This is a genomic window from Rathayibacter sp. VKM Ac-2928, from assembly GCF_022815545.1.
Lineage (GTDB): Bacteria > Actinomycetota > Actinomycetes > Actinomycetales > Microbacteriaceae > Rathayibacter > Rathayibacter festucae.
The window spans coordinates 226,890-283,092 of sequence record NZ_JALGRU010000004.1 but is presented as its reverse complement, the minus strand read 5'-3'; the positions used below and the strand labels follow the sequence as shown (position 1 = coordinate 283,092).

Sequence of the window (56,203 nt, the reverse complement as noted above, 5' to 3'; positions counted from 1 at the left end):
GTGGGAACGGTCACGACGACGACCGACCCGATGACGAGCATCAGCCCCGCCGCGACCAGGATCGGCGCCTGAGAATCGACGAGGGGTGCCAGCGTCGCCCCCACGAGCCCGACAGCACCCTGGGAGTAGTACGAAGCAGATGTCGCTCGGGGCGTCGTCCGCTCGAGAAGCCACGATCTCTCGACCAGCGGAATCGCTCGGGGAACGAATGCCAGCAGCGGGACCATGACGAGAAGCGTCACCAGGGGAGAGGAGTGCCGTACCTCGGGGAATACCGCCCCGATGATGAAGAACGACACCAGGCACACCGTGAAGACGATCAAGCCGAGCCTCGATCGAGGTGCACCCCATCGTGTCTCGGGTGTCGTCGACGTCTTTCTCATGGAATCACTCCTTGCAGGGCTCGCTGACGGGGAACGAAGCCACCGCCACATAGTGCAGATGACGGATGCCGACGCACTTGCCCTCGTCCTCGGCACGATTGGCGGCATCGATCGCGACCGCCGCCCCCAGCTCGCACGCCCAGCTGGCGCCACCGCAGATGAGGGCCAACACGACCGTCACGGCACCGGACTCGCTAGCCAGACGGTGAGTGTCGGAACGGCTCAGCAGAAGGGTGCAGAAGGCCGCATCGCATTCCAGACTCGGATCGGCGACGACGGGATAGGTGGCTCCCGCGTGCTGCACGTGCTGGACGACGACGGCGCCGTCGACCTCGTACCAGGTGTCGACAGGAGCACCGTCGGCGTCGACCGCCCACGGTTCCGCGATCGTGTTGACGACGTTCCCGAGCGAGTCGGAGACGGTGATGCTGCCACCGCTCGTGAGCTCGAGGTGCGCATCAGCGCCCGCAGCGGTGACCGCGAAGCGGTACTCCTCCGGCGCCTCCGCTCCCTTGACGACCACGTAGCCGGCGGCGGCCGCGGCCCTCTCAGAGCTGGTGAGCACGTAGTCGGCGTGCTCGCCCTCGTAGAGGAGGACACCGGGCTGCACCTCCTCTCCGGTCGATTCCGTCACCGGTGCCAGCGACAGGGACCCCTGCGGAGTGGACACCGTCAGACCATCGACATCGTCGAGTTCCTCGGAGGCGAGGTCACGCCCTCCTTCCGAGTGGATCCCCTCGTGCGAGGGCACGGACTCGTCCGCGACGAAGTCCGCTTCGGGTCCCGTCGCTCCGGAAGCCAGGAGGTCACGCTCGTCCAGGGCGTCCAGCGCGTCCCTGCCGTTCTCGGCGGTACTCGCCGCCGACGACTCCGACAGCGATCGTGGACTCGCCTCCGCAGGGGCGCTCCCGAGCGCAGCGGCCGCGAAGACGAGAGCGGTGAGAAGAACGGAGGAAGGCCTTGTCAGTGTTTTCATCGTGCGCTCCATTGCGTCGACATCGCACGAGAAAGCTTGCACCTGCGGTCGCTGGGCCTCGTCGAACTCGAACGATGATCTCTCCACCCGGATGCCTCGGCGTCTTCGTCGGAGAAGGCGGGTTACCTCTGCGACACTCGAATACCATTCGGGTATGGCATTGATAGCAATGAGATCCGACCGGGTGCAACCGCTGTCGCCCTGTGCCGGTCGTCACGCGACAGAGCCGGAGCAGTTCGCTGCTCCGGCTGCTCCGGACGAGGAGGCCGCGACGGGTCCGCAAGCCCCCGCCGCCGCGGGACGGGCGACCTAGGCTCGGGGCGTGACCTTCCGCGATCTGCTGCGCTCCCTGCCGTCCATGCCGTCCGAGCTGCCCGACTTCGAGGTGGAGGCGGCGCCCGCCGATCCCGTCGAGCTGTTCGGGCAGTGGCTGGAGGCGGCGAAGGACGCCGGCCAGCTCCTCCCCCACGGCGCGACGCTCTCGACCGCCGACGCCGACGGGACCGTCTCGGCGCGGGTGCTCGTGCTGCGCGACATCGACGACGCCGGCTGGGCGTTCTCGACCCACGCCTCCAGCCCCAAGGGGCGCGCGATGGCGGCGAACCCGCACGCCGCGCTGACCTTCTTCTGGCCGGTGCAGGGCCGGCAGGTCCGGGTGGAGGGCCGCGTCGAGCGCGCGTCCGCCGAGGAGTCGAAGAAGGACTTCCAGCGGCGCTCGGAGGCCGCGCGCACGGCACTGCTGGTCGGCCGGCAGAGCGAGCCGATGAAGCGCGCCGAGGACTTCGACCTGGTGACGCTGCAGACCGGCGTCGCCGTCGCCTGCTCCCCCGCGACGCTCGACCGCGACTGGGCCGTCTATCGCGTCGTGCCCGAGCGGATCGAGTTCTGGCAGGGCTCGACCAGGGCGGAGCAGGACCACACCCGCCTGCTGTACAGCGCGACGGGCGCTGCGGGGGCGACGGACGCGGGAACGACGCAGGCGGGCGGCTCCCCGTGGGAGCGCACCCGCCTCTGGCCGTGACGGCGCGGCCCTCGGACCGCCGCCGCCCTACTTCTTGGGGCTGAGCTGCTCGATGATCGCCTGGGCGACGTCGTGCATGGTGAGGCGGCGGTCCATCGACGCCTTCTGGATCCAGCGGAACGCCTCGGGCTCGGAGAGGCCCATCTTCTCGTTGAGCAGGCCCTTGGCGCGGTCGACGAGCTTGCGGGTCTCGAAGCGCTCGACCATGTCGGCGACCTCGGCCTCGAGGGTGAGGATCTGGGCGTAGCGGGAGAGGGCGATCTCGATCGCCGGCAGCAGGTCGTTCGGCGTGAACGGCTTGACCACGTAGGCCAGCGCGCCGGCCTCGCTCGCGCGCTCGACCAGCTCCTTCTGGCTGAACGCGGTCAGCAGGACGACCGGAGCGATGTGCGCCTTCGAGAGGCGCTCGGCGGCGGAGATGCCGTCGAGCTGGGGCATCTTCACGTCCATGATCACCAGATCTGGACGCAGCTCGGTGGCGAGGGCCACGGCCGTCTCGCCGTCGCCCGCCTCACCGACGACCTCGAAGCCGTTGTCGCGGAGGATCTCCACGATGTCCATGCGGATGAGCGATTCGTCCTCTGCGACGACGACCCGACGGGGTGCGGTCTGCGGAGTTTCCTGGTCTGTCACGCCGAAGAGCCTACGGTATTCTCGACAGGCTCGTGATGAGCCGGTGTGGCGGAATGGCAGACGCGGGGCACTCAAAATGCTCTGTCCGAGAGGGCTTGTGGGTTCGAGTCCCACCACCGGTACCGCAGGCGCCCCGCGCGCGTCGCCGCTTCGCTAGCGTCGTCGGATGGACCATTCCTCGGCGGCCTGGCCGCTCTTCTCCCTCGTGCTGCGCACGCCGCGCCTCGAGCTGCACCCGGTCCGCGACGCCGATCTGCCGGCCCTCGCCGCGGCCGCCGTCGCCGGGATCCACGAGCCCGGCCGCTCGCCGTTCCCCGCGGCCTGGGCCGAAGTGCCTGCCGAGCAGCTGCCCGCCGATCTCGCCCGCTACCAGTGGTCGCTCCGTGCAGCGACGCGGCCGGACTCCTGGCGCGTGGCCTTCGCGATCGTCGAGGACGGCGCGGTGATCGGCTGCCAGGACCTGCTCGCCGACGAGTTCGCGGCGCGGCGCACCGTCTCCTCCGGCTCGTGGCTCACGCGCGCGGCGCAGGGGCGCGGTCTCGGCCGGGAGATGCGGGCGGCGGCCCTCCTGCTCGCCTTCGACCACCTCGGTGCGGAGGTGGCGGAGAGCAGCGCGCTGGCGTGGAACACGGCGTCGATCCGGGTGTCGACCGGGCTCGGCTACGAGCCCAACGGCACCCAGCGCACGGTCGGCGCCGACGGAGTGGCGGTCGAGGAGATCCGGTTCCGCGTCACGCCCGACACCTTCCGCCGCCCGGAGTGGGAGCTCGAGGTGTCCGGTCTCGAGGCGGCCCGTGCGCTCCTGATCGCCGAGCCGGCGGCGGACTCCTAGCGAGACACCGACCGGGCCGAGCCGCTCAGAACTCCGCGAGGCTCCCGCGCAGACCGCCCCCGGGGTACTCCCGCCGCAGGATCCCGCGGCGGCGCAGGATCGGCACCAGCTCGTCGAGCATCCGGTGCAGCGTCACCGGGTGGAAGTCACCGGAGAACGCGAAGCCGTCGTTGTCCGCGTCGTCGCCGAGCTCCTGGACGAAGTCGGCGACCTCCTCCGCGGTGCCCACCACGCCGCTGCGATCGGCGATCAGCCCGAGCCGCGCCTTGGCGGTGAGCAGGGCGCGCAGCGGGGCGTCGGCATCGGCACCGCCGTAGAGGCCGGCGATGCTGCCGCGCGAGACGTGCTCGCCGAAGACCGACGGGTCGACCGGGCGGTCGAGGTCCAGCGCGGTCAGGTCGGTCTCGAGGTCGCTCGACCAGGCGGCCGCCGCGGTGAGCAGCGCCGCGTCGTCGGGGTGCGCGGAGGCGTCGACGAGGCGCTGCGCCTCCTCCCGGCTCGAGACGATGATCGGCTTGAAGACGAACAGGATCGTGAGGTCGTCGGGGTTCCGGCCGTGCGCGGCGGCCGCGGCGCGAGCCCGCTCGCGGTAGGCGCGGACCGTCGCGGTGTCGAGCGAGGCGAGGGCCAGCTGGATCTCGGACTGCGCGCCGGCGAAGTCGATGCCGCGCGGCGAGCCGCCGGGCGAGACGATGACCGGCTCGCCCGGGCCGGCGGCGGCCCCCGCCGAAGACCCGGTGCCGAACGGCAGCGCGTTCAGCGGGCCGTCGAAGGAGTAGTGCGTCCCGCGGTGGTGCAGGGCGTGCAGCCGGTCGCCGTCGGCGAAACGGCCGGTCGCCTCGTCCTGGATCAGCGCGCCGTCGTCCCAGCTGCGCCAGAGCTCGCGCAGCGAGTCGAGCCACTCGTGCGCGCGGTCGTAGGCGCCGTCGTGCGGCAGCGGCTCGAGGCCGAAGTGCCGGCTGCTGCCGACGTCGGTCACCACGTTCAGGCCGAGGCGCCCGCCGCTGAGGTGCTGGAGCGTGGCGAACTGGCGGGCCGCCTGGTACGGGCTGTAGGCCATCGGATTGACGGTCGGCGCGACGCCGAGGTGCTGCGTCGCCTCGAAGAGCGACGGCGCGAGCAGCAGCGGGTCGTGCTTGGGCCCGCCGTAGGCGCGGCGGATGCGGAGGTCGAGGGTGCCGGCGTTCCCGAGCGAGAGCGCGTCCTCGATGATGACCAGGTCGAAGCCGGCCTGCTCGAGCTCGCGAGCGCTGCGCCGGTAGACCTCCGCCGTCGTCCAGGAGTGGTCCCACTCCCAGCCGGGCTGCCCCCAGGCCTGCGGCCCGAAGCCGCGGGAGAGGAACCAGGCGAAGTGCTGCGGCCGGCTCACGACGCCTCCGCCAGCACGAGCGGCCGGACGGCCGCGGCGCGCAGCCCGAGCTCGAGGTCGGCGAGGAGGTCCTCGACGTCCTCGATGCCGATGGAGAGCCGCAGCAGACCGGGGCCGATCCCCGCGGCCTCGAGCTGCTCGGCGGTGCGGCCGACGTGCGTGGTCGAGGCCGGGTGCAGCACGAGCGAGCGGACGTCGCCGAGGTGGGTCATCCGGGTGAAGAGGCCGAGGGCGTCGGAGAAGCGGCGCGCCGCCTCCTCGCCGCCGTGCAGCGTGAAGGAGAAGACCGAGCCCTGCCCGCGCGGCAGCAGGCGGCGGGCGAGCGCGTGCGAGGGGCTGGAGGCGAGTCCGCTGTAGTCGACGCTCGCGACCTCGGGCCGCTCCTCCAGCCAGCGCGCGACGGCGAGGGCGCTGCGCGACTGGTGGCGGACCCGCAGCGACAGCGTCTCGAGGCCCTGCTCGAGCAGGAAAGCGGTGAGCGGCGAGACGGTCGGCCCCATCCGACCGGCGACGACGTGGCGGGCGTAGTCGGCGAAGGCGCGCTCGGGGTCGCCACCGCGCTCGATCGCGGCGGCGAGGTGCGGATAGTGCGGCGTGCGCCAGTCGAAGCGGCCGCCGTCCACGATCACGCCGGCGATGACGGCGCCGTGCCCGGCCAGGAACTTGCTCGCCGAGTGCACGACGATGTCGGCCCCGTGCTCGAGCGGGCGGAGGAGGTACGGGGTCGCGAAGGTGTTGTCGACGACGACGGGGACACCGGCGCGGTGCGCGACCTCGGCGACGAGCCGGACGTCCACCACGTCGTTGCGCGGATTCGGGATCGACTCGATCAGGACGGCGCGGGTGCGCGGGGTGATCGCGGCGGCCCAGGCGAGCGGGTCGTCGGCGTCCTCGACGAACGTGGCGCCGACGCCGAGGCGGGCGAGGTTCTCCAGCAGGAGGTTGCGGGTGCCCTCGTAGAGGCTCGCGGCGGCGACCACGTGGTCTCCGGCCGAGGCGAGCGCGAGCAGGGCGACCGAGACGGCCGCCTGACCGCTGCCGACCAGGAGCGCCTCGACGCCGCCCTCGAGGGCGGCGAGGCGGCGCTCGACGGCGTCGGTGGTCGGGTTGCCGACCCGCGTGTAGGTGTAGCCGTCCGCGCCGGCGAAGCGGTCGCGCGCCTCGTCGAAGGAGTCGAAGCTGAAGCCGGCCGTGAGGTAGATCGGGGTGCGCCGCGCGTGCAGCGCGTCCTCGACCGCTCCGGCGTGCAGCTGCCGGGTCGAGAAGCCCCAGCCGTCCTCGCTCGCGTGCCCGTGCCGTGCCATGATCCGCCTCCCTCGTGCCCGCCCTCCGGCAGTGGGCACCACCGTGGCAGAGGAGGAGGGCGGCGCGTCGGGCGGTTACCCGGCGTTACGACGGAGCCGCCGGAGCGTCACCAGAACATCGTCCCCGGCGCGCCCTTGAACGGTCCGACCACGCGGGAGGTGATCCAGCCGCCGTAGAAGTCCCCCGGCTGCGGCTGCACGGTCTCGCCGTCGACGGTGCAGGAGTCCATCCGCCCCGGGTAGAGCGCGACCGTGTCGACGAGCTGCTCGAAGCCCGGCATCGGCTCGGGGTAGATCCAGCCGGCCGCCTCGGCGACGGCCTCGCCGCCGCGCACCGTCAGGTAGGAGGCCGCGCCCTTGAACTCGCAGATGCTGCGACCGGGGGCGGGCTCGAGCGCGCCGTCGGCGAACGCGCTGCGCGGCAGGTAGTAGACGGGCGGGTGGCTGGTCTCGAGGACGCGGAACGCCTCCCGGGTGTCGGCGACGACGACGCCGCCGAGCCGGACCACGACGTGCTCGGCGGTCGGCTCGACCCTGGGCGGTCGCGGGTAGTCCCAGACGGATTCCTGTCCCTCGGCGGGGGGTGTGCGCTTCATCCGGCCCACGCTACGCGGGCCCGCCCCAGCGCCTCGCCCGCTCCCAGGCGATGCGCGGCCGGGCACGTCGGAGGTCCGCGGATCACCGCCGGGACGGCACGGGGTCGCCGCGGTCGCGTAACGTCGACCTTGCGCCGGAATCCCGAGACCGCGCGCAGAAGGATTACACGCGTGCCCGAAGAATGCATCCACGGTCTGGACATCGCTCTCTGCGACGTCTGCTCCCCCGCCAAGCTCCCCGAGCCGCAGGGCCGCACCCGGGCTCCGGTGCGCGTGCCCGGCACGTCCCGCGCGGCCACCGCTCGCGCCGCCGCCCGCGGCACCGCCCGCGAGAAGCCGCTCCCGCAGGTGGACATCACCGCGCAGCGCATCTACCACGTGACCCACCTCGACAACCTCGAGGCGATCGTCGCCGCCGGCGCCGTCCTGGCCGACCAGAACCTCGAAGGCCGCCCCGCGGTCGACGTCAGCGCCGAGACGACCCGCGAGCACCGCCGCGCCGTCCAGGTCAAGGACGGCGTCAGCGTCGCCGGCTACGTCCCGTTCTTCCTCTCCCCCGACGCCGCGCTCTGGGCCGACCTCCGCGGCGACCGCGTGCTCCCGCACTGGTCGCCCCGCGCGCACACCACCACCGCGTCGCAGTTCGTCGTCCTGGTGGGCTCGCTGTCCTCCGCGCCCGTGCTGAGCGACGGCGACGCGTCGCACGTGCTCACCCGCTTCACCGAGGGCGACGCGCTCGTGCGCACCTTCGCGCGGCTCCTCGTCGACGAGCCCGCCCTGCGCAGCGCCGAGGCGCTCGTGCCGGACCGCTTCCCGATCGAGGAGATCGCCGTCGTCGGCGTGCCGTCGGTCACCATGAAGAACAAGGTCAAGGCGATGTTCGAGAACAGCGGGGCCTCTCCCCGCGTCGCGGTCTACCCGCCCTGGTTCCACCCGGTCGCCGAAGAGGAGTGACGCTGCGGAGTGACGCGGCGGAGTGACGCGGCGGAGCCGGCCGGAGCGGTCGGCTCCTACGCCCCCTCGAGCAGGTCGAGCCGGTCGGCGAGGTAGCGCTCGAGCGGCATGAGTCCCTGCTCGCCGAGGCCGGGTGCCCAGCGGACCACCACCCGTGCGCCGCGGAGCGACAGCGGCTCCTGACCGGCGGTGAGGCTCTCGGCGTCGGTCGCCAGGCGGCGCCAGCCGTGGTTGACGATCTCGCCCTCCTGGAAGGGTCCGTCGAAGGCGGCCTTCCGGATCTCCCGGCGCGCCTCCTGCGACTCCGACTGGTTGTTGGCGTGCAGCGGGGCCACGGAGCGGGTCACTGAGCCGGTCGCGAAGACGTCGCCGTCGTGCCCGAGCAGCAGGACGCCGAGTCGCCAGGCCCGGGTGACCGGGGCCATCACGGGCGCGCGGCGGAAGCCGAGGATCGCGCGCGGCCGGCGGAGCTCGGCGAGGGCCTGATCGGGCACACCGCGGAGCTCGAGCTCGACGACGGTCTGCGCGAGCAGCTCCTGCAGCGCGGCGGCGGCGCTCGTCGCCTCGTCCGATGCCGTCATCGACCGCGCTCCCGTCCGCTCCCCTGCGCGCGACCGCGTCCGGCCGGCTCCACCAGCCTAGGACGGCTGACGGCGGCGGCGAGCCGGGGTGCGGAGACGCCGACGGCGCGCCCGCCCCGGAGGGTGGACGCGCCGTCGGGGCGGATCAGATCGCCGAGGCGAGGACCTCGTCGAGCTTCGCGGAGGCCTCCTCGTCGGTGGCCTTCAGCGCGAGCGAGAGCTCCGAGACCAGGATCTGGCGGGCCTTCAGCAGCATGCGCTTCTCGCCGGCCGAGACTCCGCCGGCCTGCTCGCGGCGCCACAGGTCGCGGACGACCTCGCTGACCCGGTAGACGCTGCCGCTCGCCATCTTCTCCTGGTTCGCCTTGAACCGGCGCGACCAGTTGCTGGCCTCCTCGGCCACGTCGCTGCGGAGCACGTCGTAGACGGCCTGCACGCCGGCGTCGTCGATGATCTCGCGGACCCCCACGAGCTCGGCGTTCTCGACGGGCAGGGTGATCGTGAGCTCGCTGGTGTGCACGTTCATCGTCATGAACGTCTTCTCGACGCCCTTGACCGAGCGCTTCTCGAGCCCAGTGATCGTCACCGCTCCGTGGTGCGGGTAGACCAGGGTCTCGCCGACCTCGAATGTCATCATGTCGTGCCTTTCATCGTGGGGCGTGGTGGGAGGGAGGAGGAGTCCGGGGCCCGCAGCGGCGCGTCGGCCAGCCAGGGCGGGAGGAGCGCGACGAGCTGCTCGACGAGCTCCTCGTCGGTGCCGTCGAGTCCGCCTGCGAGCCAGGCGCCGACCACGGCGAGCACGCCGCCGGCCGCGAAGGTCGCCGTCAGCTCGGGGTCGACGCCGGCCGGGGCGTCGACGCGGGCGAGCACCTCGCGGTGGAGGGCGAGCACGGTGTCGAGGACGGCGTCGTCCGAGGCGACCCGGGCCGAGGCGCGGGCGCGGAGCCGGGCGTGGAAGGCGTGCCGGTCGACCAGCCGGTCGACGAGGCGGACGTAGCCGCGGCGGAGCGCGCGGGCGCCGGTGCGGTCCGCGGGGTCGGGAGCGGCGACGTCCGCGACGACGAGGTCCTCGCGCAGGAGGGCGGAGGCGACAGCGGCCGCGTCCTCGAAGTGCGAGTAGAACGAGCTGCGGCTGATGCCGGCCTCGCGGACGATGTCGCTGACCGCGATGCCCTCGGCACGGCCGCCGTCGGTCTGCATGACGAGCCGCTCGACCGCGTCGAAGACCCGGCGGCGGGTGCGGCGCGTGCGCGGATCGGCCGACGCGGGCCCCGGGGTGACGGGTGCCTCCACTCCGTGCGGAGAGGCGGCTCGAGCGGAAGACATCCCCGGCAGTCTACCACTTCCCGGACAGGTGTTCGGAAAACCCGGCGAACTGGTGTGCCGGTCGACTCCGGCTCGCGAGAAGCGGTTCGGCACGCGGGATCCGGTGGATCCGTCGTGCCCGACGCGTTTCAGCGAGCCGGAGGCGTGCGCGGCTGCTCGCGCCATCACCTGTGGCACGCGGAACCGGCCTCGGCACGCGGAGACCAGCAGGTACGGCGAGCCGAGCGTCATTCCGCGAGCCGAACCTGCCCGCGGCTACTCCCCCACCACCTCCGGCTCGCGAGACCGCCTTCGGCACGCGGGAACGAGCCGATCCGACGTGCCGGACGTGAATCCGCGAGCCGAACGGGTACGCGGCCACTCCCCGCACCACCTCCGGCTCGCGAAACCGGCTTCGGCGCGCGGGAACGCGCCGATCCGACGTGCCGGACGTGATTCTGCGAGCCGACCGGGCAGTCGGCTGCTCCACGCGCCACCTCCGGCTCGTGGAAGCGGGTTCGGCACGCGGGGACGAGCGGATCCGGCGTGCCGGGAGCGATTCCGTGAGCCGGAAGTGCGTGGAATGGGCCGCGGCAGAACGGCGGAGTCCGAGCCCGGGTCAGCTCGCGGCGGTGCGGGTCGCGGCGAGGCGGCCGAGGCGGGTGCGGGCGGCGCGCTCGCTGGGTGAGACGCGGCCGAGGTACAGCTCGAGGGAGCGCATCAGCAGGCGGGTCGCGGTGATCGCAGGCCACCACGGGCGGCGGAGGCCGAGGAGGCGGCGCACCTCGGGCGACAGCGATGCGGTGGCCCCGGCGAAGAGCAGCGGGTAGATCAGCCCGGCCTCCCCGGGGAGCTTCACCGTCCGGAGGAACTCGACCGCCTCGTGCACCCGCTCGTCGGGACGCAGCTCGCCCGCGAACCCGGCCAGCTGCTCGCGCAGCTCGGCGACGCTCTCGGGCGGGTTCTCCACCCCGAGCAGGCGGCCCGACGCGGCCCACTCGCGGACGTAGGCGTCGGCACCGCCCGGGATCGGGCCGCCCCAAAGCTCGTGCGCGCCGAGGAACGCGTCGGTGAAGGCGTCGTGCACCCAGAGCAGCAGCCGCGGATCCTGCGCCGAGTAGTGCCGCTCGACGTCGGTCGCGTCCTGGTAGGTGCCGACGATCCGCTCGTGCACGCCGGTCACCCAGCGGGCGGCTCCGGAGGCGGTGGCGGTGTCGCCGAAGCTGGTGGTGAGCACCCAGCGCACGGTGTTGTCGAGGCGGCCCATCGGGTCCTCGCGGTAGCGGGAGTGGTCGTGCACGCCGGCCATCGCGCCCGCGTGCAGCGTCTGCATCAGCAGGGCGCGGACGCCGGCGACCATCGTCGGCATCGCGCCGTTGACGGCCCAGACGGCGCTGCCGGGGCCGAAGAGGCCCGCGTCGTCGCCCGTCTCGAGGGCGGCGACCCAGTCGGGGCGGGGGCGGGGACGGCGTCGACTCATCCATCGAGTCTGCGCTCGGATCCTGGGTGCGACCGTCTCTTCCCTCACTCCGCCAGGGGTGCTACAGGGCAGGAGGTTCCCGGGCCGCCGGGCTCGTCCGAGGTCCTCGGATCACGCCGGGGGTGCCGGGCCCGCCTCACTCCCCCAGCAGCTCGCGCAGGTCGTCGGCGGTGAGCGCCTGGGCGAACAGCTCGCCCTCGTCGAGGACGGCCGTGCTCAGGCGCGCCTTGCGCTCCTTCAGCCGGACGATCTTCTCCTCGATCGTGTCCTTCGCCACCAGCCGGTAGACGTTGACCCGGCGCTCCTGGCCGATCCGGTGCGCGCGGTCCACCGCCTGGGCCTCGGCGGCGGGGTTCCACCAGGGGTCGAGGATGAAGACGTGGTCGGCCTCGGTCAGCGTGAGCCCGGTCCCGCCCGCCTTCAGGCTGATCAGGAACACCGGCGCGGCTCCGGAGCGGAACTCGTCGATCACCGCACCCCGGTCGCGGGTGGAGCCGTCGAGCTGCACGAACGGGATCCCCCGCCGCCGCAGCCGCTCGGCCGCGCGCTCCAGGTACGAGGTGAAGGTGCTGAAGACGAGCGCCCGGCGCCCCTCCGCCAGCACGTCGTCGAGCTGCTCGATCAGCGCGTCGAGCTTGGCCGAGGGCACGTGCCGGTACGCGGGATCGACCAGCGAGGCGTCCAGGGCGAGCAGGCGGAGCAGCGTGAGCGAGCGGAACACGGTGAAGCGCTGGCGGTCGAGGTCGTCGACCAGCCCGAGGAGCTTCCGCCGCTCGCGCTGCAGATAGCCGTCGTAGAGCACCCGGTGGCTCGGAGCGAGGGTGACCTCGAGGGTCTGCTCCTGCTTCTCGGGCAGCTCGGGCGCCACCGCCTCCTTCGTCCGGCGCAGCAGGAACGGGCGGATCCGGCGCCGCAGCCGGTCGAGACGCCGCCGCGCTCCCTCGGAGTGCGAGACCGTGCGCCCCGCCGACAGGTCCGGCGAGACGATGCCGACCGGCTCGTCCGCGTGCACGATCGGGCGGGAGAACTCCTCCCGGAAGCGCCGGAGCGACGGCAGGAGACCGGGCGCGGTCAGCGCGAGGACCGCCCACAGCTCGTCGAGCGAGTTCTCGAGCGGCGTGCCGGTGAGGGCGAGGGTGATCGGCGCGCCGACGCCGCGGGCGGCCCGGTGCGCCTGCGAGGACGGGTTCTTCACGAACTGCGCCTCGTCGAGGACGAGGGCCGACCACTGCCGCTCGGCCCACTGCTCACCGGCCAGGCGGAGCACCGCGTAGCTGGTGACCACGACGTCGAGATCGGCCGGCAGGGCGGCGAGGCTGTCGCCGCGCCCCTCGCGGGTGCTGGTCACCGCCGCGATCCGGAGGGAGGGGGCGAAGCGCGCCGCCTCCGAGAGCCAGCCGGGCAGCACCGAGGTCGGCGCGACCACGAGGAACGGCGCGGCGCGGACTCCGGCGGCGCGCGCCTCCTCCACCGCCTGCAGCATCATCGCGAGGGTCTGCAGCGTCTTGCCCAGCCCCATGTCGTCGGCGAGGATCCCGCCGAGCCCATGGCGGCGGCGGTGCACGAGCCAGGAATAGCCCTCGCGCTGGTACGAGCGCAGCTCGCCGGTGAGGCCGGCCGGCGGCTCGACGTCGACCGGCGCACCCGCGGCCAGAGCGTTGTCGAGCAGGACCTTCCAGGCATCGGAGGCGGTGCTCGCGTCGGCGAGCTCGTCCAGCTCCTCCCAGAGCGCGGTCTGGTGCCGGCCGATCCGCGGGCCGGTCTCCCACTCCTCCAGCTCGTCGGCGCGCTGCAGCAGCTCGCGGAGCCGGTCGAGGCCGGGATGCGCGAGCGAGAGGTAGGAGTGGTCCACGAGCCGGATCCGGTCGCCGCCGTTCGCGAGCGCGCGGAACAGCGGGCCGAAGGGGACGCTCGCGTCGCCGATCGTGACGACGACGCCGAGGTCGAACCAGTCGGCGCTCTCGGTGTCGGCCGCGGTGAGCGTGAGGGTGAGCGGTCCGTTGAGCAGCCGGTAGTCGGGCTGCTTCCCCTCGCGCTCGATCCGCACGCCGCCGACGTTCTCGAGGAGCGGCAGCTGCTCGACGACGAAGACCGCCGCCGCCGCGCCGCGCAGGACCGCCGGCCGGTCGACGTCGGGGACGACGTCCGACTGCGCGGCGGCCAGGACGGTCCGGGCGCGGCGGAGGATCGAGTCCTCGAGCGCGTCGTCGTCGGCATCGTCGAGCTCGCGCGCCCGGTCGGGGCTGCGCCGCCAGTGGAAGCCGACGCGGACGACGCGGCGCGGCTCGAACGAGACGGTGCAGACCAGCCGGGGCGGCTCGGGCTCGTCCAGCTCCACGCCGGCGTCCGCGCCCCGCACAGCGACTCGGCCGCGCAGGGTCGGCAGGTGCTCCGCCAGGAACTCGGCGACGTCCTCCGCCGGGATACCCGTCGGCTCGGGATGGCGGAGCAGCCGCAGCTCCTCGTCGTCGAGCGGCTGCGGGGTCGGCGCGAGCAGCAGCGCGGTCGGGTCGCCGGACTCCACCAGGTAGACGCCGTGCCGGGAGATGGGCCTCGCGGCCTCGAGCGGGCGCTCGCCGGCGTCGAGCCGGAGGACGGGGGTGAGCTCCAGGGCGCCCGCCAGCTCGGAGGCGACCAGGGCGACATGCGCCGAGGCGGAGCGCGCGAGAGCACCCGCGCCGGTGGTGAGCAGCGGGATGCGCAGGCCCTCCGCCTGCTCGAGCAGGCGCCAGAGCAGCGGGCTCTCGTAGTCGTCGAGGTGGATCCAGTCCGGGTCCTGGCCGAGGTGCACGGTGCGGGTGGCCCGGTGCAGCGCGGCGAACTCGGCGAACCAGCGCTGATGCGCCGGATCCAGCGAGAGCCGGTGGGTCTGGAAGTTGAGCGACTTCCAGGTGAGGGTCGTCCGGTTCCAGGCGCCGCCGCGGCCCGGCACGACCGGGCGGGTGGCGAGGCGGTGGTCGTCACGCTCGGCGGGGTCGTAGGTCGCCGCGGTGACGCGCTCGCTCGTCGGCGCGCGCCACGGGTCGTCCACGCGCCGGACGAGGCGGCGCAACTCGAACTGCAGGCCGATCGGCGTGAGCGTCGGAGTCGGCTCTCCGGGCTCGCCGCCGCTGAGCTCGCCCACACGGGCGCGCCAGGAGGCGGCGGACTTCTCGGGAGGCATCGCCCCATGCTGTCACGCCGGTCCGACACCGATCCGCGGTCGGTGCGGCGCCGGTCCCCGCGCCGGCCCGGGTCAGCGGCAGAATCGGAGGATGAGCAGCAACGACTCCCCCGCCCCCACCGTCCTCGCGATCGGCAGCGACGAGCTGCGCGTGGCGCTGACGACCGCGGGCGCCGAGATGACCTCCCTCCGCGACACCGAGAACCGCGAGTACCTCTGGCAGGCCGGACCCGAGTGGCGCCGGCACGCGCCCGTGCTCTTCCCGATCATCGGGCGGCTGCCGGGCGACACCCTGCACCACGACGGCCGCGACCACCCGATGGGCCAGCACGGCTTCGCGCGCGACCGCGTCTTCGAGCTGGCCGGCGTCGGCGGCGACGAGGCCGTCTTCCGGCTGCGCAGCGACGACGCGACCCGCGCGGTGTTCCCCTTCGACTGGTCGCTGCTGATCGCCTACGCGGTGACCGGATCGACGCTGCGGATCACGCAGACCGTCGAGAACCGCGGCACGGAGCCGCTCGGCGCCTCGGTCGGCAACCACCCGGCGTTCGCCCTGCCGCTGCCCGGCGCGACCGGTGATCACCGGATCCGCTTCGCGCAGCCCGAGCCGGAGGGCTTCCGCCGGGCTCCCGAGAACCTGCTCGTCGCCGAGCGCCACCCGGCGCCGCTGGAGGACGGCGTGCTCACGGTGGACGACGCGCACTTCGAGGAGGGCGTGCTGATCTTCGACGAGCCCCGCCGCCGCACGCTGACGCTCGAGGCCGACGGCGCGCGCTCGATCGCGGTCGACAGCGGCGACTTCGACGTCGTCGGCGTCTGGAAGCCGGTCGGCGCGCCGTTCGTCTGCATCGAGCCGTGGCGGAGCGTGCCGACGCCGGAGGGCTGGGACGGCGACATCGTCGACAAGCCGCGGCAGTTCGTGCTCGCCCCGGGCGAGCAGCGCGCCTTCTCCTACAGCATCACGCTCAGCTGAGGCTCCTCGCGCTGCAGCTGCGCGTCGAGGAGCTCGAAGCGGCGGATGATCAGGCCTTCGCGGGTCGCCCACGGGCAGATCACGAGCGTCTCGACGTGCAGCGCCTCCATGGCCGCCTCGGCGACGAGCGCGCCGGCCAGCAGCTGCGGGGCGCGGAGCGTGGAGACACCGGGCAGCGCCGAGCGGTCGGCCGCGCTGATCGCGGCGAGGCGGGAGGACCAGAGCCGCAGGTCGACGAGGTGCAGCTCGCGGCGGGCGAGCGGGCCCGCGGCGCTGGGAGCGGCGCCGGCGATCCGGGCCAGGGAGCGGAAGGTCTTCGAGGTGCCGGCCACGAGGTCGGGGGTGCCGAGGGCGAGGAAGGCGCGGACGGGTTCGGCGAGCACCTCGCGGGCGTGCCGGCGGGCGGCCTTGACGCTCGTGGCGGAGGCGGGGTCGCCGTCGAGGAGGTCGCGGGTGACGCGGCCGGCTCCGAGCGGCACCGAGACGGCGAGCTCGGGCACCTCGTCGACGCCCATCGACAGCTCGAAGGAGCCGCCGCCGATGTCGAGGTCGAGGATCGAGCCGGCGCCCCAGCCGAACCAGCGGCGCACGGCGAGGAAGGTCGCGGACGCCTCGGCCTCGCCGCCGAGCTCCTGGAGGTGCACGCCGGTCTCGGTGCGGACGCGCTCGAGCACCGCGGCGCCGTTGCCGGCCTCGCGGATCGCGGAGGTGGCGAAGGCGAGCAGGTCCTCCGCGCGGTGGCGGCGGGCGACCTCGTGCGCCTCGGCGACGAAGGAGATCAGCTCGCGCTGCCCCTCCTCCGTGATGTCGCCGGCGGCGTCCAGGAAGGCGACCAGCGCGAGGCTGCGCTTGTGCGACCGGTACGGCACGGGACGCGCCCCCGGGTGCGCATCGACGAGCAGCAGATGGACCGTGTTGGAGCCGATGTCGAGCACGCCGAGTCGCATGCCCCCACGCTAGCGCGGCCCGCAGCCGCCCCCGGACCGGCGGCGACGCCCGCGAGGATCGCACCGCATCGTCGGGCACGAGCATGCCGATCGAGCAGCCCGCGGAACGGGCGCATCGAGATCCACCCGCGCCCGAACGAGTCAGCAGACCCGCCCTGCCGAAGACGCCGGGTCTCGATACGCCGCCACGCGGCTACTCGACCAGCATGGAAGGCACGCCCCTCTGAAGGAGCCGCTGTGCACGCTCGGCCGGGGTCGGCAGCTGCTCATGCGGCGAGGAGCGGCTCGCGCCCCGAAGGGGCCGCGGCCCTTGCACCCGACGCGCTGGCGGGCGTGGGTCTCGATACGCCGCTGCGCGGCTACTCGACCAGCATGGACGCGCGGCTGCTCGATCAGCAGGAGCGGGAGCACCCACCCCCGCTCGGGAGCGTGGCGCCCCGAAGGGGTCGCCACCCCTGCAGACCGGCCGCCGCTCCGCAGGGCCACCGGCGATCCGCGTGCCAGCGGATCGTCGTACCCGGAACGCGACCGGCTCCCACCAGCGCACCCCGTCGCGAAGCCGACCGCCGACGGACGACGAGGAACGAGGAGTCCGTCGCAGAAGGGCCCGGTCGCGCTGGCGACCGGGCCCTTCTGCAGAGACTCAGTGGTCCCAGTTCTCCACCGGCTCGGAGGAGCTGGAGGAGCCGACGACGTGCACGCGCATGTCGTTGGTGGTGCCGGCGCGTCCGGGGGGCGATCCGGAGACGACGACGACGGTGTCGCCGGCCTTCGCGAGGTTCTCGCGGAGGAGGACGGCGTCGACCTGGGCGAACATGGCGTCCGTGTGGTTCACGCGGGGCGTGACGTAGGACTGGACGCCCCAGTTGAGCGCCATGCGGCGGCGGACCGAGGGCTCGGGGGTGAAGCCGATGATCGGGATGCCGTGGCGCAGGCGGGTCATGCGGCGGACGGAGTCGCCGGACTCGGTGAAGACGCAGAGGAACTTGGCCTCGACGAACTCGGCGACCTCGGCGGCGGCGAGGGTGACGGAGCCGCCCTGGGTGCGCGGCTTGCTGCCGAGCGGGGGGATCCGCTCGAGGCCGTGCTCCTCGGTGGACTCGACGATGCGGGCCATCGTCTGAACGGTGACGACCGGCCAGGCGCCGACGCTGGTCTCGCCGGAGAGCATGACCGCGTCGGCTCCGTCGAGGATGGCGTTGGCGACGTCGGAGGCCTCGGCGCGGGTGGGGCGCGGGCTCTCGATCATCGACTCGAGCATCTGGGTGGCGACGATGACGGGCTTGGCCCAGCGGCGGGCGAGCTCGACGGCGTGCTTCTGCACGATCGGCACGGCCTCGAGGGGCAGCTCGACGCCGAGGTCGCCGCGGGCGACCATGATGCCGTCGAAGACGTCGATGATCTCCTGCAGGTTGTCGACCGCCTGCGGCTTCTCGATCTTGGCGATGACGGGAGCCTTGCGGCCCTCCTCCGCCATGATCTCGTGCACGCGGACGATGTCGCTGGCGTTGCGCACGAAGGAGAGCGCGATGATGTCCGCGCCCAGGCGGATGGCCCAGCGGAGGTCGTCCTCGTCCTTCTGCGACAGCGCGGGCACGTTGACCGCGACGCCGGGCAGGTTGATGCCCTTGTTGTTCGAGATGTTGCCGGGGACGACGCACTCGGTGATGACGCGGGGGCCCTCGACGGCGGTGACGCGGACCGCGACCTTGCCGTCGTCGATCAGGAGCATGTCGCCGGGGTTCACGTCGTCGGGCAGGCCCTTGAACGTGGTGCCCGAGAGCTCCTTGGTGCCGAGGACGTCCTCGGTGGTGATGGTGAAGACGTCGCCCTCGACGAGGGGGTACGGACCGCCCTCGAACTTGCCGAGGCGGATCTTGGGACCCTGCAGGTCGACCATGATCGCGACGGCGCGACCGGAGTCCTCGGCGGCCTTCCGCACGAGGCGGTAGATGCCCTCGTGCACGTCGTAGCTGCCGTGGCTGAGGTTCATGCGGGCCACGTCCACGCCGGCGTCGATGATCGCACGAATGGTCTCGTACGACGACGTTGCCGGGCCGAGGGTGGCGACGATTTTCGCTCGTCTCATTGAGGGGGTGCTCCGTTGTTCTGCGCCCGAGGGCGCGTCGATAGCGGGGAGGGTGAGCTGTGAAGCTGGCGCGCGAAGACTATCGCGTCCGTGGGACTAGAGCGTGAAGCCCCGGTCGTTGGGCCCGACGGGCGCGGGCAGCTGGGTGGTGCCTTCGAGGTAGCGGTCGATCTCGGCCGCGACGGAGCGGCCCTCGGCGATGGCCCAGACGATCAGCGACTGGCCGCGGCCGGCGTCCCCGGCGACGAAGACGCCCGGGACGCTGGTCTCGAATCGGTCGCCGCGGACCACGTTGCCGCGGTCCGTGAACGGCACCTCGAGCTGGCCGGCGAGGTGCTCCGACTCGGGGCCGGTGAAGCCCAGGGCCAGGAGGACCAGGTCGGCCGGGATCTCGCGCTCGGTGCCCGCCTTGGGCACGCGGCGTCCGTCGAGGTACTCGGTCTCGGCCACGCGCACGGCGCGGACCTCGCCGACCTCGTTCGCGAGGAACTCGACGGTGGAGGCGAGGTAGACGCGCTCCCCGCCCTCCTCGTGGGCGCTGGCGACCTCGAAGACGGTCGGGTCCATCGGCCAGGGCTGGCTGTCCGGACGCTGCGACGGGGGCTGCGTGCCGATCGCGAGGTTGGTGACCGAGGCCGCCTTCTGGCGGTGCGCGGTGCCGATGCAGTCCGCTCCGGTGTCGCCGCCGCCGAGGACGACCACGTGCTTGCCCTCGGCCGAGATCTGCTCGAACACGCGGTCGCCCGCGATGGCGTGGTTCGACTGCACCAGGTACTCCATCGCGAAGTGCACGCCGGCCAGGTCGCGGCCGGGGATCGGCAGATCGCGCGGGACCATCGCGCCGGTGGCGACCACGACGGCGTCGTAGCGCGCGCGCAGGTCGTCCCAGGTGATGTCCGTGCCGATGTCGACGCCGGCGCGGAAGCGGGTGCCCTCGGCCTTCATCTGGTTCAGGCGCAGCTCGAGGTGCTTCTTCTCCATCTTGAAGTCGGGGATGCCGTAGCGCAGGAGGCCGCCGATGCGGTCGTCGCGCTCGTAGACCGCGACGGTGTGCCCGGCGCGGGTGAGCTGCTGCGCCGCGGCGAGGCCGGCGGGGCCGGAGCCGACGACGGCGACCGTCTTGCCGGTCAGGCGCTCCGGCGGGTGCGGCTGCACCCAGTCGTTGCCGAAGGCCTGATCGATGATCGAGACCTCGATCTGCTTGATCGTGACCGCGGGCTGGTTGATGCCGAGCACGCAGGACGACTCGCAGGGCGCCGGGCACAGGCGGCCGGTGAACTCCGGGAAGTTGTTGGTCGCGTGCAGGCGCTCGATCGCCTGGCGGCCCTCGCCGCGCCACATCAGGTCGTTCCACTCGGGGATCAGGTTCCCGAGCGGGCAGCCCTTGTGGCAGAACGGGATGCCGCAGTCCATGCAGCGGCCGGCCTGCCGGCGCAGCACGGCGGTGTCGCCCTGCTCGTACACCTCTTTCCAGTCCATCAGCCGCACGGACACCGGGCGCCGCTTAGGCAGCTCCCGGTCCTGCACCTTCAGGAATCCCTTGGGATCAGCCACCGGTCACCTCCAGAATCCGTCCCCAGACGACGTCGCCGTCGGGGTCGAGCCCCTCTTCGACGGCGGATGCTCGCGTCGCGAGCACCGCGGCGAAGTCGCGGGGCAGTACCTTGACGAAACGCGAGACGGTTCCGTCGAAATCGTCGAGCATCCCCTGGGCCAGGGTCGACTCGGTCTCGGCCACGTGCCGCTCGAGCAGGTCGCGCAGGATCTCCACGTCGGCGCTGCCGAGCTCGGAGAGCGTCAGCTCCCCGGAGGCGATCGCGTCGCGGTTGACGAGCTCGCGGCTCAGGTCGTGGATGTAGGCGGTGCCGCCGGACATGCCCGCGCCGAGGTTGCGGCCGGTCGCGCCGAGGATGACGGCGAGCCCGCCGGTCATGTACTCGAGCGCGTGGTCGCCCACGCCCTCGACGACCGCCGTGGCACCGGAGTTGCGGACCAGGAAGCGCTCGCCGACCATCCCGCGGATGAACATCGTGCCCTGGGTCGCGCCGTAGCCGATCACGTTGCCGGCGATGACGTTCGCCGACGCGTCGAAGGTGCTGCGGCGGTCGGGCCGCACCACGATCTGACCGCCGGAGAGGCCCTTGCCGACGTAGTCGTTCGAGTCGCCCTCGAGGCGCAGCGTGATGCCCGCGGGCAGGAACGCGCCGAGCGACTGCCCGGCCGAGCCGCGCAGGTTCACCGTGATGGAGTCGGCCGGCAGCCCGTTCTCGCCGTAGCGGACGGTCACCTCGTGGCCGAGCATGGTGCCGACCGCGCGCTCGGTGTTCTTGATCTCGCGGTCGATCACCACGGTGCCGCGGTGGTCGAGCACGTTCGCGGCGAGGCGGATCAGCTCGTTGTCGAAGTGCTTCTCCAGCTCGTGCTCCTGCGCGCGGCCGTGGCGGCGCGGCTCCTCGGCGCGGAAGACCGGGCCGACCAGGATCGGCGTCAGGTCGAGCCCGCTCGCCTTCCAGTGCTCGATGGCGCGGTTGACGTCGAGAAGCTCGCGGTGGCCGACGATCTCGTCGATCGAGCGGAAGCCGAGCTGGGCGAGGTACTCGCGCACCTCCTGGGCGATGAACTCGAAGAAGTTGACGACGAACTCGGGCTTGCCGTTGAAGCGCTTGCGCAGCTCGGGGTTCTGCGTCGCGACGCCCACCGGGCAGGTGTCGAGGTGGCAGACGCGCATCATGATGCAGCCCTCGACGATCAGCGGGGCGGTGGCGAAGCCGAACTCCTCGGCGCCGAGCAGGGCCCCGATGACGACGTCGCGGCCGGTCTTCATCTGGCCGTCGACCTGCACCACGACGCGGTCGCGCATGCCGTTGAGCATCAGCGTCTGCTGGGTCTCGGCGAGGCCGAGCTCCCACGGCGTGCCCGCGTGCTTGAGCGAGTTGACGGGGCTCGCGCCGGTGCCGCCGTCGTGGCCCGAGACGAGGATCACGTCGGCGAGGGCCTTCGCCGTGCCGGCCGCGACCGCGCCGATGCCCGACTGGCTGACGAGCTTCGCGTGGATGCGCGCCTTCGGGTTCGCCCGCTTGAGGTCGAAGATCAGCTGCTTGAGGTCCTCGATCGAGTAGATGTCGTGGTGCGGCGGCGGCGAGATCAGGCCGACGCCCGCGGTCGCGTGCCGGGTGCGCGCGATCCACGGGTAGACCTTGGTCGGCGGCAGCTGGCCGCCCTCGCCGGGCTTGGCGCCCTGGGCGAGCTTGATCTGGATGTCGTCGGCGTGGGTCAGGTACATGCTCGTGACGCCGAAGCGGCCCGAGGCGACCTGCTTGATCGCGGAGCGGCGCTCGGGGTCGAGCAGTCGCTCGGTGTCCTCGCCGCCCTCGCCGGTGTTCGACTTGGCGCCGAGGCGGTTCATCGCGATGGCGAGCGTCTCGTGCGCCTCCGGCGAGATGGAGCCGTAGCTCATCGCCCCGGTGGAGAAGCGCTTGACGATGGACTCGACCGACTCGACCTCGTCGATCGGGACGGACGTGCGGCCCTCCGTGTCGAGGGTGAACATGCCGCGGAGGGTCATCAGCGAGAGCGCCTGATCGTCGACCATCTTCGTGTACTCGCGGAAGACGTCGTAGCGGCGGTTGCGCGTGGAGTGCTGCAGCCGGAAGACGGTGTCCGGGTTGAAGAGGTGCGGCGCGCCGTCGCGGCGCCACTGGTACTCGCCGCCGACCGCGAGGCGCTCGTGCGCGACGACCGCGCCGTCCTCCGGGTACGCGGCGCGGTGGCGCGCGGCGTTCTCCTCGGCGACGACCTCGATCCCGATGCCGCCGAGCTTGGAGGCGGTGCCGGTGAAGTACTGGTCGACGAAGACCTGGCTGAGGCCCACGGCCTCGAAGGTCTGCGCGCCGGCGTAGCTGGACACGGTCGAGATGCCCATCTTGGACATGATCTTGAGGACGCCCTTGCCGAGCGCCTTGATCACGTTCTTGACGGCCTTCTCGGGCGAGAGGTCCGAGATCATGCCGCTGCGGACCAGCTGCTCGCAGGTCTCCATCGCGAGGTACGGGTTCACCGCGGAGGCGCCGTAGCCGATCAGCGTCGCGACGTGGTGCACCTCGCGGACGTCACCGGCCTCGACGACCAGCCCGACGCGCATCCGGTTCTCGGTGCGGATCAGGTGGTGGTGCACGGCGGCGAGCATCAGCAGCGAGGGGATCGGCGCGAGGTCCTTGGTGGAGTCGCGGTCCGAGAGCACCAGGAACTGCGCTCCGGCGGCGATCGCCTCGTCGGCCTCGGCGCACATCGCGTCGAGGCGGTCCTGCATGGCGCGGGGACCGGCGTCGACGCGGTAGAGGCCGCGGATCGTCGTGGTGATGTGGCTGAGCGGGCGCGGCGCGATGTGCTGGATCTTGGCGAGCTCGTCGTTGTCGATCACCGGGAAGTCGAGGACGACCTGGCGGGCGTGCTCGGCGCCGGCCGAGAGCAGGTTGCGCTCCGGGCCGAGGCCGAGGCGCAGCGAGGTGACGACCTCCTCGCGGATGGAGTCGAGCGGCGGGTTGGTCACCTGCGCGAACGCCTGGGTGAAGTAGTCGAAGAGCAGCCGCGGGCGCTTCGAGAGCACCGCGACGGGCGTGTCGGAGCCCATGGCGCCGAGCGGCTCGGCGCCGGCCTTCGCCATCGGCAGCAGCAGCAGCCGCACCTCCTCCTCGGTGTAGCCGAAGGTGCGCTGGCGGCGGTTGACCGACGCGGGCGTGTGCACGATGTGCTCGCGCTCGGGCAGGTCCTTGAGGTTGATGCGGCCCTTGTCGAGCCACTCGTCGAAGGGACCGGAGTCCGCGAGCTGCGCCTTGATCTCCTCGTCCTCGACGATGCGGCCCTGCTCGGTGTCGACCAGGAACATCCGGCCCGGCTGCAGCCGGCCCTTGCGGACGATCTTCGCGGGGTCGATGTCGAGGACGCCGATCTCGCTGGCGAGCACGACGAGGCCGTCGTCCGTGACGACGTAGCGGCCGGGGCGCAGGCCGTTGCGGTCCAGCGTGGCGCCGACGAGGTCGCCGTCGGTGAAGACGATCGCGGCCGGGCCGTCCCACGGCTCCATGAGCATCGAGTGGTACTCGTAGAAGGCGCGGCGCTTCTGGTCGATCGCGGCGGCCTGGTTCTCCCACGCCTCCGGCACCATCATCATGATCGCGTGCGGCAGCGAGCGGCCGGCCAGCGTGAGCAGCTCCACCGTCTCGTCGAACGAGGCGGAGTCGCTCCGGCCGGTCGAGACGATCGGGAACAGCGGCGAGAGGTCGCCGAGCTCGGCGCTCTTCAGCTGCGACTGGCGCGCGCGCATCCAGTTGCGGTTGCCCTGCACCGTGTTGATCTCGCCGTTGTGCGCGATCATCCGGAACGGCTGCGCGAGCGGCCAGGACGGGAAGGTGTTGGTCGAGTAGCGCGAGTGCACCAGCGCGAGCTTCGAGGTGAAGCGCTCGTCCGAGAGGTCGGGGTAGAACGGCTCGAGCTGGAGCGTGGTGACCATGCCCTTGTAGACGAGCGTGCGGCTCGAGAGCGACATGAAGTACACCTCGAGCTCGCGCTCGACGCGCTTGCGCAGGCGGAAGGTGAGGCGGTCGAGGCGGAGCCCGGCCAGCGGCACGCCGGCCGCGTCGGTGAGCTCGCTCGAGACGTAGAGCTGCTCGATCGCCGGCATGGCGGCGCGGGCGAGCGTGCCGATCTCGTCCGGCTGCACCGGGATCGAGCGCCAGCCGAGGACGGTGAGGTTCTCCTCGCGGGCCATCTCGGCGATGGTCGACTTGACCCGCTCGCGCTCGAAGACGTCGACCGGGAGGAAGGCGTTGCCGACCGCGTACTGCCCGGCGGGGGGCAGCTCGACGGCCGCGACGGCCCGCAGGAAGTCGTCGGGGATCTGGGTGATGATCCCCGCGCCGTCGCCGGTGCCGGCGTCGGAGCCGACCGCGCCGCGGTGCTCGAGGTTGCGCAGCGCGTTCAGCGCGGCGTCGATGATGTCGTGCCCGGCCGTCCCGCGCATGGTGGCGACCATGGCGAGACCGCAGGCGTCCTTCTCGGCCGCCGGGTCGTACATCCCCTGCGCGGGCGGGGTGCCGAGGAACGGCACGGCGGGGACGCGGGGCGAGGGCTGAACGGGAGCCATGGGGACCGTCCTCACGAGAGTCGTAGCGGATCGGGACGTCGCTGGCCCGCGGTGTGGTGGTGGAGGAGCGGCTCCCCGATCGGGAGGGCCGTGCATTCGGTGGTCGCGGAGCGGAGGTCTGGCGCCGTCGTCGGGGTCGTGCGCTCGCTCCCCCGCGGCAGCGCTTGTGGCTGAGCCGCGGTGGGGCGGACGGACGGAGAGGTGAGCTGGATGCGGGGCCGCGGGGGTGCCGCGGACCGCGTCAGCTGCGGGAGACCGTCGACTTCTCGGCGTCGGTGCCGGAAGAAGGAGTGGTGGCGTCGGAGTCGGACTCGACGTCCTCGAATTCTACCGCAGCCGGGGCGGGCGTCCACTCGCGGCCGGGCCGATAGGCCGAGGTCTCGCGACCCGGGTGCTCGCGCCGCTGGATCACGACGAGGACCAGGCCGACGACGACGGCGGCCAGCGCCGCCCAGACGTTGGTGCGGATGCCCCAGAAGAACTCGCTCGGGTCGATCCGGATGGACTCGAACCAGACGCGGCCGATGCCGTACCAGATCAGGTAGGCGGCGAAGACGGTGCCCCACTGCAGCTTGAGGCGGCGCTCGAGCAGCAGGATGACCGCGATGCCGACGACGTTCCAGAGGATCTCGTAGAGGAAGGTCGGGTGGAAGAGCGTGCCGGCGGGCAGGCCGACGGGGAAGGCCGGGTTGCTGCTCTCGATCTCGAGGCCCCAGGGCAGGGTCGTCGGGAGGCCGAACAGCTCGTGGTTGAACCAGTTGCCGAGGCGGCCGATGGCCTGCGCGGCGAGCATGCCGGGCGCGAGGGCGTCGGCGAAGGTCCAGAAGCGGACGCCGGTCCAGCGGCAGCCGATCCAGGCGCCGACGGCGCCGCCGATCAGGCCGCCGAAGATCGCGTTGCCGCCGTTCCAGATCCGGATGATCTCCCACGGGTCCGCGCCGGCGTAGAAGTAGTCGCCGGGGTGCGTGAGCACGTGGTAGAGCCGCGCGCCGATGATGCCGAGCGGCACGGCCCAGATGATGATGTCGAGGACGACCCACGGCTCGGCCCCGCGGCGCTTGAGGCGGGCGTTCGTCATGATCGTGGCGACCACGATGCCGACCAGGATGCAGACGGCATAGGTGTGGATCGAGAACGCGCGATCGAAGAGCGTGAAGTCGTACTGACTCCACGCCTCGGGCGGACTCGGGATGCTCAGCGGTACGGACACCGGTACGTCGACCTTTCGAAGGAGGGATCCCGCGGTCGCGGCGGCGCCGCGCCCCGACGGGCATCCCGAGTGTACTGGGAGGCGTCAGGCGCGCGGACGCGTGCCCTCTGCCAGACCGCGAGCCGTCTCCGCCACCGCGACGACTCCCCCGGAGGCGAGCGCGCGCACGAGGGCCGAGCCGACGATCGCGCCGTCGGCGTAGGCGAGGATCTCGGCGACCTGGTCGCCGGTCGAGACGCCCACGCCGACGCAGGCGCTGTCCGAGCCGGCGGTGCGCAGGCGCTCGACGAGCGTGCGGGCGGCACGGTCGACGTCCGCGCGCGCTCCGGTGATGCCCATCGTCGAGACCGCGTAGACGAAGCCGCGGCTCGCCTCGACGGTCGCTCGCAGGCGCTCGTCGCTCGAGGAGGGGGCGGCGAGGAAGACCCGGTCGAGGCCGAGGCGCTCGGACACGGCCATCCACTCCGCGCCCTCGTCGGGGATGAGGTCGGGCGTGATCAGGCCGGAGCCGCCGGCCTCGGCGAGGTCGGTGGCGAAGCGCTCGACGCCGTACTGCAGCACGGGGTTGTAGTACGTCATCACCAGCACCGGCACGTCCACGCGGGCGCGGATCTCGCGGACCGCGTCGAAGCCGTGGCGCAGGCGGAAGCCGCCGGCGAGGGCGGCCTGGGTCGCCTCCTGGATGACGGGGCCGTCCATGACCGGGTCGGAGTAGGGCAGGCCGAGCTCGATCGCGTCCACGCCGTTCTCGGCGAGGGCCACTGCGGCGTCGATGCTCGTCGCGAGGTCCGGGAAGCCGGCGGGCAGGTAGCCGATCAGGGCGCCCGCGGCCTCCTGGTTGCGGCGGCGGACGGTCTCGGCGACGCTCGGGCCGACGCCGCTCACGACTGCACCGCGCCCTGGTCGACGAGTCCGAAGTAGCGCGCGGCGGTGGTCATGTCCTTGTCGCCGCGGCCGGAGAGGTTGACCAGGATGGTCGCGTCGGGGCCGAGCTCGCGGCCGAGCTCGAGCGTGCCCGCGAGGGCGTGCGCCGACTCGATCGCGGGGATGATGCCCTCGGTGCGGCTGAGCAGCATCAGGGCGTCCATCGCGGCGGAGTCGGTGACCGCGCGGTAGTCGGCGCGGCCGATGCTGGAGAGCCAGGCGTGCTCGGGGCCGACGCCCGGGTAGTCGAGACCGGCCGAGATCGAGTGCGACTCGACGGTCTGGCCGTCCTCGTCCTGGAGCAGGAAGCTGCGGGCGCCGTGCAGGACGCCGGGGCGGCCCTTGCTGATGGTCGCCGCATGGCGCGGGGTCTCGATCCCGTCGCCGCCGGCCTCGAAGCCGACCAGCCTGACCTCGGGGTCGTCGAGGAACGCGTGGAAGATGCCCATCGCGTTGGAGCCGCCGCCGACGCAGGCGGTGACCGCGGTGGGCAGGGCGCCGGTGAGGGCGAGGACCTGCTCGCGCGCCTCCTCGCCGATGATCTTCTGGAAGTCGCGCACCATCGCCGGGAAGGGGTGCGGGCCGGCCACGGTGCCGAAGACGTAGTTCGTCGTCTCGACGTTGGTGACCCAGTCGCGCATCGCGTCGTTGATCGCGTCCTTGAGGGTGCGCGAGCCGGTGGTCACCGAGACGACCTCGGCGCCGAGCAGGCGCATCCGGGCGACGTTGAGCGCCTGGCGCTCGGTGTCGACCTCGCCCATGTAGACGACGCAGTCGAGGCCGAAGAGCGCGGCGGCGGTGGCGGTGGCCACGCCGTGCTGGCCGGCGCCGGTCTCGGCGATCACGCGGGTCTTGCCGATGCGCTTGGTCAGCAGCGCCTGGCCGAGCACGTTGTTGATCTTGTGCGAGCCGGTGTGGTTGAGGTCCTCGCGCTTGAGGATGATCCGCGCACCGCCCGCGTGCTCGGCGAAGCGCGGCACCTCGGTGATGATCGAGGGCCGACCGGTGTAGCTGCGGTGCAGCTCGGTCAGCTCGGCGCGGAACGCCGGGTCGACCTTGGTGCGCTCGTACTCGGCGCTCAGCTCGTCGAGCGCCTTCACGAGCGACTCGGGGACGTAGCGTCCGCCGAAGTCGCCGAAGTAGGGACCGAGTTCGTCTCGGAGTGCCATGGCAGTGCCGCCTATCGGTGGATCGTGATCAGTGCGCCAGGAAGCCGGCGAGGGTGGAGACGGGGTCGCCGCCGGTGACGAGGGCCTCGCCGACGAGGACGACGTCCGCGCCGGAGCGGCGGTAGTGCGCGACGTCGTCGGCCGAGAGGACCGCCGACTCCGCGACCTTGACGGCGTCGGCCGGGAAGCGCTCGGAGAGCCGTCCGAAGAGGTCGCGGTCGAGCTCGAAGGTGGAGAGGTCACGGGCGTTGACGCCGATCAGGCGCGCGCCGAGGTCGGCGGCCCGCTCGAGCTCGTCGCCCGAGTGGGTCTCGACCAGCGGGGTCATCCCGAGCTCGAGGACGAGGGCGTGCAGCTCGGCCAGCACGCGCTGCTCGAGCGCGGCGACGATGAGCAGGACGAGGTCCGCTCCGGAGGCGCGCGCCTCGAGCACCTGGTAGGGCTCCGCGATGAAGTCCTTGCGCAGGACCGGGATCGACACCTTCGCGCGGACGGCCTCGAGGTCGGCGAGGGAGCCCTTGAAGCGGCGCTCCTCGGTGAGGACGCTGATCGCGCTCGCTCCCCCGAGCTCGTACTGCCCGGCGAGCAGCGCGGGGTCGGGGATCTCGGCGAGGGCGCCGCGGGACGGGCTGGACCGCTTGACCTCGGCGATGATCCTGACGCGCTCGGCCGGAGCCAGCGCGGCGAGTGCGTCGAGGGCGGGCGGGCGCTCGGCGGCACGCCGCTCGAGGGCGGCGAGCGGGACGGTCTCGCGACGCCGGGCCGCGTCGGCCAGGGCGCCGGCGGTCAGATCGCCGAGCACTCTACGCGCGCGCCTTCGGGTTGGCCTTCGCGCCGTCGACGCCGTAGCCCAGGCGGGCCAGGATCACGCCGACGAGGAGGCCGACCACGACGAGTCCGGCGGACAGCCAGACGACGAGGGGCAGGTCGAACCAGAAGGCGATCGTGCCGACCGTGAAGCCGACCAGCATGATGACGACGGCCGTCCACGCTGCGGGCGAGTGGCCGTGGTTGTCGTCGTCGTGCTCGGTGCTCATGGCTCTCCTCCTGGACGTGCATCGGGACCAGAGCAGTCTAGCGGCTCGCACCCGAGCGGCTCCGCCGCCCCGGCGGGGGTGTCAGCGGGCGGAGGTGGGGTCGTCGCCGCGGGACAGCTCGTCCCAGGAGACGACGGGATCGATGTCGCCGTCGTCCGTCTGCACGGTCGTCGCGCCATGGCCGTAGCCGTCGGCGGGCTCGAACCGGGAGGCGCGCTTCTTCTTCGCTCCCGGCCAGCGCCGCACCGTCACGAGCACGAAGACGCCGATCACGGCGGTCAGCACTCCGGCGACCAGGGCGACGACCGGCCAGGCGGTCGAGGAGGACGACTCGACGAGCGCCGCGACCGACTCCCGGCCCGCGATCGCGGTCGCGTCGGTGACCAGCGACGAGCCCGCGCGGACGGGATCGGCGAGCGCGGTCGAGGCGGCCAGGACTACGGAGCCGCCGAGGACGATCTGCAGCAGCCCGAGCACGATGCGGAACGCGGGTCCGGCGATCGCGAGAGCGGCCGCGAGTGCGAGCCCGGCCAGCGCGAGCGCCGACAGCGCCGGTGCCGCGACGGTGCCCGCCACCGAGAGGGCGCGGCCGTCGCCGACGCCCGGCGTGAGCACGAGGGTCGCCCAGGGCTGCGTGGACGAGGTGAGCTCGAGCGCGGCGAGCAGCACGATCCCGAGGATCGCGGAGTACTTCAGCCGCCGGCCGCTCACGCCGTGGGCCCGAGGTCCGTCACCGGCTGGAGCGGGTCGACGTCGAAGCAGGAGTGCTCGCCGGTGTGGCAGGCGGCACCGATCTGCTCGACATGCACGAGCAGGGTGTCGGCGTCGCAGTCGAGCGCGGCCCCGCGGACGTACTGGGCGTGCCCGGAGGTGTCGCCCTTCCGCCAGTACTCCTGGCGCGAGCGCGACCAGAAGGTCACCCGGCCCTCGGTCAGCGTGCGGCGCAGCGCCTCCCGGTCCATCCAGCCGAGCATCAGCACCTCGCCGGTGTCGTGCTGCTGGATGACGGCGGGCAGGAGTCCGCTCGCGTCGAAGGTCGCGCGGTCGAGGACCGCGGTGAGGTCGTCGGTGCTCGTCGCGCCGTCGGTCGTCGTCTCGGTGCTCATCGGCGGATCTCGATCCCGGAGTCGTCGAGGGCGCGCTTCACGTCGCCGATCGTCAGCTCGCGATTGTGGAAGACGGAGGCGGCGAGCACCGCGTCGGCGCCCGCCTCGATGGCGGGGGCGAAGTGCTCGACGGCGCCGGCGCCGCCCGAGGCGATCACCGGCACGGTGCTCAGCTCGCGCATCGCCGTGATCAGCGGCAGGTCGAAGCCCTGCTTGGTGCCGTCGGCGTCGATGGAGTTGACCAGCAGCTCGCCGGCCCCGCGCTCGACGGCGTCGGCCGCCCAGGCGAGGGCGTCGAGCGTCGTCTCGCGGCGACCGCCGTGGGTGGTGACGACGAAGCCGGAGGGCGTGGCGTCGCTCCGCTTGACGTCGAGCGAGAGCACGAGCACCTGCGCGCCGAAGACGTCGGCGATCTCGCCGATCAGCTCGGGGCGGGCGATCGCAGCGGAGTTGACGCCGACCTTGTCCGCGCCGTGCGCGAGCAGGCGCGAGACGTCCTCGACGGAGCGCACTCCCCCGCCGACGGTGAGCGGGATGAAGACCTGCTCGGCGGTCGCGCGGACGACCTCGTAGGTGGTGGAGCGGTCGTCGACGGTGGCCGTGACGTCGAGGAAGGTCAGCTCGTCGGCGCCCTGCTCGAAGTAGAGGCGGGCGAGCTCGACCGGGTCGCCGGCGTCGCGGAGGTTCTGGAAGTTGACGCCCTTGACGACGCGGCCGGCGGCCACGTCGAGGCACGGGATGACGCGGACGGCGAGACTCATCGCTCCCCCTCCTAGAGGCGTGCGGCGTGGATCGAGGTGACCAGGATCGCGCGGGCGCCGAGGTCGTACAGGCGGTCCATCACCTGGTTCATGTCGGCGCGCGGCACCATGACCCGTACGGCGACCCACTCGGGGTCGTGCAGCGGCGAGACGGTGGGCGACTCGAAGCCGGGCGCGAGCGCGGTGGCGGTCTCGAGCAGCGCGACGGGGCAGTCGTAGTCGAGCAGCACGTACTCGCGCGCCACGAGGACGCCCTGCAGGCGGCGCAGCAGGACCGGGATGCCCTCGGGCTCGCCCGCGCCGGAGACGAGGACGGCCGTGGACTTCAGGATGACCGGGCCGAAGATCTCCAGGCCCGCCTTCCGCAGCGTGGTGCCGGTCTCGACGACGTCGGCGATCACGTCGGCGACGCCGAGCTGGATGGCCGACTCGACCGCGCCGTCCAAGCGGATGAGGGTGACCTCGACGCCGTGCTCGCGCAGGAAGCGGCCGACGAGACCGGGGTAGCTGGTCGCGACGCGGAGGCCGTCGATCTGCTGCAGCTCGGTGTAGCGGCCGGCCGGACCGGCGAAGCGGAAGGTCGAGTCGGCGAAGCCGAGGCTGGCGATCTCGCGCGCCTCGGAGCCGGAGTCGATCAGCAGGTCGCGGCCGGTGACGCCGACGTCCAGCGCGCCGGAGCCGACGTAGGTGGCGATGTCGCGCGGGCGGAGATAGAAGAACTCGACGCCGTTGCGCTCGTCGACGACGTGCAGCTCCTTGGGATCGCGGCGGCCGGTGTAGCCGGCCTCGGCCAGCATCTGGCCGGCGGTCTCGGAGAGCGAGCCCTTGTTCGGGACGGCGACGCGCAGGAGCGCGGGCGGGGCGGCGGTGCCGGTGGTGTCAGGAGTGGTGGGGGTGGTCGTGGTCACGACGGGACGTCCTCTGGAGGTCGAGGGTGATTCGGTGAGCGGAGGCGCGACGGCGCCTCGGAGAGCGTGGGAGCGCGCGGCCACGTGGCGGCGGCGCACTCCGGCGATCGGGAGGACGCTCACAGATGTCGGTAGACGTCGGCCGTCGTCAGGCCCTTCGCGAGCATCAGCACCTGCAGGTGGTAGAGCAGCTGCGAGATCTCCTCGGCCGTGCGCTCGTCGCCCTCGTACTCGGCGGCCATCCACACCTCGGCGGCCTCCTCGACGATCTTCTTGCCGATGAAGTGCACACCGGCGTCGAGCTCGCGGACCGTGCCCGAACCCTCGGGACGCGCGGCGGCCTTCTCGCCCAGCTCAGCGAAGAGGTCGTCGAAAGTTTTCACCGGGGAAGTCTATACGCGGCGGCGGACCGGCGAGGGCGGCCGGGTCAGTGGCGGTGCAGGAGGGAGGACGCGGTGTCGCGGAGCGCCGCGATGGCCGCCTCCGGGTCGTCGGCGCCGAACACGGCGGAGCCGGCGACGAAGGTGTCGGCACCCGCCTCGGCGGCGATCTCGATCGTGCCGGGGGCGATGCCGCCGTCGACCTGGAGCCAGACGTCGAGGCCGATGCGGTCGACGACCTCGCGCAGCGCGTGCAGCTTCGGCATCGTCTCCGCCATGAAGGACTGGCCGCCGAAGCCGGGCTCGACCGTCATCACGAGCACCTGGTCGAACTCGGGCAGCAGGTCGAGGTAGTCGTCGACCGGCGTGCCGGGCTTGAGCGCGATGCCGGCGCGCGCGCCGATCTCACGGAGGCGGCGCGCCAGCGCGACGGCGTCGCGCGCGGCCTCGGCGTGGAAGGTGACGGAGTAGGCGCCCGTCTCGGCGTAGCCCGGCGCCCAGCGGTCGGGGTCGTCGATCATCAGGTGCACGTCGAGGGGGCGCGGCGACACCTCCTGGAGGCGCTGCACCATCGGCAGGCCGAAGGTGAGGTTCGGCACGAAGTGGTTGTCCATCACGTCGACGTGCACGAGATCGGCCCCGGCGATCCGCTGCAGCTCGGCCTCGAAGTTGACGAAGTCGGCGGACAGGATGCTGGGGTTGATCCGTGCGGGCATGCTCCCCAGCCTAGGCCGGGCGGCCGGGCCGTCAGGCCTGGCTGCGGCGCAGCAGCTGGATGAACATCGCGTCCGTCCCGTGCCGGTGCGGCCAGAGCTGCGCGTGCAGCGCGCCCTCGGCCAGCGGCAGCGGCTCGCGGGTGATGCCGCGGAGGACCGCCGGGGTGTCGACGAGCTCGAAGCCGCCGGGGTGGCGCTCCGCGGCGAGGGCGAGCACGCGCTTCGTCTCGCCGAGGTGCGGCGAGCAGGTCACGTAGGCGAGCAGTCCGCCGGGCGCGAGCGCGGCGAGGGCGGAGTCGAGCAGCTCGCCCTGCAGGGCGGCGAGCGGGGCGACGTCGTCGGCGGTCTTCCGCCAGCGCGCCTCCGGGCGGCGGCGGAGGGCGCCGAGTCCGGTGCACGGCGCGTCGAGGAGGACACGGTCGAAGGCCGCCGGTTGCTCCTCACCGAGGGTGCGGCCGTCACCGGTGCGGACCTCGACGGTCGGGTCGACCGCGGCGAGGGCCTGGCGGACCAGCCCCGCCCGCGCCGGGACGACCTCGTTGGCCAGCAGCGTCGCGCCGCCCGCGCGTGCCTCGGCGGCCAGCAGTGCCGCCTTGCCGCCGGGGCCGGCGCAGAGGTCGAGCCAGCGCTCGCCCGCGCGGACGGGCTCGGCGCGGGAGAGCGCGAGCGCGGCCAGCTGCGAGCCCTCGTCCTGGACGCGCACCCGGCCCTCGTGCACGGGCGCGATCGCCTCGGGGTCGCCTCCGGTGCTGACAAGGCCGACCGGCGAGTAGCGGTCGGGCGCGGCGTCGGGCAGCTCGGCGGGCTCCGCGAGGCCGGGCAGGGCGACGAGGTTCACCCGTGGCGCCGCGTTGTCGGCGGCGAGCAGGGCCTCGAGCTCGTCGGCGGCGCCCTCCGCGGTGAGGGCGCGGCGCAGGGCCTTGACGATCCAGACCGGGTGCGAGGTCGCCGCGGCGATCCGGTCGTCACCCGAGGTCGCCGCGTCCGCGACGCGCTGCTGCCACTCCTCGGCGCTCGAGCGGGTCACCGAGCGCAGCACCGCGTTCGCGAAGGCGACGGCGCCGCGGGAGGAGCCGCCCGCGACCAGCGCGACGCTCTCGTTGACGGCGGCGTGCGCGGCGACGCGGGTGCCGAGCAGCTGGTGCACGCCGAGCCGGAGCGCGTCGAGCACCGGGGCGTCGAGGGTCTCGACGGCGCGGCCGGCGGCGAGGGCGATCACCCGGTCGTAGTAGCCGGAGAGGCGGAGGGTGCCGTAGCAGAGCTCGGTGGCCAGGCCCGCGTCGGCCGGCGAGAGCTCGGCGGCGCGGATCCGGGCGGGCAGCACGAGGTTGGCGTAGGCGTCGCCGCCGCTGACCGCGAGCAGGACGTCGTAGGCGACCTGGCGGGCCGGCGCGACGCGGGTGCGGACGCTCATGCGAGCACCGTGCTCTCGCGCAGGCCCCGGGCCCAGGCGGCGCCGGGCATCGCGGTCTTGCCGGCGGGCTGCACCGAGACCAGCTCGACCGCGCCGTCGCCCGTGCCGACCAGGGCGCGACCGGCGTCGAGGAGCACGGCGCCGGGCGCGAGGGGAGCGTCCGTGCGCGCCTCGTGGACGGCGAGCACCTTCAGCCGCGCGTCGCCGACCGTCGTGGACGCTCCGGGCTCGGGCGTGACCCCGCGGACGAGCGCGAGGATCCGCGCGGTCGGCAGGGACCAATCGATCCGGCCGTCGGTCACGTCGAGCTTGGGGGCGAGCGTGACCTCGCCGGACTGCGGCACGGCGACCGCGGTGCCTGCGGCGAGCCCGTCGACGACCTCGCCGGTCAGGGCGGCCCCGCGCTCGGCGAGCACCTCGAGCAGCTCGCCGGCCGAGCGCCCGGCGACCTCCTCCTCGATCTCGGCGAAGACGTCGCCCGCGTCGAGCTCGGCCACTAGCTGGAAGACGGCCGCGCCGATCCGCTGCTCCCCCGCCATCAGCGCGCGCTGGACCGGTGCCGCGCCGCGCCAGCGCGGCAGCAGCGAGAAGTGCAGGTTGATCCAGCCGAGGCGCGGCACCGCCAGCAGCCGCGCGCGGACCAGGCCGCCGTAGGCCACGATCACGCCGAGGTCGGGCTCGAGGGCCGCGATCCGGTCGGTGACCTCCTCGTCGAGGCGGTTCGCCTTGAGCACCGGCAGGCCGAGCTCCTCGGCGACCGCGGCGACCGGCGACGCCGTGAGCACGCGCTTCCGGCCGACGGGCGCGTCGGCCCGGGTGACCACCGCGACGATCTCGTGCTCGGAGGCGGCGAGGGCGCGCAGGGTGGGGACGGCGGCGGCCGGCGTGCCGGCGAAGACGAGGCGCACGAGGAGCTCCTGAGCGTGGGGTCGAGCGGAGAACTGGTCCGGGACGGACGGGTCTAGAGGATGTCGGGGTCGTCCAGCCGGACGCGCAGCTTCGGCGCCGGCCGGAAGCGGCCCGGCGTGGTGGGCGGCCGGCGGCGGCGGGTCGCGTTGCGGATCACGGCGGACCGGAGGCGGGCGGCGACCTCCGCCCCGCGAGCGTAGTCGAAGCGCACGATCGCCCGGACGGAGCCGTCCTCGAGCCCGACCGGGCCGAGCACCTCGTGCCGGTCGGCCTCGTCGAGCGCGTCGAGCGCCTCCGTTACCGCGTGCGCGTCGCCGCTGACGGTCGCGAGCCGGACGGCGGGCGGGAAGCGCAGCTCGCGCCGCTCGATCAGCTCGGCGCGGAGGTACTCCTCCTGGCGCCAGGTCGCGAGGGCCGTCGCGAGGCGCCCGGCGACGCCGACCAGCAGCACGGGAGCGCCGGGGCGGGCCAGCGCGGCCGCGTTCGACCAGGTGCGCAGGGCGTCGTCGGCGACGCGCAGGCTCTCCCGCGCGAGCATCCGCTCGCCGTCGAGCAGCAGCACGGCGTGGTAGCCGCCGTCGGCCCGGGGCTCGCCGCCGCGGGTGGCGACGACGAGCGCGGGCGTCCCGGGCACGGTGAGGATCGGGTGGGCGCCGTCCGCGACGACGACCTTGACGCCCGGGAACGCGCGGCCGAGCTCCTCCGCCGTCCGTCCCGCGCCGAGGCTCACCAGGCGCAGCGCCGTCGCCTCGCAGACCGAGCAGTGCCAGTCGGCGGCGATCAGGCCGCACCAGCCGCAGCTCGGCCGCGCGCCGGCGGAGTGCACGGCGAGCGGACCCTGGCAGCGGTTGCAGCGCGCCACGGTGCGGCAGCGCGCGCAGGCGACGACCGGTGCGTAGCCGGGACGGGCGACCTGGACGAGCACGGGACCCGAGTCGAGGGCGATCCGCGCCTGCCGCCAGGCGGTCGACGGGATGCGCGCGGCCTGGTCGTGCTCGTCGGCGGCCGTCTGCTGCGCGGTCGGCACGACGTGCGGGCGGCGGGAGGGCCGCGGCTGCACCGGGGCGGCGAAGCCCAGGCCGACCAGCCGCTCCACCTCGACCGTGCGGGTGTTGCCGAGCAGGACCAGCCCGGCGCCGCTCTGCTCCTGCCGCACCAGCGCCACGTCGCGGGCGTGCGCGTAGGGCGCGAGCGGCTCAGCGAAGAGCGGATCGCCGTCGTCCCAGAGCGCGATCAGGCCGAGCGCCGACGAGGGCGCGTAGAGCACGGAGCGGTTGCCGACGATGACCCGCGGTCCGGGAGTGAGGCAGCGCAGGAACGCGGCGTAGCGGCCGGCGCCCTTCTGCCGGGCGTCGAGGCGGACGACCGCGTCCTCGGGGACGTGCTCGGCGAGGGCCTGCTCGAGCTGCTCCTGATCGCGGTAGTCCGGCACCGCCAGGATCGCGTCGCGCCCGGCCGCCAGCGCGGTGCGGGCGAGCTCGGCGAGCGTCACCGCCCAGCCGCCGACCCACGCTCCCGACGCGAGCTGAACCGGCGCGGGCACGGCGTTCACCGCGAGGCGCCCGCCGTCGAGGAGGCCGTCGAAGGTCTCCGCGGGATAGCCGGTCACCGCGCCGGGCCCGGTGCCGTCCGCGACCGGCTCAGCCGGGGTGGGGTCCGCGACCGGCTCGGCCGGGCCGGCGTCCGCGTCCGCCTCGGCGAGGGCCGCGAGGTGCGCCCGCTCGACACGCACGTGGCGCCGCGGCACGGCGAGGCGCAGCACGTCGCTCGCTCCTCCGGCGGCGCGGTCGGCGACCCGCCGGGCGAGGGTCCAGACCTCCGGGGTCAGCACGACGAGCGGCGAGACGAGCTCCTCGAGCTCGCTCAGCGCGCCCGCGTGCTCGGAGCCTTCGCCGACCTCGACGACGAACGCGTCCGCGATCCGCCCGCCGGTGCGCAGCGGGACGCGGACCCGGACACCCGGCCGCACGCCGTCGCGGAGCGCCTCGGGGACGGCGTAGTCGAGCAGCCGGTCGAGCTGCGGGAGCGGCGAGTCGAGGAGCACGCGCGCGACGCGCCCCTCGGGACCGGTCACCGCCTCCCCCGCCGCGTCGGCGCCTACGAGAGACCCGCGGCGGAGCGGAGGTCGTCGACGCGGTCGAGGCGCTCCCAGGTGAAGTCGGGCAGCTCGCGGCCGAAGTGCCCGTAGACCGAGGTCTGCGAGTAGATCGGGCGGAGAAGGTCGAGCGCGTGGATGATCGCGGCGGGACGGAGGTCGAAGACCGAGCGGATCGCCTCGGTGATCTGCTCGTCGGGCAGCGTGCCGGTGCCGAACGTCTCGACGTAGAGGCCGACCGGGGCGGCCTTGCCGATCGCGTAGGCGACCTGCACCTCCATCCGGCGGGCGAGACCCGCGGCGACCGCGTTCTTCGCGACCCAGCGCATGGCGTAGGCGGCCGAGCGGTCGACCTTCGACGGGTCCTTGCCCGAGAAGGCGCCGCCGCCGTGGCGCGCGGCTCCGCCGTAGGTGTCGACGATGATCTTGCGGCCGGTGAGCCCGGCGTCGCCCTGCGGGCCGCCGATCTCGAAGCGGCCGGAGGGGTTGATCAGCAGGCGCACACCGGAGGAGTCGAGGTCGACGCGCTCGAGCACGGGGCGGATCACGTGCTCCTCGATGTCCGCGTGGATCGTGGCGGTGCTCACGTGCTCGGCGTGCTGGGTGGAGAGCACGACCGTGTCGATCGTCGCCGGCGTCGTGCCGTCGTAGCCGATGGTGACCTGCGTCTTGCCGTCGGGCCGGAGGTAGTCCAGCTCGCCGGTCTTGCGGACCTCGGCGAGGCGCTCCGCGAGGCGGTGCGAGAGCCAGCTCGGCAGCGGCATGTACTCGGGGGTCTCGTCGGTGGCGAAGCCGAACATCAGGCCCTGGTCGCCCGCGCCCTGGCGGTCGAACGCGTCCTCGTCGGAGGCGTCGCCGCGCACCTCGAGGGCGGTGTCGACGCCCGCGGCGATCTCGGGCGACTGCTGCCCGATCGAGACGGAGACGCCGCAGGAGCGGCCGTCGAAGCCCTTGAGCGAGGAGTCGTAGCCGATCTCGACGATGGTGTCGCGGACGATCGCGGGGATCTCGACGTAGCCGGAGGTGGAGACCTCGCCGGCGACGTGCACGAGCCCCGTGGTGACGAGCGTCTCGACGGCGACCCGGCTGCGCGGGTCCTCGCGGAGGAGCGCATCGAGGATGCGGTCCGAGATCTGATCGCAGATCTTGTCCGGGTGACCCTCGGTCACGGACTCGGAGGTGAACAGGCGGAGGGGGCCGGAGGTCATGTCGAGCGTCTCATTCCGTAGGGCGCGGCAGCCGGAGCTGTCTCGATCCGGTGCAGTCCCGCACCGGGCTCGCCCTCTCACCGGGGGCGGACCGGGCCAGGGTGACGCCCTAGCGCGCGACCACGTCGAGGACGCGATCGGCGACCGACGCCTTGCTGCCGGAAGCCTCGATCACTATATCTCCGGCCGGATCGAGGACCACCGCGGTGTTGCTGTCGCTCTGGAAGCCCTCGGCCCAGCCGACCCTGTTGAGGACGAGCAGGTCGCAGCCCTTGCGGACGATCTTGGCGCGGCCGAGCGCGAGCATCGCGTCCCGGTCGGGCTCGGTCTCGGCGGCGAAGCCGACGATCAGCTGCCCGTCGGTCTTCGCGGCGGAGATCTCGGCGAGGATGTCGGGGTTCTTCACGAGCTCGAGGACGAGGCGGTCGCCCTGCTGCTCCTTCTTGATCTTGGCCTCGGAGACGTCGGCCGGACGGTAGTCGGCGACGGCCGCGGCCATGATCACGATGTCGGCGTCGCGGGCGGCGGCGAGCGCGGCCTCGCGCAGCTCCAGGGCGGTCCCGACGGGGACCACCGTGACGCCCTGCGGCGCCTCGATGTCGAGGTTCGCGGCGAGGAGGGTGACCCTCGCTCCGCGCGCGGCCGCGGCGACCGCGAGCGCGACGCCCTGCCGGCCGCTGGAGCGGTTGCCGACGAAGCGGACCGGGTCGAGCGGCTCGCGGGTGCCGCCGGCGGTGACGAGGACGCGCAGGCCCTCGAGGTCGCGCCGGGCGGCGGTGGCCCGCGCGTGGACGGCGAGGGCCTCGGCGACGATCGTCGCGGGCTCCTCCATCCGGCCCGGGCCAGAGTCGGCGCCGGTGAGCTGGCCGACGGCCGGGCCGACGAGGTGGACGCCGCGGGAGCGGAGCGTCGCGACGTTCGCGACCGTGGCCGCGTTCGCCCACATCTCGGTGTGCATCGCCGGAGCGACCACGACCGGAGCGGTGCTGGCGAGCACGGTGTTGCCGAGCAGGTCGTCGGCGAGGCCGGTCGCCAGCTTGGCCAGGGTGTGCGCCGTCGCCGGGGCGATCACGATCAGGTCGGCCGCCTGGCCGATCGCCACGTGCCGCACCTCGGCGACGCCCTCGTAGAGCTCGGTGTGCACCGCGTTCCGCGAGATGGCCTCGAGCGTCGGCTTGCCGACGAAGCGCAGCGCCGCCTCGGTGGCCACGACGTGGACGTCGTGGCCCTCGAGGACCAGCGCGCGGACGACTCCGACCGCCTTGTAGGCGGCGATGCCGCCGGTGATCCCGACGACGACGTTCAGCCGTGCGGCCCGTCTCGATGACCGCATGTCGCGGAGCGCCCCCGGTCGGGACTACTCGTCGAGGGGCTCGGCGACCGGACGGGCGACGAGCTTGTCCTCGTTGATCTCGTGCAGCGCGACGGAGAGCGGCTTGTCGTCGATGGTGGAGTCGACCAGCGGGCCGACGTTGTCGAACAGGCTGCCCTCGTGCAGGTCGGCGTAGTAGTCGTTGATCTGGCGCGCGCGCTTGGAGGCGAAGATGACGAGCGCGTACTTCGAGTCGACCTTCGAGAGCAGCTCGTCGATGGGCGGGTCGATGATGCCGAGGTTGTTGGCCATGGTGTCTCCTAGCGTGGCGCGAAGCGCCGATCTGCGGCTCCGGAGCGGCACGGCGCGCGATCGCCGGGGAGGGCGATCGGGGCAAGGCCCGGAGGTGGTCGGTGGTCTCGGTCTCAGCGGCCCGGATCGGCGGGCGTGCTGTCGGAGCGAGGCGACATCAATTCTACGACCTCGCGGGCCGCTTCGGGCACGGTGCTGTTCACGACGCAGAAATCGAACTCGTCCTGCGCGGCCAGCTCGACCTTCGCGGTGGCCAGTCGGCGCTCCTGCTCCTCCGCGCTCTCGGTGCCGCGGCCGACCAGGCGGCGCACCAGCTCCTCCCAGCTCGGAGGCAGCAGGAAGACGAGCCGAGCGTCGCCCATCCGCTCGCGGACCTGCCGCGCGCCCTGGATGTCGATCTCGAGCATGACCTGGCGACCGGCGGCGAGGGCCGCGTCGATCGGGCCGCGGGGCGTGCCGTAGCGGTAGGCGTTGTGCACCGTCGCGTACTCGAGGAACTCCCCCGCCTCGACCATGCGGTCGAACTCGGCGTCGTCGACGAAGTAGTAGCTGACGCCCTCGATCTCGCCGGGGCGCGGTGCGCGGGTGGTCGCCGAGACGGACAGCAGGACGTCGGGGTAGTTCTCGCGGATGTAGCCGGAGACGGTGCCCTTGCCGACCGCGGTCGGACCGGCCAGCACGACGAGCCGGTTGCGCTCGCCGCGGCGCTGGCGCGACTCGCGCTCCTCCAGGAACGCGCCGAGGCCCTCGACCTGGCGGCGGCCCAGGCCGCCCAGGCGCTTGGACGGCGCGATGCCGAGCTGCTCCATCACCCGCGGGGTCTTCACCACGCCGAGGGCGGGGACGGCGCGCAGCAGCTCGCTGACGCGCATCCGCCCCTCGACGCCGGTCGGGTCCTCCTGCGCGGCGGCGAGCACGGCCGTCGCGGGCCGGTCGCCGGCGGCGACGCCCTTCTTCACCTGGGCGCGGGCGCGGCGCGCGGCGATCGCGGCCTCCGAGGCGGCGCGGCGGTCGACGGCGGGCGGTGCAGGGCGGCGCGCGCCGGACGGCGCCTCGGCGGCGGGGTCGATCGGGCTGACGGCTTCAGCGGACAAGGGTCTCCTGGAGGTGTGCGGCTCGGCGGTCGATCTCGGCGGCGATCCCGTCGGGTCCGGCGCCGAGGACACTGCGCGATTCGCTCACGATCGTCGAGGCGGCCAGCGCTCCGAACAGCCGCGACGCGTCCGCGGTGTCGGCGCCCTGGTGGCCGAAGCCGGGCGCCAGCACCGGCAGTGCGGGGCGGAGCGGAGTGCCCGTGCCGATGCCGTAGTCGCCGAGCGCGACCGTGGCCCCGAGCACGACGCCGACCGAGCCGATCGACGAGCGCGCGTGTCCCGCGTTCCAGGATGCCACGTCGGCCAGCACCGCGTGCGCCACGGTCGAGCCGGCGACGGGCCCGTCCTGCAGCAGCGCGCGCTGCACCGGCCGCGCCTCGGCGTTGGAGGTCGCGGCGAGGACGAAGACGCCCTTGCCCGCCTCCTCGGCCAGCGCGAGCATGCCCTCGAGCGAGCCGACGCCCTGGTAGGCGGCGGCGGTCATCGCGTCGGCCTCGAGCGGCGAGCCCGGCCGGAGCCACGCCTCGGCGTAGGCCGTGACGCTCGTGCCGATGTCGCCGCGCTTCGCGTCCGCGATGACCAGCAGGCCCGCGGCGCGCGCGTCGGCGAGGACGCGCTCGAGCGCCGCGTAGCCCGCGGAGCCGTGCCGCTCGAAGAACGCGACCTGCGGCTTGACCAGGCCGACCCGGCCGGCCGAGGCCTCGACGACCCGCCGGCCGAAGGACTCCAGGCCCGCCGCAGTGTCGTCCAGGCCCCAGGCGTCGAGCAGGAACGCGTGCGGATCGATCCCGACGCAGAGCTGCCCGAACGCGTCGAACGCGGCCTCGAGCCGGGCGCCGAAGGACTCGGCGCCCGGCTGCGCGACGGCGTCCGTCACGCGGTGCGCTCCGCCCGGCGGATCGCGTAGTCCTGCAGGCTCGTCACCTCGAACGGCTCGGCGGCGGCGTCGAGCGAGGCGACAGCCGCGGCGAGCTGGGCGATGGTGGTGAACAGCGGCTTGTCCGCGGCGACCGCGGCGGCGCGGATCTCGTAGCCGTCGGCACGCGAAGCCCCGCCGCTCGGCGTGTTGATCACCACGTCGACCTGGTCGCGGTTGACCAGCTCCACGATGGAGGGCGCGTCGTCGACGGCCTCCTCGCTGTACTTGCGGACGACCCGGGCCTGGATGCCGTTGCGGTTGAGCACCTCGGCGGTGCCCTCGGTCGCGAGGATCTCGAAGCCGAGCTGGCGCAGGCGCAACGCAGGCAGCACGATCGAGCGCTTGTCGCGATCGGCGACCGAGATGAACACGGTGCCGCTGGCGGGCATCCCGCCGTAGGCCGCCTCCTGGCTCTTCGCGAACGCCCGGGGGAAGTCGCGGTCGATGCCCATGACCTCGCCGGTCGAGCGCATCTCGGGGCCGAGCAGCGAGTCGACGATCTTGCCCTCCTTGGTGCGGAAGCGCTTGAACGGCAGGACCGCCTCCTTCACCGCGATCGGCGAGTCCATCGGCACGTCGGAGCCGTCGCGCTCGGGCAGCAGGCCCTCGGCCTTGAGCTCGGCGATGGTCTCGCCGACCATCAGGCGCGAGGCGGCCTTCGCGAGCGGGATGCCGAGCGCCTTCGAGACGAACGGCACGGTGCGCGAGGCGCGCGGGTTCGCCTCGAGGACGTAGAGCACGCCCTGGCCGATCGCGAACTGCACGTTCAGCAGGCCGCGGACGCCGACGCCCTCGGCGATGGCGAGGGTCGCCTCGCGGACCTTGTCGATCTGCTGGCGGCCCAGGGTGACCGGCGGCAGCGTGCAGGCCGAGTCGCCGGAGTGGATGCCGGCCTCCTCGATGTGCTCCATCACGCCGCCGATGTAGAGCTGCTCGCCGTCGTAGAGCGCGTCGACGTCGATCTCGATCGCGTCGTCGAGGAAGCGGTCGACGAGCAGCGGGTGCGTCGCGTCGATGATCCCCTCGTCGGCCATCCGAGCGAAGTAGTCCTCGAGTTGCGGGGAGCCGTAGACGATCTCCATGCCGCGGCCGCCGAGGACGAACGACGGGCGGACGAGGACGGGGTAGCCGATCTCGACCGCGACCTCGAGGGCGCCCCCGAGGTCGGTCGCCGTGCCGTTGCGCGGGGCGAGCAGGCCGGCCTCGTCGAGGATCCGGGAGAACGCGCCGCGCTCCTCCGCGAGGTCGATGTTGGCGGGGGTGGTGCCGAGGATCGGCACGCCCTCGGCCTCGAGGCCGGCGGCGAGGCCGAGCGCGGTCTGGCCGCCCAGCTGCACGACGACACCGACGAGCTCGCCGGACTGCGACTCCGCGTGGATGACCTCGAGCACGTCCTCGAGCGTCAGCGGCTCGAAGTACAGGCGGTCGGAGGTGTCGTAGTCGGTCGAGACCGTCTCCGGGTTGCAGTTGATCATGATCGTCTCGAACCCGGCGGCCGAGAGCGCGAACGACGCGTGCACGCAGGAGTAGTCGAACTCGACGCCCTGACCGATGCGGTTCGGGCCGGAGCCGAGGATGACGACCTTGCGGCGGTCGGCCGCGACGACCTCGGTCTCCTCGTCGTAAGAGGAGTAGTGGTACGGCGTCAGCGCGGGGAACTCGCCGGCGCAGGTGTCGACCGTCTTGTAGACCGGGCGGACGGCGAGGTCGTAGCGGATGCGGCGCACCTCGGCCTCGTCGAGACCGCGCAGCTGGGCGATCTGCACGTCGGAGAAGCCGTGGTCCTTCGCCAGGCGCAGGACGCCGGCGTCGAGGCCGTCGTGCTCGCGCACCAGCTCGGCGATCTCGTTGATCAGCACGATCTGGTCGAGGAACCACGGGTCGATCTTGGTGGCGTCGAAGGCCTGCTCGACGCTCGCGCCCAGGCGCAGTGCCTGCTGCACCGTGACGATGCGGCCGTCGGTCGGGGTCTTCGCGATCTCGAGCAGCTCCTCGACCGAGCGCGACTGCTCGCCCCAGTGGAAGGAGGAGCCGCGCTTCTCCAGCGAGCGGAGCGCCTTCTGCAGCGCCTGCGCGTAGTTGCGGCCGATCGCCATCGCCTCGCCGACCGACTTCATGGTCGTGGTCAGCGTCTTGTCGGCGGCCGGGAACTTCTCGAAGGCGAAGCGCGGCACCTTGACCACGACGTAGTCGAGGGTCGGCTCGAAGCTCGCCGGGGTCACCTTGGTGATGTCGTTCGGGATCTCGTCGAGGCGGTAGCCGATCGCGAGCTTCGCGGCGATCTTGGCGATCGGGAAGCCGGTCGCCTTCGAGGCCAGCGCCGACGAGCGCGAGACGCGCGGGTTCATCTCGATCACGATGATCCGGCCGTCGGCGGGGTCGATCGCGAACTGGATGTTGCAGCCGCCGGTGTCCACGCCCACGTCGCGGATGATCCGGATGCCGATGTCGCGCAGCTTCTGGTACTCGCGGTCGGTCAGGGTCAGCGCCGGAGCGACCGTGATCGAGTCGCCGGTGTGCACGCCGACCGGGTCGACGTTCTCGATCGAGCAGACGACGACCGTGTTGTCGGCCGTGTCGCGCATCAGCTCGAGCTCGTACTCCTTCCAGCCGAGGATCGACTCCTCGAGGAGCACCTCGGTGGTCGGGCTCTGGTGCAGGCCGTCGCCGACCATCCGCACGAGCTCGTCGACCGAGTGCGCGAAGCCGGAGCCGAGGCCGCCCATGGTGAAGGAGGGGCGGATGACCAGCGGGTAGCCGAGGTCCTCGGCGAAGCCGATCGCCTCCTCGACGGTGTGCGCGATGTACGACTTGGCGACGTCGGCACCCGCGTCCAGCACGAGCTGCTTGAAGATCTGGCGGTCCTCGCCGCGGTTGATCGCCTCGAAGCTCGCGCCGATCAGCTCGACGTCGTACTTCTCCAGGATCCCGAGGTCGTGCAGCTGGATCGCGGCGTTGAGCGCGGTCTGGCCGCCGAGGGTCGGCAGGATCGCGTCGGGGCGCTCCTTGGCGATGATCGCCTCGATCGCCTTCGGGGTGATCGGCTCGACGTACGTCGCGTCGGCGAAGTCCGGGTCGGTCATGATCGTCGCCGGGTTGGAGTTGACGAGGATGACGCGGACGCCCTCCTCGCGCAGCACGCGGCAGGCCTGAGTGCCCGAGTAGTCGAACTCGACCGCCTGGCCGATCACGATCGGGCCGGAGCCGATGACGAGGACGCTTCTGATGTCTTCCCTGCGGGGCATTGCTTCTGCTCTCCGGTGGTGGTCGAGGTGGTGGAGTCTGCGGTGGCGGGCTCGGCGCCGCCCTGCTCGGCCGTGCGCTGCACGACCATGGCGCGGAAGCGGTCGAAGAGGTGGTTCGAGTCGTGCGGGCCGGCCGCCGCCTCCGGGTGGTACTGGACCGAGAACGCGGGGATGTCGAGGCAGCGCAGGCCCTCGACGACCGAGTCGTTGAGGCTGTAGTGGCTGACCTCGACCCGGCCGAAGCCCTCGGGCGAGTCGAGCTCGCCGTCGATCGGCGCGTCGACCGCGAAGCCGTGGTTCTGCGAGGTGATCTCCACCCGGCCGGTCAGCTTGTCGAGGACCGGCTGGTTGATCCCGCGGTGGCCGAACGGCAGCTTGTAGGTGCCGAAGCCGAGCGCGCGGCCGAGCAGCTGGTTGCCGAAGCAGATGCCGAAGAACGGCAGGTCGGCGCGGAGCGTGGTGCGCAGCAGGTCGACGTGGCGGTCGGAGGCCTCCGGGTCGCCGGGCCCGTTCGAGAAGAACAGCGCGGAGGGGTCGAGCGCGAGCACCTGCTCGGCGGTCGTCGACTCGGGCAGGACGTGCACGTCGAAGCCGCGCTCGGAGAGGTAGTTGACCGTCGAGGTCTTCACGCCCAGGTCGATCACGGCGACCGAGCCGACGCGCTCGCCCTGCGCGGGCACGGTGTAGCGCTCCTCGGTGGAGACGGAGGACGACAGGTTCAGGCCCGCCATCTGCGCGCCGCCGAGCACCAGGGCGAGCTGCTCCTCCTCGGGGAGGGCGAGGTCCTCGCCGGAGAAGACGCCGGAGCGCATCGAGCCGAGCGAGCGGATGTGCCGGGTGATCGCGCGGGTGTCGACCCCGGAGATGCCGACGATGCCGTCCTTCTCCAGGTCGTCGTCGAGCGAGCGCTGCGAGCGGAAGTTCGAGACCACACGGGAGGGGTCGCGGACGACGTAGCCGGCGACCCAGATGCGGCGCGACTCCTCGTCCTCGTCGTTCATCCCGGTGTTGCCGATGTGCGGGGCGGTCTGCACGACGATCTGACCCGCGTAGGACGGGTCGGTCAGCGTCTCCTGGTAGCCGGTCATGCCGGTCGCGAAGACGATCTCACCGAGCGTGCGGCCGCGTGCGCCGTAGGCCTGACCCGAGAATCGTCGCCCGTCCTCGAGGACGAGGACGGCGGTGGGTTCGGTGCTGAGGCGTGTGGTTGGCACGGACTAGGAGCCCTTCTGGATCGAGTCGGAGCCGCCGTCGGCGGTCCCGGGGTGGGAGGGGGAGGAATCGGGGCCGGCGAGCCGCTGGAGCTCGTCGACCAGTCGTCGTCGGAGCGCCGGATCGGCCACGCGGAGGTAGCTGTCCACGATCTCCTCGCCGCGCGGCGACCAGGAGAGCACGAGCAGCCCGCCCTCCTCGACCGCGCGGTCGATGGCGTAGGAGCCCTCTCCGGCACCGCGGAGGAGCGCCGCGGGGATCACGGTCTCGCGCTCGCCGACCGGGGCGATCACCACGCCGCGCGCGTGCAGGCGGAGCGTCGCCCGGCCGCGGAAGCCGAGGCCCGGCAGCACCACGCGCTCGAGCGGCTGCTCGAAGCGGGTGGTCGCGACGTAGGGCAGCTCGACCGCCTCGCGCTCGGCGCCGAGCGACGCGGCGGGCACGGCCTCGGGGGCGAGCGCGGCGGAGCGGCGCCGGCGCGCGCGCCAGGACAGCGCCATGCCGATGAAGACGAGGGTGACGGCCGCGGCGATGACGATCGCGATGGCGGTCCTATCCACGGGCGCCCCTCGCTGCCGCGGCGACGGTCGCCGCGTCGACGAGCTCGCCGTCGAGGACGGTCGGGACGCCGCGGTGCAGCGTCGCGACGACGCGGCCCGGCAGCTCCCGGCCGAGGTACGGCGAGTTGGTGCTGCGCCCGCGCAGGTCGCCGGTGGAGAAGCGGCGGCGGACCTCGGGGTCGTAGAGGACGACGTTGGCCGCGGCGCCGACGGCGAGGCCGTGCTGGTAGCCGTCGAGCCGGCCGATCCGCGCGGGGGCGGAGGAGAGCACGCGGGCGACGTCCGACCAGCTCAGCCGGCCGTCCTCGACGACCGCGGCGTGCACGACGCTCAGAGCGCTCTCGAGGCCGACCATGCCGAAGGCGGCGGCGTCCCACTCGCAGTCCTTCGCCTCGACCGGGTGCGGGGCGTGGTCGGTGGCGACGATGTCGATGGTGCCGTCGGCGAGGGCCTCGCGGAGGGCGAGCACGTCCTCGTCGCGGCGCAGCGGCGGGTTGACCTTGTAGCGGGCGTCGTAGCCCGGGGCGCCGTCGACCCCCGCGATCAGCTGCTCGGAGAGCAGCAGGTGGTGCGGGGTGACCTCGGCCGTCACGTCGATGCCGCGGGCCTTGGCCCAGCGGATCACGTCGACGGAGCCGGCGGTCGAGACGTGGCAGACGTGCAGCCGCGAGCCGACGTGCTCGGCCAGCAGGACGTCACGCGCGATGATCGCCTCCTCCGCCACGGCCGGCCAGCCCTGCAGCCCGAGGGCGCTGGAGACGGCGCCCTCGTTCATCTGCGCGCCGACGGTGAGCCGCGGCTCCTGCGCGTGCTGGGCGACGACCCCGTCGAAGGCCTTCACGTACTCGAGCGCGCGGCGCATCAGCAGCGCGTCCGAGACGCACTTGCCGTCGTCCGAGAAGACGCGCACCGCGGCACGGCTGCGGGCCATCGCACCGAGCTCGGCGAGCGACTCCCCCGCGAGGCCGACGGTGACGGCGCCGATCGGGCGGACGGTGGCGTAGCCCGCGTCCTCGCCGAGGCTCTGCACCTGCTCGACGACGCCGGCCGTGTCCTGCACCGGCGACGTGTTCGCCATCGCGAAGACCGCGGTGAAGCCGCCCGCCGCCGCGGCGCGCGTGCCGGTCAGCACGGTCTCGCTCTGCTCGAAGCCGGGCTCGCGGAGGTGGGTGTGCAGGTCGACGAGACCCGGCAGCGCCAGGAGCCCGTCGGCGTCGATCACGCGCGCGCCGCTCGAGTCGACGTCGGTGCCGATCTCGACGATCGTCCCGCCGTCGATCAGGACGTCGGCCGTCGTCTCGTCGGCGAGCGTCGCTCCCGAGAGGAGGATCCTCGTACCGGTCATCACAGGACCTCCCTTTCACCGGACAGCAGCAGGTACAGCGCCGCCATCCGCACGGACACCCCGTTCGCGACCTGCTCGAGCACCGTGGAGCGGCTCGAATCGGCGGCGGCCGAGGAGATCTCGACGCCCCTGTTCATGGGTCCGGGGTGCATCACGATGGTATCCGGGCCGAGGCGGGCGAGCCGCTCGTCGTCCAGGCCCCAGATCCGCGCGTACTCGCGGCCGTTGGGGAAGAACCCGCTCGACATCCGCTCGAGCTGGATGCGCAGCAGCATCACCACGTCGGGCAGTCCGGAGTCGATCGCGTCGTCGAGGTCGAAGCGGATCGTCGCCGGCCAGTCGAGCGTGTCGACGGGGACGAGCGTGGGCGGGGCGACGAGGGTGACCTCCGCGCCGAGCGCGGTCAGCAGCCAGACGTTCGAGCGGGCGACCCGCGAGTGCAGGATGTCGCCGACGATCGTGACGGCGACGCCGTCGAGGCTCTTGCCGCGGGAGGCGGCGGCGCCGTGCAGCCGGCGGCGGATGGTGAAGGCGTCGAGCAGCGCCTGGGTGGGGTGCTCGTGCGTGCCGTCGCCGGCGTTGAGGATGGCGGCGTCGATCCAGCCGCTGGCCGCGAGCACGGCCGGGGCGCCGGACGCGTGGTGGCGGATGACGACGCCGTCCGCGCCCATCGCCGCGAGGGTCTGCGCGGTGTCCTTGAGGCTCTCGCCCTTCGAGACGCTGGAGCCCTTGGCGCTGAAGTTGATGACATCGGCCGAGAGCCGCTTCGCCGCGGCCTCGAACGAGATGCGGGTGCGGGTGGAGTCCTCGAAGAAGAGGTTGACCACGGTCTTCCCGCGCAGGGTCGGCAGCTTCTTGACCTCGCGGTTCTGCACGTCCGACATGTCCTCGGCGATGTCGAGGAGGCCGATCGCGGTGGCGCGGTCGAGGTCGCGGGTGGAGAGCAGGTGCCTCATCGGGTGCCTCCGTCCGGTGCGGACTCGATCGCGACGAGGTCCTCGCCGTCGGTCTCGACCAGGCGGACGTTGATCCGCTCGCTGAGGCTGCTGGGGAGGTTCTTGCCGACGAAGTCCGCGCGGATCGGCAGCTCGCGGTGTCCGCGGTCGACCAGGGCGGCGAGACGGACGGCCCGGGGGCGGCCGATGTCGCTCAGCGCGTCGAGGGCCGCGCGGATGGTGCGGCCGGAGAAGAGCACGTCGTCGACCAGGACGACGGTGCGGCCGTCGATGCTCGCCGGGACCGCGGTGCGCGCGGGCATCCGCGTCGGGTGGTGGGCGAGGTCGTCGCGGTACATCGTCACGTCGAGCGAGCCGGAGAACACCGGGTCGGCCCCGGGCTCGATCCTGGCGATCGTCTCGGCGATCCGCCGCGCGAGCGCGACTCCGCGGGTCGGGATCCCGAGGATCACCAGCGACTCCGCGCCGCGATTCGACTCGAGGATCTCGTGAGCGATGCGCGTCAGAGCGCGCGTGATGTCAGCGCTGCTGAGCACGATTCGTGCCGTCACACCGACCTCCTTCCCCGTCTCTCTGGACGGCCTTAAAGGAAATGCCTCCCCGAGTATAGGGGTCCGCCTGCCGCGGACGTGGAGCGGCGCAGGCGCCGCGCCCTTCCCCGATCATGCTGATCGAGCGGTGAGGCGAAGAACGCGGCGGCGGCCCTTCATGCTGGTCGAGTAGCCCCGCAAGGGCGTATCGAGACCCACCGTCCTCAGGGGGGGCCGATCCGCAGACTCACGTCCTGACGGTGGTGGATCTCGATACGCCCGCTCCGCGGGCTACTCGATCAGCATGCAAAGGGGCCGCCGTGGCGGCGACCTCCATGCTGGTCGAGTAGCGCCGCAGGCGCGTATCGAGACCCGCGGGCGTCAGGCCGTCGCGTGCGACTCGGCGACGGAGGCGAGCAGGCCGTTGATGAAGCCGGCCGAGTCGTCGGTCGAGAGCAGGGTCGCCGCCTCGACGGCCTCGGAGATCGCGACGCCGTCCGGGACCGCGTCGTTGTGCAGGATCTCCCACACGCCGATGCGGAGGATCGCGCGGTCGACGAGCGGCATGCGCGAGAGCGTCCAGCCCTTGGCGAGCTGCGCGATCAGCGCGTCGATCTCGTCGGCGTTGTCGATGACGCCGTCGACGATCTCGCGGGCGTAGAGCCAGGAGGCCTCACGCGCCGGCTCGTTGGCCGCGCGCTCCGCCTCGGAGCGCAGCGATTCCGAGAAGGAGATCTGCCGCACGTCGGCGTTGTAGATGATGTCGAGGGCGCGCTTGCGCGCCTTCGTCCGAGCGCTCACAGAAGGCCCGGCTCAGCTGACGCGGCCGAGGTAGTCGCCCGTGCGGGTGTCGACCTTGACCTTGGTGCCCTGCTCGAGGAAGAGCGGGACCTGGATCTGGTAGCCGGTCTCGACGGTCGCGGGCTTGGTGCCGCCGGTCGAGCGGTCGCCCTGCAGGCCCGGCTCGGTGTAGGTGATCTCCAGCACGACGGAGGCGGGGAGCTCGACGTAGAGCGGGTCGCCGTCGTGCAGGGCGAGGGTGAGGTTCTGGTTCTCGAGCATGAAGTTCGCGGCCTCGCCGACGACGGCCTCGGGGACGGTGATCTGGTCGTAGTCCGAGGTGTCCATGAAGACGAAGTCCGCGCCGTCGCGGTAGAGGTACTGGAAGTCGCGACGGTCGACGTTGGCCGTGTCGATCTTGGCGCCGGCGTTGAAGGTCTTGTCGACGACCTTGCCCGTCAGCACGTTCTTCATCTTGGTGCGCACGAACGCGCCGCCCTTGCCCGGCTTCACGTGCTGGAAGTCGATGACGTTCCAGAGCTGACCGTCGATGCTGAGGACGGTGCCGTTCTTGATGTCGGTGGTAGAGGCCATGCGAAGGGGGATCCGTTTCGTGGAAGTCTGCTGATCGGCCGATCCGGCCAACCCATCGAGTGTAGTCGGTCCGGCCCGCGAGCGGCCGGGCCGCCTCCCCCGGCCGGGCGATGCGTCGTCGGAGCACCCGGAGCAGACTGGAGGGACGCCCACGACCGAGGAGGTCGCATGACCCTCAGCACCGCTCACTCCGGGATCGTCTCCGCGGCGGCCCGCTCGGACTTCTTCGCACCGACGCTCCCGGGCCAGAACATCGTTCCGCCGTGGTTCGCGGTCGTCTTCGCGATCGTGCCGATCGTCATCGTCGCGGTGATCGTCCTGATCATCGTGCTGATCGTCCGCAATGTGCGTCGCGGCCGCCGGCTCGGCGTCGACCCGACCACGATGCAGACGGACATGGCCGCCCGCTACCTCCGCCACGGCATCGGCCCGGCGGGCTCCTCGCTCACCGATCGCCTGGCCGAGCTCGACCGGCTGCGCGCCGCCGGAACGATCAGCGCGGAGGAGCACGCCCGTGCCCGCGAGGCCGCGCTCACCGGCGACCGCGGGCCGGACGACCGGCAGGGCTGACCCCGCCAGTTGCCGCTACGCGCCGATCTCCTGGTACGCCGCGAACAGCAGCGACGTCTCCGGTCCCTGCAGGATGCTCGGGCGAGCGAGGTCGTCGAGCACCACGAAGCGGAGCATGCCCGCGCGCGACTTCTTGTCGCGCTGCATCGCGGCGAGCAGCGTCTCCCAGCGGCCGAGCGGGTAGCTCGTCGGCAGCGTCAGCGACTCGAGGACGCTGCGCTGGCGATCGACGACGGCGTCGCTGAGCGAGCCGGTGAGCCGGGACAGCTCCGCCGCGAACATCATGCCGACCGAGACCGCCGCGCCGTGCCGCCACTGGTAGCGCTCGGCGTGCTCGACCGCGTGGCCGAGGGTGTGCCCGTAGTTGAGGATCTCGCGCAGACCTTTCTCGGTGAAGTCCTCGCTCACCACACGCGCCTTGATGCCGATCGACAGCTCGACCAGGCTGCGGAACTCCTCCGACGTCGGGTCGGTCGCGAGGTCCACGTCCGACTCGATGATGTCGAGGATCCGCGGCTCGGCGATCATGCCGTACTTCACGATCTCGCCGAAGCCGGCCAGGATCTCGTTGCGCGGCAGGCTCGTCAGCACGTCGAGGTCGGCGACGACGGCGCGGGGCGCGTGGAAGGCGCCGACGAGGTTCTTGCCCTCGGCCGTGTTGATGCCGGTCTTGCCGCCGACGGCCGCGTCGACCATGCCGAGCACCGTGGTCGGCACCTGCACGAGGTCGACCCCGCGGAGCCAGGTCGCGGCGACGAAGCCGGCCAGGTCGGTGATCGCGCCGCCGCCGAAGCCGACGACCGCGTCGGTCCGGGTGAAGTCGGACTGACCCATCACCTGCCAGCAGAAGGCGGCGACCTCGACGCGCTTGGCGGCCTCGGCGTCGGGCACCTCGGCGAGCAGCACCTCGTAGCGGTCGAGGAGGCTCTCCCGGATCTCGGCGGCGAGGACCGCGAGGGTCGGCGGGTGCACGATCAGCACCTTGGCCGCTCGCGGGCCGATCGCGTCGGCGAGGCCGTCGAGGAGGCCGCGGCCGACCGTGATGTCGTAGCCGTTCTCTCCGGTGACGGTGAGGGCGGTGGCGCCGTCGTTCATGCTCTTCTTCCGGTCGGGCGGCCGGTGGGGGCCGCCGGTTCTGTGGTGCTGGTGGCTTCGGTGGTGCCGGTGGACTCGGTGGTGCCGGCAGCGGGCTCGCCGATGGCGGCCTCGCGCTCGCGCACCCAGGCGGTCACCTCGGCTGCCAGGGTCGTGATCGGGCGGCGCGAGGAGTCGACGACGGTGTCGGCGAGCGACTCGTAGACCGCGCGTCGCGACTCGAAGATGCGCGTCCAGTCCGCGACGCCGCCGCGCACCAGCGGGCGGCCGGAGCCGAGCCGGTCGCGCACGGCCTCGGCGGTCGTGGTCAGCAGCACGACGGGGACGCCGGCCAGGTCGGCGCGCGTGCCCTCGTCGAGCACCGCTCCCCCGCCCAGACTCAGCACGACACCGCGGCGGACGGCCTGCTCGACGACGCGGCGCTCCTCCACGCGGAAGGAGGCCTCGCCGTGGAGGTCGAAGTACGCGGCGATCGGTCCGTGCCGGCGCACGAACTCGGCGTCGGAGTCGACGAACTCGGCCGCGAGGGCCTTCGCGACCCGCTTGCCGATCGTCGTCTTGCCGGCCCCCATCGGGCCGATCAGGACGACGCGGGCGCGGGCCGCGCCGGTATCGTGACCCGCCATCAGCGGGCCCGCCCAGGTAGGTGCTCGGGCATCAGACGAGACCGAGCGCCGGATCGCTGGCGGCGAGGGTGCGCAGCTCCTCCGGGATCGCGTCGAGGTAGCCCTGCAGATTGCGACGGGTCTCGGTGACGCTGTCGCCGCCGAACTTCTCCAGCACGGCGTTCGCGAGCACCAGCGCGACCATCGCCTCCGCGACGACGCCCGAAGCGGGCACCGCGCAGACGTCGGAGCGCTGGTGGTGCGCGCCGGCCGCCTCGCCGGTCGCGACGTCGACCGTGCGCAGCGCGTGCGGGACGGTGGCGATCGGCTTCATGCCGGCGCGGACCCGCAGGACGGTGCCCGTGCTCATGCCGCCCTCGGTGCCGCCGGCGCGATCGCTCGAGCGGCCGATGCCGCCCTCGGCGACGAACAGCTCGTCGTGCGCCTCGGAGCCGCGGCGGGTGGTGGTCAGGAAGCCGTCGCCGACCTCGACGCCCTTGATCGCCTGGATGCCCATCAGCGCGGCAGCCAGCTGCGCGTCGAGCCGGCGGTCCCAGTGCACGTAGGAGCCGAGTCCCGGCGGGAGGTCGTAGGCGAGGACCTCGACGACGCCGCCGAGGGTGTCGCCGTCCTCGTGCGCGCGGTCGACCTCGGCCACCATCAGGGCGCTGGTCGCCGCGTCGTGGCAGCGCAGCGGATCGGCGTCCAGCGCGTCGACGTCGGCGGGGGTCGGCAGGGCCGAGCCCTCCGGCACGCGGACCGGGCCGATGGCGAGGGTGTGGCTCACGAGGGTGATGCCGAGCTCGCCGAGGAAGCGGCGGGCGACGGCGCCGAGCGCGACACGAGCGGCCGTCTCACGGGCCGACGCGCGCTCGAGGACGTTGCGCGACTCCTCGAAGCCGTACTTCTGCATGCCGACCAGGTCGGCGTGACCCGGGCGCGGGCGGGTGAGCGCGGCACCGCGGCCCTTGGGCAGCGTCTCGGGATCGCGCGGCTCGGCCGCCATCACGTCGACCCAGCGCGCCCACTCGGTGTTGCCGATGCGCAGCGCGATCGGGCCGCCCGTCGTGCCGCCGTGGCGGATGCCGGACGAGACGTTCAGCTCGTCCTGCTCGAACTTCATCCGGGCGCCGCGACCGTAGCCGAGCTTGCGCCGGGCGAGGTCAGCGCGGACGTCGTCGAGGGAGACGGGGACACCCGCCGGCAGTCCTTCGAGGACGGCGACGAGTTCGGGGCCGTGGGATTCCCCGGCCGTGAGCCAACGGAGCATCCTCCGATTCTCGCACACGCGCCCCACCGGACTCGCGCCCCGCGGGCTCAGGCGGTGGAGTCGGCCGGCAGCGTCGCGCGCATCGCCGCGAGCACCGCGTCCTCGTCCGGCAGCGGCACGGCCGGGTCGCCGCCGGCGAACACCCGCACCTGCAGCAGCGCCTGGTGCAGGAGCATCCCCAGCCCCGACACGACGGGCGAGCCGGCCGCGCCCCAGCGCAGCGCGAGCGGGCTCGGCCAGGGCGAGTAGGCCACGTCGAAGAGCGTCGAGGCCGCGACCACCGCATCCGGCACGGCCAGCTCGGCCGACGCGCCGCCCGGCAGCGTCGAGACGAGCAGCGGCGCCGCGTCCGCACCGTCCCAGTCCGAGAACGGGCGGACGTCGAGGGCGACGCCGACGGCGGCGGCGATCGCGGCCAGCGGCGCGGCCTTCTCCGGCGAGCGGAGTGTGACGGTGACCCGCGCCGCGCCCAGCTCGGCCGCCGCGGCGAGGGCGGAGGCGGCGGTCGCCCCTCCCCCGAGGATCTCGACCCGCTCGGCCGAGTGCACGCCCGCCTCGCCGAGCGCCCGGACGATCCCGGCTACGTCCGTGTTGAAGCCGCGCAGGCGGGGTGCGCCGGCGGAGCGGTCGAGCAGCACCGTGTTGACGGCGCCGGTCGCCCGCGCGACCAGGTCCTCCTCGTCGAGCAGCGGCCGCACCGCGTGCTTGAGCGGCATCGTCAGCGACAGGCCGTGCCAGAGCGCGACCGGATCGGCGACGACGGCGGCGAGCGTCGCCTCCGTCGCCTCGACCGCCGTGTAGCTCCAGTCGAGCCCGAGCACCCGGTAGGCCGCCGCGTGCAGCTGGGGCGAGCGCGAGTGCTCGATCGGCGAGCCGAGGACCGCCAGCCGGCGCCCGCCCGGCGCCGGCTCCGCGATCACTGGTACTCCGGGTGGTCCCGCATCCACGCCTGCCACTGCGCCACCGCGGCGTTGTGCTCCGCATCGGTGGTCGAGTACACCGTCTCGCCGGTCTCGAGGTTGACCGTGACGAAGTAGAGCCAGGTGCCGTCCGCGGGCTGCAGCACCGCCTGGATGGCGACGTCGCCCGGGTTCGAGATCGGCGCGGGCGGCAGGCCGTCGCGCTGGTAGGTGTTGTAGACGTTGCTCGCGTCGTTGCGCTCCGCGTCGGTCGTGGTCACCCGGTCGGTGGCTCCGGTGCCGTAGGCGACGGTCGCATC

At 73.1% G+C, this 56,203-nt stretch carries 52 protein-coding genes and 1 tRNA gene (2 of these 53 only partly in view); 6 read left to right on the top strand and 47 right to left on the bottom strand.

Annotation, left to right across the window (positions count from 1 at the left end; all coding sequences use genetic code 11):
- Both MT350_RS15850 and MT350_RS15845 read right to left on the bottom strand, forming a co-directional pair.
- On the bottom strand, positions 1-383 hold the 5' portion of the coding sequence (locus MT350_RS15850; protein ID WP_243599968.1) for a hypothetical protein. It extends 10 nt beyond the left edge of the window; only the first 383 of its 393 coding nucleotides appear in the window; the start codon lies at positions 381-383; its stop codon lies off the left edge, out of view.
- A gap of 4 nt (positions 384-387) precedes the next feature.
- Positions 388-1,446 (bottom strand): hypothetical protein, encoded by a 1,059-nt coding sequence (locus MT350_RS15845; RefSeq protein ID WP_243599967.1) that lies wholly within the window; start codon positions 1,444-1,446, stop codon positions 388-390.
- 235 nt (positions 1,447-1,681) lie between these two features.
- On the opposite strand from MT350_RS15845, the gene MT350_RS15840 reads away from it, so the two are divergent.
- Positions 1,682-2,380, top strand: a complete 699-nt coding sequence (locus MT350_RS15840; protein WP_243599966.1) for a pyridoxal 5'-phosphate synthase — start codon at positions 1,682-1,684, stop codon at positions 2,378-2,380.
- A 27-nt stretch (positions 2,381-2,407) separates the two neighbouring features.
- On the opposite strand, the gene MT350_RS15835 is transcribed toward MT350_RS15840, so the two are convergent.
- Complete coding sequence (locus MT350_RS15835) at positions 2,408-3,013, bottom strand: ANTAR domain-containing response regulator (RefSeq protein WP_123446252.1); 606 nt, start codon at positions 3,011-3,013, stop codon at positions 2,408-2,410.
- Between the two features lie 39 nt (positions 3,014-3,052).
- On the opposite strand from MT350_RS15835, the gene MT350_RS15830 reads away from it, so the two are divergent.
- Both MT350_RS15830 and MT350_RS15825 read left to right on the top strand, forming a co-directional pair.
- Positions 3,053-3,135 (top strand) — tRNA-Leu (locus MT350_RS15830).
- Between the two features lie 44 nt (positions 3,136-3,179).
- Entirely contained in the window at positions 3,180-3,845 is a 666-nt protein-coding gene (locus tag MT350_RS15825) for a GNAT family N-acetyltransferase (protein WP_243599965.1), read from the top strand.
- 25 nt (positions 3,846-3,870) lie between these two features.
- On the opposite strand, the gene MT350_RS15820 is transcribed toward MT350_RS15825, so the two are convergent.
- From MT350_RS15820 to MT350_RS15810, 3 genes are all read right to left on the bottom strand, one after another.
- Positions 3,871-5,214, bottom strand: a complete 1,344-nt coding sequence (locus MT350_RS15820; RefSeq protein WP_243599964.1) for an NtaA/DmoA family FMN-dependent monooxygenase — start codon at positions 5,212-5,214, stop codon at positions 3,871-3,873.
- On the bottom strand, positions 5,211-6,518 hold the full coding sequence (locus MT350_RS15815) for an O-acetylhomoserine aminocarboxypropyltransferase/cysteine synthase family protein (protein ID WP_243599963.1): 1,308 nt from the start codon (positions 6,516-6,518) through the stop codon (positions 5,211-5,213). The genes MT350_RS15820 and MT350_RS15815 overlap by 4 nt, the downstream gene beginning before the upstream one ends.
- Before the next feature lie 107 nt (positions 6,519-6,625).
- A complete protein-coding gene (locus tag MT350_RS15810; RefSeq protein ID WP_243599962.1) occupies positions 6,626-7,114 on the bottom strand; it encodes a DUF427 domain-containing protein in 489 nt (162 codons plus the stop codon).
- 171 nt (positions 7,115-7,285) lie between these two features.
- On the opposite strand from MT350_RS15810, the gene MT350_RS15805 reads away from it, so the two are divergent.
- A complete protein-coding gene (locus tag MT350_RS15805; protein WP_159422559.1) occupies positions 7,286-8,068 on the top strand; it encodes a DarT ssDNA thymidine ADP-ribosyltransferase family protein in 783 nt (260 codons plus the stop codon).
- Between the two features lie 56 nt (positions 8,069-8,124).
- Here MT350_RS15805 and MT350_RS15800 read toward each other — a convergent pair whose 3' ends face one another.
- The 5 genes from MT350_RS15800 to MT350_RS15780 form a co-directional block, all read right to left on the bottom strand.
- Entirely contained in the window at positions 8,125-8,649 is a 525-nt protein-coding gene (locus MT350_RS15800) for a hypothetical protein (protein ID WP_243616262.1), read from the bottom strand.
- Positions 8,650-8,794: 145 nt separating this feature from the next.
- Positions 8,795-9,283 carry a CarD family transcriptional regulator gene (locus tag MT350_RS15795; RefSeq protein WP_123446565.1) on the bottom strand — a complete coding sequence of 163 codons (489 nt, stop codon included), beginning with the start codon at positions 9,281-9,283 and terminating at the stop codon, positions 8,795-8,797.
- Positions 9,283-9,975 carry a TetR/AcrR family transcriptional regulator gene (locus MT350_RS15790; protein ID WP_123446246.1) on the bottom strand — a complete coding sequence of 231 codons (693 nt, stop codon included), beginning with the start codon at positions 9,973-9,975 and terminating at the stop codon, positions 9,283-9,285. Before MT350_RS15790 ends, MT350_RS15795 begins: the two co-directional genes overlap by 1 nt.
- Positions 9,976-10,573: 598 nt before the next feature.
- Positions 10,574-11,434, bottom strand: coding sequence for an oxygenase MpaB family protein (locus MT350_RS15785; RefSeq protein ID WP_243616261.1), 861 nt, complete (start codon positions 11,432-11,434; stop codon positions 10,574-10,576).
- A 136-nt stretch (positions 11,435-11,570) separates the two neighbouring features.
- Complete coding sequence (locus tag MT350_RS15780; protein WP_243616260.1) at positions 11,571-14,597, bottom strand: DEAD/DEAH box helicase; 3,027 nt, start codon at positions 14,595-14,597, stop codon at positions 11,571-11,573.
- A 91-nt stretch (positions 14,598-14,688) separates the two neighbouring features.
- Here MT350_RS15780 and MT350_RS15775 point away from each other — a divergent pair, with 91 nt between their 5' ends.
- Positions 14,689-15,570: an aldose 1-epimerase family protein gene (locus MT350_RS15775; RefSeq protein ID WP_243599958.1), complete on the top strand. Its 882-nt coding sequence runs from the start codon at positions 14,689-14,691 to the stop codon at positions 15,568-15,570.
- Here the strand turns inward: MT350_RS15775 and MT350_RS15770 are convergent.
- The 31 genes from MT350_RS15770 to efp form a co-directional block, all read right to left on the bottom strand.
- Positions 15,549-16,517, bottom strand: coding sequence for a Ppx/GppA phosphatase family protein (locus MT350_RS15770; protein ID WP_243599957.1), 969 nt, complete (start codon positions 16,515-16,517; stop codon positions 15,549-15,551). The two genes, MT350_RS15775 and MT350_RS15770, sit on opposite strands and share 22 nt — an antisense overlap.
- 643 nt (positions 16,518-17,160) lie before the next feature.
- Entirely contained in the window at positions 17,161-18,606 is a 1,446-nt protein-coding gene (pyk, locus tag MT350_RS15765) for a pyruvate kinase (RefSeq protein ID WP_243599956.1), read from the bottom strand.
- 96 nt (positions 18,607-18,702) lie between these two features.
- On the bottom strand, positions 18,703-20,160 hold the full coding sequence (locus tag MT350_RS15760) for a glutamate synthase subunit beta (protein ID WP_123446240.1): 1,458 nt from the start codon (positions 20,158-20,160) through the stop codon (positions 18,703-18,705).
- On the bottom strand, positions 20,153-24,748 hold the full coding sequence (gene gltB, locus MT350_RS15755) for a glutamate synthase large subunit (protein ID WP_374206647.1): 4,596 nt from the start codon (positions 24,746-24,748) through the stop codon (positions 20,153-20,155). The genes MT350_RS15760 and gltB overlap by 8 nt, the downstream gene beginning before the upstream one ends.
- A gap of 241 nt (positions 24,749-24,989) precedes the next feature.
- Positions 24,990-25,958: a prolipoprotein diacylglyceryl transferase gene (gene lgt, locus MT350_RS15750; protein WP_372487855.1), complete on the bottom strand. Its 969-nt coding sequence runs from the start codon at positions 25,956-25,958 to the stop codon at positions 24,990-24,992.
- A gap of 84 nt (positions 25,959-26,042) precedes the next feature.
- Complete coding sequence (trpA, locus tag MT350_RS15745) at positions 26,043-26,843, bottom strand: tryptophan synthase subunit alpha (RefSeq protein ID WP_243616259.1); 801 nt, start codon at positions 26,841-26,843, stop codon at positions 26,043-26,045.
- Positions 26,840-28,051: a tryptophan synthase subunit beta gene (trpB, locus tag MT350_RS15740; protein ID WP_123446237.1), complete on the bottom strand. Its 1,212-nt coding sequence runs from the start codon at positions 28,049-28,051 to the stop codon at positions 26,840-26,842. The genes trpA and trpB overlap by 4 nt, the downstream gene beginning before the upstream one ends.
- A gap of 28 nt (positions 28,052-28,079) precedes the next feature.
- Positions 28,080-28,853, bottom strand: coding sequence for an indole-3-glycerol phosphate synthase TrpC (trpC, locus tag MT350_RS15735; protein ID WP_243616258.1), 774 nt, complete (start codon positions 28,851-28,853; stop codon positions 28,080-28,082).
- A gap of 1 nt (position 28,854) precedes the next feature.
- On the bottom strand, positions 28,855-29,088 hold the full coding sequence (locus MT350_RS15730; protein WP_123446235.1) for a DUF6704 family protein: 234 nt from the start codon (positions 29,086-29,088) through the stop codon (positions 28,855-28,857).
- Between the two features lie 81 nt (positions 29,089-29,169).
- On the bottom strand, positions 29,170-29,799 hold the full coding sequence (locus MT350_RS15725; RefSeq protein WP_243616257.1) for a Trp biosynthesis-associated membrane protein: 630 nt from the start codon (positions 29,797-29,799) through the stop codon (positions 29,170-29,172).
- The gene (gene hisI, locus MT350_RS15720) at positions 29,796-30,194 is read right to left on the bottom strand and encodes a phosphoribosyl-AMP cyclohydrolase (protein ID WP_243616256.1); all 399 of its coding nucleotides are present in this window, start codon (positions 30,192-30,194) and stop codon (positions 29,796-29,798) included. The genes MT350_RS15725 and hisI overlap by 4 nt, the downstream gene beginning before the upstream one ends.
- Positions 30,191-30,955 carry an imidazole glycerol phosphate synthase subunit HisF gene (hisF, locus tag MT350_RS15715; protein ID WP_159422551.1) on the bottom strand — a complete coding sequence of 255 codons (765 nt, stop codon included), beginning with the start codon at positions 30,953-30,955 and terminating at the stop codon, positions 30,191-30,193. The genes hisI and hisF overlap by 4 nt, the downstream gene beginning before the upstream one ends.
- Positions 30,956-30,966: 11 nt before the next feature.
- Positions 30,967-31,863 (bottom strand): ATP phosphoribosyltransferase, encoded by an 897-nt coding sequence (gene hisG / locus MT350_RS15710; RefSeq protein ID WP_308197483.1) that lies wholly within the window; start codon positions 31,861-31,863, stop codon positions 30,967-30,969.
- A gap of 119 nt (positions 31,864-31,982) precedes the next feature.
- Entirely contained in the window at positions 31,983-32,246 is a 264-nt protein-coding gene (locus MT350_RS15705; RefSeq protein WP_055791842.1) for a phosphoribosyl-ATP diphosphatase, read from the bottom strand.
- Between the two features lie 44 nt (positions 32,247-32,290).
- Positions 32,291-32,959: a ribulose-phosphate 3-epimerase gene (gene rpe / locus MT350_RS15700; RefSeq protein ID WP_243599952.1), complete on the bottom strand. Its 669-nt coding sequence runs from the start codon at positions 32,957-32,959 to the stop codon at positions 32,291-32,293.
- A gap of 31 nt (positions 32,960-32,990) precedes the next feature.
- On the bottom strand, positions 32,991-34,373 hold the full coding sequence (locus MT350_RS15695) for an RsmB/NOP family class I SAM-dependent RNA methyltransferase (protein WP_243616255.1): 1,383 nt from the start codon (positions 34,371-34,373) through the stop codon (positions 32,991-32,993).
- Positions 34,370-35,281, bottom strand: a complete 912-nt coding sequence (gene fmt / locus MT350_RS15690) for a methionyl-tRNA formyltransferase (RefSeq protein WP_243616254.1) — start codon at positions 35,279-35,281, stop codon at positions 34,370-34,372. The genes MT350_RS15695 and fmt overlap by 4 nt, the downstream gene beginning before the upstream one ends.
- Before the next feature lie 53 nt (positions 35,282-35,334).
- On the bottom strand, positions 35,335-37,356 hold the full coding sequence (locus tag MT350_RS15685) for a primosomal protein N' (protein WP_243616253.1): 2,022 nt from the start codon (positions 37,354-37,356) through the stop codon (positions 35,335-35,337).
- Positions 37,357-37,379: 23 nt separating this feature from the next.
- Positions 37,380-38,585, bottom strand: coding sequence for a methionine adenosyltransferase (gene metK, locus MT350_RS15680; protein WP_127886900.1), 1,206 nt, complete (start codon positions 38,583-38,585; stop codon positions 37,380-37,382).
- Between the two features lie 109 nt (positions 38,586-38,694).
- Complete coding sequence (gene coaBC / locus MT350_RS15675) at positions 38,695-39,891, bottom strand: bifunctional phosphopantothenoylcysteine decarboxylase/phosphopantothenate--cysteine ligase CoaBC (RefSeq protein ID WP_243616319.1); 1,197 nt, start codon at positions 39,889-39,891, stop codon at positions 38,695-38,697.
- 51 nt (positions 39,892-39,942) lie between these two features.
- On the bottom strand, positions 39,943-40,209 hold the full coding sequence (rpoZ, locus tag MT350_RS15670; RefSeq protein ID WP_123446225.1) for a DNA-directed RNA polymerase subunit omega: 267 nt from the start codon (positions 40,207-40,209) through the stop codon (positions 39,943-39,945).
- A 113-nt stretch (positions 40,210-40,322) separates the two neighbouring features.
- The gene (gmk, locus tag MT350_RS15665) at positions 40,323-41,279 is read right to left on the bottom strand and encodes a guanylate kinase (RefSeq protein WP_243616318.1); all 957 of its coding nucleotides are present in this window, start codon (positions 41,277-41,279) and stop codon (positions 40,323-40,325) included.
- A gap of 13 nt (positions 41,280-41,292) precedes the next feature.
- Entirely contained in the window at positions 41,293-42,180 is an 888-nt protein-coding gene (gene pyrF / locus MT350_RS15660; protein ID WP_243616252.1) for an orotidine-5'-phosphate decarboxylase, read from the bottom strand.
- Complete coding sequence (gene carB / locus MT350_RS15655; protein ID WP_243616251.1) at positions 42,177-45,467, bottom strand: carbamoyl-phosphate synthase large subunit; 3,291 nt, start codon at positions 45,465-45,467, stop codon at positions 42,177-42,179. Before carB ends, pyrF begins: the two co-directional genes overlap by 4 nt.
- On the bottom strand, positions 45,410-46,681 hold the full coding sequence (gene carA, locus MT350_RS15650) for a glutamine-hydrolyzing carbamoyl-phosphate synthase small subunit (RefSeq protein ID WP_243616250.1): 1,272 nt from the start codon (positions 46,679-46,681) through the stop codon (positions 45,410-45,412). Before carA ends, carB begins: the two co-directional genes overlap by 58 nt.
- A 3-nt stretch (positions 46,682-46,684) precedes the next feature.
- On the bottom strand, positions 46,685-47,239 hold the full coding sequence (locus MT350_RS15645) for a hypothetical protein (RefSeq protein ID WP_243599946.1): 555 nt from the start codon (positions 47,237-47,239) through the stop codon (positions 46,685-46,687).
- Positions 47,232-48,584 carry a dihydroorotase gene (locus MT350_RS15640; RefSeq protein WP_132436275.1) on the bottom strand — a complete coding sequence of 451 codons (1,353 nt, stop codon included), beginning with the start codon at positions 48,582-48,584 and terminating at the stop codon, positions 47,232-47,234. Before MT350_RS15640 ends, MT350_RS15645 begins: the two co-directional genes overlap by 8 nt.
- Positions 48,584-49,540 carry an aspartate carbamoyltransferase catalytic subunit gene (locus MT350_RS15635; RefSeq protein ID WP_123704396.1) on the bottom strand — a complete coding sequence of 319 codons (957 nt, stop codon included), beginning with the start codon at positions 49,538-49,540 and terminating at the stop codon, positions 48,584-48,586. The genes MT350_RS15640 and MT350_RS15635 overlap by 1 nt, the downstream gene beginning before the upstream one ends.
- Positions 49,537-50,091 carry a bifunctional pyr operon transcriptional regulator/uracil phosphoribosyltransferase PyrR gene (gene pyrR, locus MT350_RS15630; RefSeq protein ID WP_243599945.1) on the bottom strand — a complete coding sequence of 185 codons (555 nt, stop codon included), beginning with the start codon at positions 50,089-50,091 and terminating at the stop codon, positions 49,537-49,539. Before pyrR ends, MT350_RS15635 begins: the two co-directional genes overlap by 4 nt.
- A 360-nt stretch (positions 50,092-50,451) precedes the next feature.
- Positions 50,452-50,871, bottom strand: a complete 420-nt coding sequence (gene nusB / locus MT350_RS15625; protein WP_123446217.1) for a transcription antitermination factor NusB — start codon at positions 50,869-50,871, stop codon at positions 50,452-50,454.
- A 12-nt stretch (positions 50,872-50,883) separates the two neighbouring features.
- The gene (gene efp, locus MT350_RS15620; protein ID WP_243599944.1) at positions 50,884-51,444 is read right to left on the bottom strand and encodes an elongation factor P; all 561 of its coding nucleotides are present in this window, start codon (positions 51,442-51,444) and stop codon (positions 50,884-50,886) included.
- A gap of 168 nt (positions 51,445-51,612) precedes the next feature.
- On the opposite strand from efp, the gene MT350_RS15615 reads away from it, so the two are divergent.
- Entirely contained in the window at positions 51,613-52,014 is a 402-nt protein-coding gene (locus tag MT350_RS15615) for a hypothetical protein (protein WP_243616249.1), read from the top strand.
- A 15-nt stretch (positions 52,015-52,029) separates the two neighbouring features.
- On the opposite strand, the gene aroB is transcribed toward MT350_RS15615, so the two are convergent.
- The 5 genes in view from aroB to mltG are tightly spaced (at most 47 nt apart) and all read right to left on the bottom strand, a layout consistent with a single transcriptional unit that may run on beyond the window.
- On the bottom strand, positions 52,030-53,109 hold the full coding sequence (aroB, locus tag MT350_RS15610; protein ID WP_123446214.1) for a 3-dehydroquinate synthase: 1,080 nt from the start codon (positions 53,107-53,109) through the stop codon (positions 52,030-52,032).
- On the bottom strand, positions 53,106-53,735 hold the full coding sequence (locus MT350_RS15605; RefSeq protein WP_243616248.1) for a shikimate kinase: 630 nt from the start codon (positions 53,733-53,735) through the stop codon (positions 53,106-53,108). The genes aroB and MT350_RS15605 overlap by 4 nt, the downstream gene beginning before the upstream one ends.
- 31 nt (positions 53,736-53,766) lie before the next feature.
- Positions 53,767-54,984, bottom strand: coding sequence for a chorismate synthase (gene aroC, locus MT350_RS15600; RefSeq protein WP_123735836.1), 1,218 nt, complete (start codon positions 54,982-54,984; stop codon positions 53,767-53,769).
- Between the two features lie 47 nt (positions 54,985-55,031).
- Entirely contained in the window at positions 55,032-55,904 is an 873-nt protein-coding gene (locus MT350_RS15595; protein ID WP_243616247.1) for a shikimate dehydrogenase, read from the bottom strand.
- Positions 55,901-56,203: the 3' end of an endolytic transglycosylase MltG gene (gene mltG / locus MT350_RS15590; RefSeq protein ID WP_243599940.1), read on the bottom strand. 1,005 nt of this gene lie beyond the right edge of the window; the window shows 303 of its 1,308 coding nt (coding positions 1,006-1,308); the start codon falls outside the window, past its right edge; the stop codon is at positions 55,901-55,903. The genes MT350_RS15595 and mltG overlap by 4 nt, the downstream gene beginning before the upstream one ends.

Bases quoted from the DNA above. Each gene is read 5' to 3' on its own strand.
- MT350_RS15825 (WP_243599965.1), top strand. From the start codon at position 3,180: ATGGACCATTCCTCGGCGGCCTGGCCGCTCTTCTCCCTCGTGCTGCGC.
- MT350_RS15815 (WP_243599963.1), bottom strand. From the start codon at position 6,518: ATGGCACGGCACGGGCACGCGAGCGAGGACGGCTGGGGCTTCTCGACC.
- MT350_RS15810 (WP_243599962.1), bottom strand. From the start codon at position 7,114: ATGAAGCGCACACCCCCCGCCGAGGGACAGGAATCCGTCTGGGACTAC.
- MT350_RS15800 (WP_243616262.1), bottom strand. From the start codon at position 8,649: ATGACGGCATCGGACGAGGCGACGAGCGCCGCCGCCGCGCTGCAGGAG.
- MT350_RS15795 (WP_123446565.1), bottom strand. From the start codon at position 9,283: ATGACATTCGAGGTCGGCGAGACCCTGGTCTACCCGCACCACGGAGCG.
- MT350_RS15790 (WP_123446246.1), bottom strand. From the start codon at position 9,975: ATGTCTTCCGCTCGAGCCGCCTCTCCGCACGGAGTGGAGGCACCCGTC.
- MT350_RS15785 (WP_243616261.1), bottom strand. From the start codon at position 11,434: ATGAGTCGACGCCGTCCCCGCCCCCGCCCCGACTGGGTCGCCGCCCTC.
- MT350_RS15780 (WP_243616260.1), bottom strand. From the start codon at position 14,597: ATGCCTCCCGAGAAGTCCGCCGCCTCCTGGCGCGCCCGTGTGGGCGAG.
- MT350_RS15775 (WP_243599958.1), top strand. From the start codon at position 14,689: ATGAGCAGCAACGACTCCCCCGCCCCCACCGTCCTCGCGATCGGCAGC.
- MT350_RS15770 (WP_243599957.1), bottom strand. From the start codon at position 16,517: ATGCGACTCGGCGTGCTCGACATCGGCTCCAACACGGTCCATCTGCTG.
- pyk (WP_243599956.1), bottom strand. From the start codon at position 18,606: ATGAGACGAGCGAAAATCGTCGCCACCCTCGGCCCGGCAACGTCGTCG.
- gltB (WP_374206647.1), bottom strand. From the start codon at position 24,748: ATGGCTCCCGTTCAGCCCTCGCCCCGCGTCCCCGCCGTGCCGTTCCTC.
- trpB (WP_123446237.1), bottom strand. From the start codon at position 28,051: ATGGCACTCCGAGACGAACTCGGTCCCTACTTCGGCGACTTCGGCGGA.
- MT350_RS15730 (WP_123446235.1), bottom strand. From the start codon at position 29,088: ATGAGCACCGAGCACGACGACGACAACCACGGCCACTCGCCCGCAGCG.
- hisI (WP_243616256.1), bottom strand. From the start codon at position 30,194: ATGAGCACCGAGACGACGACCGACGGCGCGACGAGCACCGACGACCTC.
- hisF (WP_159422551.1), bottom strand. From the start codon at position 30,955: ATGAGTCTCGCCGTCCGCGTCATCCCGTGCCTCGACGTGGCCGCCGGC.
- rpe (WP_243599952.1), bottom strand. From the start codon at position 32,959: ATGCCCGCACGGATCAACCCCAGCATCCTGTCCGCCGACTTCGTCAAC.
- MT350_RS15695 (WP_243616255.1), bottom strand. From the start codon at position 34,373: ATGAGCGTCCGCACCCGCGTCGCGCCGGCCCGCCAGGTCGCCTACGAC.
- metK (WP_127886900.1), bottom strand. From the start codon at position 38,585: ATGACCTCCGGCCCCCTCCGCCTGTTCACCTCCGAGTCCGTGACCGAG.
- rpoZ (WP_123446225.1), bottom strand. From the start codon at position 40,209: ATGGCCAACAACCTCGGCATCATCGACCCGCCCATCGACGAGCTGCTC.
- carB (WP_243616251.1), bottom strand. From the start codon at position 45,467: ATGCCCCGCAGGGAAGACATCAGAAGCGTCCTCGTCATCGGCTCCGGC.
- MT350_RS15640 (WP_132436275.1), bottom strand. From the start codon at position 48,584: ATGACCGGTACGAGGATCCTCCTCTCGGGAGCGACGCTCGCCGACGAG.
- MT350_RS15635 (WP_123704396.1), bottom strand. From the start codon at position 49,540: ATGAGGCACCTGCTCTCCACCCGCGACCTCGACCGCGCCACCGCGATC.
- efp (WP_243599944.1), bottom strand. From the start codon at position 51,444: ATGGCCTCTACCACCGACATCAAGAACGGCACCGTCCTCAGCATCGAC.
- MT350_RS15615 (WP_243616249.1), top strand. From the start codon at position 51,613: ATGACCCTCAGCACCGCTCACTCCGGGATCGTCTCCGCGGCGGCCCGC.
- aroB (WP_123446214.1), bottom strand. From the start codon at position 53,109: ATGAACGACGGCGCCACCGCCCTCACCGTCACCGGAGAGAACGGCTAC.
- MT350_RS15605 (WP_243616248.1), bottom strand. From the start codon at position 53,735: ATGGCGGGTCACGATACCGGCGCGGCCCGCGCCCGCGTCGTCCTGATC.
- aroC (WP_123735836.1), bottom strand. From the start codon at position 54,984: ATGCTCCGTTGGCTCACGGCCGGGGAATCCCACGGCCCCGAACTCGTC.